General features: G+C 66.0%; 50 protein-coding genes (2 of these 50 running past the window's edge). 17 read left to right on the top strand and 33 right to left on the bottom strand.

The features are described from left to right. From ACOYR4_RS01295 to ACOYR4_RS01230, 14 genes are all read right to left on the bottom strand, one after another. Positions 1 to 4,140: the 5' portion of an RHS repeat-associated core domain-containing protein gene (locus ACOYR4_RS01295; RefSeq protein ID WP_422848389.1), read on the bottom strand. Its footprint begins 702 nt before the window's first position; only the first 4,140 of its 4,842 coding nucleotides appear in the window; the start codon lies at positions 4,138 to 4,140; its stop codon lies off the left edge, out of view. Positions 4,141 to 4,284: 144 nt separating this feature from the next. After that, positions 4,285 to 4,716, bottom strand: coding sequence for a DcrB-related protein (locus ACOYR4_RS01290; RefSeq protein WP_422848388.1), 432 nt, complete (start codon positions 4,714 to 4,716; stop codon positions 4,285 to 4,287). Between the two features lie 65 nt (positions 4,717 to 4,781). After that, complete coding sequence (gene tssI / locus ACOYR4_RS01285; protein ID WP_422848387.1) at positions 4,782 to 7,331, bottom strand: type VI secretion system tip protein TssI/VgrG; 2,550 nt, start codon at positions 7,329 to 7,331, stop codon at positions 4,782 to 4,784. Between the two features lie 308 nt (positions 7,332 to 7,639). After that, positions 7,640 to 8,377 (bottom strand): helix-turn-helix transcriptional regulator, encoded by a 738-nt coding sequence (locus ACOYR4_RS01280; RefSeq protein WP_422848386.1) that lies wholly within the window; start codon positions 8,375 to 8,377, stop codon positions 7,640 to 7,642. A gap of 59 nt (positions 8,378 to 8,436) precedes the next feature. Beyond that, entirely contained in the window at positions 8,437 to 9,081 is a 645-nt protein-coding gene (locus tag ACOYR4_RS01275; RefSeq protein ID WP_422848385.1) for a glutathione S-transferase family protein, read from the bottom strand. Positions 9,082 to 9,106: 25 nt separating this feature from the next. Continuing rightward, a complete protein-coding gene (locus tag ACOYR4_RS01270) occupies positions 9,107 to 9,604 on the bottom strand; it encodes a GyrI-like domain-containing protein (RefSeq protein WP_422848384.1) in 498 nt (165 codons plus the stop codon). A gap of 201 nt (positions 9,605 to 9,805) precedes the next feature. Beyond that, the gene (locus ACOYR4_RS01265) at positions 9,806 to 10,759 is read right to left on the bottom strand and encodes a ProQ/FINO family protein (protein ID WP_422848383.1); all 954 of its coding nucleotides are present in this window, start codon (positions 10,757 to 10,759) and stop codon (positions 9,806 to 9,808) included. A gap of 91 nt (positions 10,760 to 10,850) precedes the next feature. Further along, positions 10,851 to 11,465, bottom strand: coding sequence for a cold shock domain-containing protein (locus ACOYR4_RS01260; RefSeq protein ID WP_309827432.1), 615 nt, complete (start codon positions 11,463 to 11,465; stop codon positions 10,851 to 10,853). Between the two features lie 73 nt (positions 11,466 to 11,538). Beyond that, on the bottom strand, positions 11,539 to 12,792 hold the full coding sequence (gene glcF, locus ACOYR4_RS01255; protein ID WP_422848382.1) for a glycolate oxidase subunit GlcF: 1,254 nt from the start codon (positions 12,790 to 12,792) through the stop codon (positions 11,539 to 11,541). 40 nt (positions 12,793 to 12,832) lie between these two features. Beyond that, the gene (locus ACOYR4_RS01250) at positions 12,833 to 13,642 is read right to left on the bottom strand and encodes a YoaK family protein (protein WP_060987027.1); all 810 of its coding nucleotides are present in this window, start codon (positions 13,640 to 13,642) and stop codon (positions 12,833 to 12,835) included. Positions 13,643 to 13,685: 43 nt separating this feature from the next. Then, positions 13,686 to 14,813 carry a glycolate oxidase subunit GlcE gene (gene glcE, locus ACOYR4_RS01245; RefSeq protein ID WP_422848381.1) on the bottom strand — a complete coding sequence of 376 codons (1,128 nt, stop codon included), beginning with the start codon at positions 14,811 to 14,813 and terminating at the stop codon, positions 13,686 to 13,688. Between the two features lie 262 nt (positions 14,814 to 15,075). Beyond that, a complete protein-coding gene (locus ACOYR4_RS01240) occupies positions 15,076 to 16,518 on the bottom strand; it encodes an ammonium transporter (RefSeq protein WP_015012095.1) in 1,443 nt (480 codons plus the stop codon). Between the two features lie 36 nt (positions 16,519 to 16,554). After that, positions 16,555 to 16,893 (bottom strand): P-II family nitrogen regulator, encoded by a 339-nt coding sequence (gene glnK, locus ACOYR4_RS01235; RefSeq protein WP_015012094.1) that lies wholly within the window; start codon positions 16,891 to 16,893, stop codon positions 16,555 to 16,557. 43 nt (positions 16,894 to 16,936) lie between these two features. Next, positions 16,937 to 17,647, bottom strand: a complete 711-nt coding sequence (locus tag ACOYR4_RS01230) for a TorF family putative porin (RefSeq protein WP_015012093.1) — start codon at positions 17,645 to 17,647, stop codon at positions 16,937 to 16,939. Between the two features lie 214 nt (positions 17,648 to 17,861). On the opposite strand from ACOYR4_RS01230, the gene ACOYR4_RS01225 reads away from it, so the two are divergent. Together ACOYR4_RS01225 and ACOYR4_RS01220 are read left to right on the top strand one after the other, a co-directional pair. Continuing rightward, complete coding sequence (locus tag ACOYR4_RS01225) at positions 17,862 to 19,406, top strand: YifB family Mg chelatase-like AAA ATPase (RefSeq protein WP_422848380.1); 1,545 nt, start codon at positions 17,862 to 17,864, stop codon at positions 19,404 to 19,406. 183 nt (positions 19,407 to 19,589) lie between these two features. After that, on the top strand, positions 19,590 to 20,087 hold the full coding sequence (locus ACOYR4_RS01220; RefSeq protein WP_422848379.1) for a MarR family winged helix-turn-helix transcriptional regulator: 498 nt from the start codon (positions 19,590 to 19,592) through the stop codon (positions 20,085 to 20,087). A 28-nt stretch (positions 20,088 to 20,115) separates the two neighbouring features. On the opposite strand, the gene ACOYR4_RS01215 is transcribed toward ACOYR4_RS01220, so the two are convergent. Further along, positions 20,116 to 21,009, bottom strand: a complete 894-nt coding sequence (locus tag ACOYR4_RS01215; RefSeq protein ID WP_060984554.1) for an amidohydrolase family protein — start codon at positions 21,007 to 21,009, stop codon at positions 20,116 to 20,118. A gap of 159 nt (positions 21,010 to 21,168) precedes the next feature. Between ACOYR4_RS01215 and ACOYR4_RS01210 the strand changes: the two genes are divergently transcribed. The 6 genes from ACOYR4_RS01210 (at position 21,169) to ACOYR4_RS01185 (ending at position 29,483) form a co-directional block, all read left to right on the top strand. Next, positions 21,169 to 21,951 (top strand): crotonase/enoyl-CoA hydratase family protein, encoded by a 783-nt coding sequence (locus ACOYR4_RS01210; RefSeq protein ID WP_422848378.1) that lies wholly within the window; start codon positions 21,169 to 21,171, stop codon positions 21,949 to 21,951. 39 nt (positions 21,952 to 21,990) lie between these two features. Then, on the top strand, positions 21,991 to 23,868 hold the full coding sequence (locus ACOYR4_RS01205) for a feruloyl-CoA synthase (RefSeq protein ID WP_060986191.1): 1,878 nt from the start codon (positions 21,991 to 21,993) through the stop codon (positions 23,866 to 23,868). 27 nt (positions 23,869 to 23,895) lie between these two features. Then, entirely contained in the window at positions 23,896 to 24,681 is a 786-nt protein-coding gene (locus ACOYR4_RS01200; protein WP_422848377.1) for an SDR family NAD(P)-dependent oxidoreductase, read from the top strand. 98 nt (positions 24,682 to 24,779) lie between these two features. Beyond that, positions 24,780 to 25,769, top strand: coding sequence for a Bug family tripartite tricarboxylate transporter substrate binding protein (locus ACOYR4_RS01195; RefSeq protein WP_309827448.1), 990 nt, complete (start codon positions 24,780 to 24,782; stop codon positions 25,767 to 25,769). Between the two features lie 123 nt (positions 25,770 to 25,892). Continuing rightward, positions 25,893 to 27,620, top strand: coding sequence for an acyl-CoA dehydrogenase family protein (locus ACOYR4_RS01190; protein ID WP_422848376.1), 1,728 nt, complete (start codon positions 25,893 to 25,895; stop codon positions 27,618 to 27,620). 150 nt (positions 27,621 to 27,770) lie between these two features. Then, complete coding sequence (locus ACOYR4_RS01185; protein WP_422848375.1) at positions 27,771 to 29,483, top strand: tannase/feruloyl esterase family alpha/beta hydrolase; 1,713 nt, start codon at positions 27,771 to 27,773, stop codon at positions 29,481 to 29,483. A 63-nt stretch (positions 29,484 to 29,546) separates the two neighbouring features. On the opposite strand, the gene ACOYR4_RS01180 is transcribed toward ACOYR4_RS01185, so the two are convergent. The 4 genes from ACOYR4_RS01180 to pobA all read right to left on the bottom strand — a co-directional run bounded on the left by ACOYR4_RS01180 (position 29,547) and on the right by pobA (position 34,177). Beyond that, positions 29,547 to 29,996: a carboxymuconolactone decarboxylase family protein gene (locus ACOYR4_RS01180; RefSeq protein ID WP_422848374.1), complete on the bottom strand. Its 450-nt coding sequence runs from the start codon at positions 29,994 to 29,996 to the stop codon at positions 29,547 to 29,549. Positions 29,997 to 30,146: 150 nt separating this feature from the next. After that, positions 30,147 to 32,096, bottom strand: coding sequence for an ATP-binding protein (locus ACOYR4_RS01175; protein ID WP_422848373.1), 1,950 nt, complete (start codon positions 32,094 to 32,096; stop codon positions 30,147 to 30,149). A gap of 332 nt (positions 32,097 to 32,428) precedes the next feature. Then, positions 32,429 to 32,671 (bottom strand): hypothetical protein, encoded by a 243-nt coding sequence (locus ACOYR4_RS01170; protein ID WP_422849707.1) that lies wholly within the window; start codon positions 32,669 to 32,671, stop codon positions 32,429 to 32,431. 333 nt (positions 32,672 to 33,004) lie between these two features. Beyond that, on the bottom strand, positions 33,005 to 34,177 hold the full coding sequence (gene pobA, locus ACOYR4_RS01165) for a 4-hydroxybenzoate 3-monooxygenase (protein ID WP_422848372.1): 1,173 nt from the start codon (positions 34,175 to 34,177) through the stop codon (positions 33,005 to 33,007). Positions 34,178 to 34,280: 103 nt separating this feature from the next. Between pobA and ACOYR4_RS01160 the strand changes: the two genes are divergently transcribed. The 3 genes from ACOYR4_RS01160 (at position 34,281) to ACOYR4_RS01150 (ending at position 36,105) form a co-directional block, all read left to right on the top strand. Continuing rightward, positions 34,281 to 35,162, top strand: coding sequence for a helix-turn-helix domain-containing protein (locus tag ACOYR4_RS01160; protein ID WP_422848371.1), 882 nt, complete (start codon positions 34,281 to 34,283; stop codon positions 35,160 to 35,162). A 99-nt stretch (positions 35,163 to 35,261) separates the two neighbouring features. Beyond that, entirely contained in the window at positions 35,262 to 35,639 is a 378-nt protein-coding gene (locus tag ACOYR4_RS01155; RefSeq protein ID WP_121941670.1) for a VOC family protein, read from the top strand. 37 nt (positions 35,640 to 35,676) lie between these two features. Beyond that, entirely contained in the window at positions 35,677 to 36,105 is a 429-nt protein-coding gene (locus ACOYR4_RS01150) for a VOC family protein (protein WP_309827466.1), read from the top strand. A gap of 8 nt (positions 36,106 to 36,113) precedes the next feature. On the opposite strand, the gene ACOYR4_RS01145 is transcribed toward ACOYR4_RS01150, so the two are convergent. Continuing rightward, complete coding sequence (locus ACOYR4_RS01145; protein ID WP_015012065.1) at positions 36,114 to 36,563, bottom strand: Lrp/AsnC family transcriptional regulator; 450 nt, start codon at positions 36,561 to 36,563, stop codon at positions 36,114 to 36,116. Positions 36,564 to 36,664: 101 nt separating this feature from the next. Between ACOYR4_RS01145 and ACOYR4_RS01140 the strand changes: the two genes are divergently transcribed. Further along, a complete protein-coding gene (locus ACOYR4_RS01140; protein WP_422848370.1) occupies positions 36,665 to 37,285 on the top strand; it encodes a LysE family translocator in 621 nt (206 codons plus the stop codon). A 100-nt stretch (positions 37,286 to 37,385) separates the two neighbouring features. Next, positions 37,386 to 37,925 (top strand): EVE domain-containing protein, encoded by a 540-nt coding sequence (locus ACOYR4_RS01135; protein ID WP_422848369.1) that lies wholly within the window; start codon positions 37,386 to 37,388, stop codon positions 37,923 to 37,925. 428 nt (positions 37,926 to 38,353) lie between these two features. Here the strand turns inward: ACOYR4_RS01135 and ACOYR4_RS01130 are convergent, their stop codons facing one another. The 13 genes from ACOYR4_RS01130 to ACOYR4_RS01070 form a co-directional block, all read right to left on the bottom strand. After that, positions 38,354 to 39,052: a hypothetical protein gene (locus ACOYR4_RS01130; protein ID WP_422848368.1), complete on the bottom strand. Its 699-nt coding sequence runs from the start codon at positions 39,050 to 39,052 to the stop codon at positions 38,354 to 38,356. 174 nt (positions 39,053 to 39,226) lie between these two features. Further along, positions 39,227 to 42,970, bottom strand: coding sequence for a molybdopterin cofactor-binding domain-containing protein (locus ACOYR4_RS01125; RefSeq protein WP_422848367.1), 3,744 nt, complete (start codon positions 42,968 to 42,970; stop codon positions 39,227 to 39,229). Next, the gene (locus tag ACOYR4_RS01120; RefSeq protein WP_422848366.1) at positions 42,967 to 43,473 is read right to left on the bottom strand and encodes a (2Fe-2S)-binding protein; all 507 of its coding nucleotides are present in this window, start codon (positions 43,471 to 43,473) and stop codon (positions 42,967 to 42,969) included. Before ACOYR4_RS01120 ends, ACOYR4_RS01125 begins: the two co-directional genes overlap by 4 nt. 21 nt (positions 43,474 to 43,494) lie before the next feature. Next, positions 43,495 to 44,667 (bottom strand): ABC transporter substrate-binding protein, encoded by a 1,173-nt coding sequence (locus tag ACOYR4_RS01115; protein ID WP_422848365.1) that lies wholly within the window; start codon positions 44,665 to 44,667, stop codon positions 43,495 to 43,497. Between the two features lie 120 nt (positions 44,668 to 44,787). Beyond that, on the bottom strand, positions 44,788 to 45,513 hold the full coding sequence (pncA, locus tag ACOYR4_RS01110) for a bifunctional nicotinamidase/pyrazinamidase (protein ID WP_422848364.1): 726 nt from the start codon (positions 45,511 to 45,513) through the stop codon (positions 44,788 to 44,790). A gap of 75 nt (positions 45,514 to 45,588) precedes the next feature. After that, a complete protein-coding gene (locus ACOYR4_RS01105) occupies positions 45,589 to 46,332 on the bottom strand; it encodes an ABC transporter ATP-binding protein (RefSeq protein ID WP_422849612.1) in 744 nt (247 codons plus the stop codon). 2 nt (positions 46,333 to 46,334) lie between these two features. Continuing rightward, positions 46,335 to 47,117, bottom strand: coding sequence for an ABC transporter ATP-binding protein (locus tag ACOYR4_RS01100; RefSeq protein WP_422848363.1), 783 nt, complete (start codon positions 47,115 to 47,117; stop codon positions 46,335 to 46,337). Then, positions 47,114 to 49,021, bottom strand: coding sequence for an ABC transporter permease (locus tag ACOYR4_RS01095; RefSeq protein WP_422848362.1), 1,908 nt, complete (start codon positions 49,019 to 49,021; stop codon positions 47,114 to 47,116). The genes ACOYR4_RS01100 and ACOYR4_RS01095 overlap by 4 nt, the downstream gene beginning before the upstream one ends. Before the next feature lie 167 nt (positions 49,022 to 49,188). After that, on the bottom strand, positions 49,189 to 50,400 hold the full coding sequence (locus tag ACOYR4_RS01090; RefSeq protein WP_015012054.1) for an ABC transporter substrate-binding protein: 1,212 nt from the start codon (positions 50,398 to 50,400) through the stop codon (positions 49,189 to 49,191). Positions 50,401 to 50,480: 80 nt separating this feature from the next. Then, positions 50,481 to 51,065: an amino acid synthesis family protein gene (locus tag ACOYR4_RS01085; RefSeq protein WP_422848361.1), complete on the bottom strand. Its 585-nt coding sequence runs from the start codon at positions 51,063 to 51,065 to the stop codon at positions 50,481 to 50,483. Between the two features lie 55 nt (positions 51,066 to 51,120). Further along, positions 51,121 to 51,762: an amino acid synthesis family protein gene (locus ACOYR4_RS01080; protein ID WP_110960508.1), complete on the bottom strand. Its 642-nt coding sequence runs from the start codon at positions 51,760 to 51,762 to the stop codon at positions 51,121 to 51,123. 21 nt (positions 51,763 to 51,783) lie between these two features. Further along, positions 51,784 to 52,704 (bottom strand): UPF0280 family protein, encoded by a 921-nt coding sequence (locus ACOYR4_RS01075; RefSeq protein WP_422848360.1) that lies wholly within the window; start codon positions 52,702 to 52,704, stop codon positions 51,784 to 51,786. A 12-nt stretch (positions 52,705 to 52,716) separates the two neighbouring features. Then, entirely contained in the window at positions 52,717 to 54,336 is a 1,620-nt protein-coding gene (locus ACOYR4_RS01070) for a 6-hydroxynicotinate reductase (RefSeq protein WP_422848359.1), read from the bottom strand. A 175-nt stretch (positions 54,337 to 54,511) separates the two neighbouring features. On the opposite strand from ACOYR4_RS01070, the gene fdxA reads away from it, so the two are divergent. From fdxA to ACOYR4_RS01050, 4 genes are all read left to right on the top strand, one after another. Next, entirely contained in the window at positions 54,512 to 54,841 is a 330-nt protein-coding gene (fdxA, locus tag ACOYR4_RS01065) for a ferredoxin FdxA (protein WP_056057161.1), read from the top strand. Between the two features lie 66 nt (positions 54,842 to 54,907). After that, positions 54,908 to 55,684 (top strand): ferredoxin--NADP reductase, encoded by a 777-nt coding sequence (locus tag ACOYR4_RS01060; RefSeq protein WP_015012048.1) that lies wholly within the window; start codon positions 54,908 to 54,910, stop codon positions 55,682 to 55,684. A 50-nt stretch (positions 55,685 to 55,734) separates the two neighbouring features. Next, on the top strand, positions 55,735 to 56,457 hold the full coding sequence (locus ACOYR4_RS01055; RefSeq protein WP_110960511.1) for a TetR/AcrR family transcriptional regulator: 723 nt from the start codon (positions 55,735 to 55,737) through the stop codon (positions 56,455 to 56,457). Positions 56,458 to 56,525: 68 nt separating this feature from the next. Further along, positions 56,526 to 56,614: the 5' portion of an amidohydrolase family protein gene (locus ACOYR4_RS01050; protein ID WP_422848358.1), read on the top strand. Its footprint extends 1,099 nt past the window's final position; the window shows 89 of its 1,188 coding nt (coding positions 1-89); the start codon lies at positions 56,526 to 56,528; its stop codon lies beyond the right edge, outside the window.

The following is a 56,614-nucleotide window of genomic DNA, read 5'->3' as shown; positions in this document are numbered from 1 at the left end:
GCCCCACGTGCTGTACTGCGCTGTCCACACCAAGTGGCCGCTGTTGTCGCTCAGTTCTTCCGGCAGGCCGTTGGGCTGGGTGTGGAAGTAATACACCTGCGCTGCCTGCACCGTTGGAGTTGCGGCTGCGGCTGTGGTCTTTGCATCCGCTCTGGCAAAGCCATTGGTGGGCCCGTCGTTCGCCGCCGCCCCCACGTTGAACCGGTCGCTCCAGCCCGGGTTGGTCGTGGGCACGCTGGCTTGCTTGCCTTGTGCATTGTCTGATCCTCCGCCCAGCGCATGCGCCGCCGCAGCGTGTGGCTCTATGCCGCCACTTCCGTCGATGCGCGCCAGGGGTACGTAACTGCCCGGCTCGTAGACGTAGGTGCTCGTCTGCCCGCCCCGGCTTTCCTGCAGCAGCCGCATTCCGTCCCAGGTGAAGTGCGTGGTGCCAAAGCTGTCAGTCTTGGCGATGCGCCTGCCCAGTGCGTCGTACTGGTAGCTGAAGACTTGGCTTTGTGGCTGGCCGTCTTTGCCCGCCCGTACCACCGCCACCTGGGTCAGCCTGTGCTGGTGGTCGTAGCGGTAGTGCTGCTCTGTGTGGCTGCCGATGCGTTTTCTGATCAGCCGGCCGAAGCCGTCGTAGTCGTAGCGCTTGTCCTGCAGCACCTTGACGCGGTTGTTTTGTACCCAGCCTCGGCCCTGGCTGCTGAGGCTGCCTTCCTCCAGCGCGCTGATGCGGTTGCCCGCCAGGTCGTAGTGGAAGTGTTCGCTGCGCTCGGGATGGTTCGACAGCGTCTGCGTGATGCGCCCGCCCTGGTCGTAGCGGTGCAGGGTATGCCCCTGCTGGCTGTGCTCCACGCTGGTGAGTTCTCCGTTCCCGTCGTAGCAGTAGCGTTTGAGCAGCACGTCTTCGGCGTTGTGCCGCTGCTGCAGGCGCTGGCTCCAGTCTGCGCTGTGGGGGCTCCACGGGCCATCAGCACCTGGGTCGGTGCCGATGCCGCGCCCTACCCGCAGCATGGCTGGCCGCACCCAGGCCGCCGCTTTGCGCCCAACGGGGTCGTAGGCAAAACGGCTGGCCAGGCGGCCTTGCGTGCGCAGCACCTCGCGGTGCAGGTCGTCGCGCTCGATGTCGGCCAGCACGGCACCGTCCAGATTGATCTGGTGCAGGTGGCCACTGCCGTAGTACAGGTGGTTCAGCGCGCGCCCGTCCGGCAGCCTGGTGCCGATGCGGTTGCCCAATGCGTCGTATTGGTGGTGCAGCGCGCTGCTGCGCTGCTGACCTTGTACGGCGTGCCCGGCGGTTTCCTGCAGTACCTGGCCCAAAGCGTCGTATTGCCAGGTGTGCTGTGCAACGACTTCGCCCAGAGGCGTGCTGTGTTGCGCCGTCAACAAGTCGCCGGTGGGGCTGTATGCATAGTCGATCCGGGCTTGCAGCTCGGGCGGCGCCTGCGTTGCGGCTGCGCCCGCCTGCGCGGCCGCACTGGGTGTGTAGACGTTCTTCTGAACCAGCTGGCCCGCAGCATCGCGCACCAACTGGGTGTGGATGGGCTGCACCTCGGCGTGGCCCGGCACGGCGTCGCCCTGGCCCTGGGGCATGGGGTGTTCGGTCACGCCGACGACCTGGTGGGCTGCATCGTAGTGCAGCACTTGCCGGGTGCCGTCGATGCGGGTCTCGGCCACCAGGCGGTCCACCGCGTCGTAAGCGAACCGGTACGCCTGGCGGTTTTCATTGACCAGCGCCGACAAACGCCGTGCCGCGTCATACCCCAGCTGGATGTTGCTGGTGAGTGCGCCAACCGCTTTGGAGCGCCCAGTCAGCTGGCCACGCTGGTTGTAGCTGTAGCTGGTGGTATGGCCCAGCGCATCGGTGGCGATCACGCACTGGCCCGCCGCGTCATAGCGGTACTGGTGCTGCGCGCCGTCCGGCAGGGTCAGCTGCAACAGCCGGCCCAGCGGGTCGCGCTCGAAGACGGTGGACTGGCCCAGGGCGTCGATTTCCTGGTGAAGGTGGCCCTGCGCGTCGTACGTGTAGCGGGTGGTCTTGCCGCTGCAATCGGTGTAGGCGGTCAGCAGGCCCCTGGCATCCCAGCGCAGCTGCTTGCGCCCGCCGTGGGCATCGGTCACCAGAACGGGCAGGCCTCGGTCGTCGTTCGCGTAGCGGGTCACGTGGCCCAGAGGGTCGGTCTCCGCCACCAGATTGCCGTGGTCGTCGTACTGGTAGCGCCAGGTTCCGCCGCCGGGGTCTTCCGTCGCGACCAGCAGGCTGGCCGGGCCGGGGCTCCAGCGCTGGCGGTGCGTGCGTCCCAGGGCGTCCGTTTCTGAGGTGAGGTTGCCAGCGTCGTCGTAGGTGTACGTGGTGGATCGCCCCAGCGCATCCGTATGGCCCAGCAGCTCTTTGGTGGTGCCCCACACCTGCGTGGTGGTGTGGCCCAGAGCGTCCGTGTGGCGGGTGATCTCATGGTCGGCATTCCAGTGCCACTGCTGACGGCGGCCCAGGCCGTCGGTGACCTGGGTGCTGCCGCTGCCGTCGCCATGCAGGCCGTATTCAAAGGCATACGCTTCGCCGTCGTCCGTCCAGTGCCGCACCACGCGCGCATGGGGGCCAGGGCGATTGCCGATGCCTTGGGCAAACTCCTGCCATTCGTAGCTGCATAGCAAGCCACCGGGCAGCTGGTGGCTCGCCATGCGGCCATTTGCATAGGTAAACCTGCGCGTCGTCTGCCCTGCGCGGTCTCTCACTTCGGCCAGTTGGCCTGCGGCGTCGTAGCAGTAGTTCACCAGCGCCTGCGCAGCCTCGCCATCAGCGCCCACGCGCAGATGAATCTGCTGAAGCCGGGCAGTGCCCGGAACATACAGAAACTCCAGGAGCCGGCCTGCGCTGTCCGCCACGTGGGTGAGCACACCGTCGTCACCGTAGCGCAGCGCGTGGTAATTGCCGTTGCGGTCCTCAATGCGCTGCAGGTGCAATACGCCCACCGCCGCAGCATCACCCACGCTCCCGGCGGGCGCCTGGCCGAACCATTGGTACATGCCTTCGGCTGTGACGACGACGTAGTCGCCGCCTTCACTGCACAGCACGCCGATCCCCTCAGCGACGCTGAACAGGCCTTGCCCCGGCGCCGGGCGGGTGAACTGTATGTCGCGCCCATCTGCGTCGTAGTAGGTGACGGCGGACCGGCCCTGCGGATCGTGGTCCAGGTGCAGCTGCACCGTGTAGGGTGTGCTCCAGCCGCGGCCCAGCGGGCCGTCGCTGCGCTCGTCCAGGCTGTTGTAGATGCGCTGCCACGCCACGGGCAGCACGCCTGGCAGCACGAAGTCCAGGTCGCTCCCATCGGCCAGGAGCTTGGCGCCCGTGGCGATGTGCACAGGGTTGCCCAGGATGGCCGGCACGGTCATGGCCGCGGAGCCTGCGGCTTGCGCAGCCTTCAACATGCATTCCGCGTTTTTGACGAGCGCCTTCGGATCCTTGACCAGCTTCCAGAGACATTTGATGTTCTTCAGGAGATTTCGCGCCTCCGCAATGAACAGTGCCGCCCGCAGCAGTGGATTGACCTCGTCGTCGTAGTCACGCACCGTCTCAGGAGCCCCACCAATAAAGACGTTGGGCGAGCCAGCATGAATGGTGGCCCCGCACACGACCTTGTCGCCCTTGCGGGCAGCCAGGGCTTCATTGATGACGGTCTGCTTGGGCCCGACCGCCGCGCCCTGCGCGATCAGGTTGACGGGCGTGATGGTGTGCTTGCCGCAAACCACTTCGTCCAGCGGTACCGCATTGGTGGCCCGCGCAGCGGGAATGCTGTTGACGAACACATCGGGTGAGCCGGTCGCAATGGCCCCGGTCACATCCCAGGTTTCAGGGACCAGCCAATCGGCAATTTTTTCTCCAATGGCGCCCCCCGCCATGCTGACAGCGAGGGTGGCCAGCGCTCCGGTCAGCACGACGGCTCCCGCGAGGATCGGCGCCGCCAGCCCACCCGTGACCACGGTGCCCACGGCCGCAACACCCGCTGTCACCCCCGCCGCGATGGTGCCAGCGCACAGCGCACCGAGCGCGGCAGCGCCTGCGGCTATGCCCACCACCTTGGCCAGCAGGCGTGCGTTGGCGTTGCTGTGGGCAATGGGGTCGCCCAGTCGGGCCGCTGGTGGAAACTGACTCATGGGCGAAGGAGGTCGTGGAACGAGGGGTGGTGGCGGCTGGAGGATTGCGCCATGGGGTGCTGCGGCGTCAACGAGTGCCGATGTCCGTCGATGTGCGTCAGAGCGGCTCCCGGGACGCGGGCTCACAACCCGGCGCTGCCAGGTTCAGTGGCGCGGCTGGAAGCTTGCGCAGATGGCCAGCCAGGCATTCTTCTGCGCGTCGGTGATGGGCGCGGCAGACGCCGCCGTGAGCACCAGCACGCTGGCGGCGTCCGGCAACAACCACGTGCGTTGCCGCTGGTAGATGACCTGGCCGTTCTGCGTGAACTGCTGGGCTAGTTCCACGGCAATGGTTTGGTCCCTGTCGGGAGCCTTCTGCGCGTGTTTTTCCTGGATGGAAAACTTGCTGACCTGCAGCGTCACCGCCTTGATCTGGCGGTCTACGAAGGCCTCGAAGGATTCGCCAGGCTCCAACCTGTCCCGGGTGATGATCAGGCTCAGGTCCAGGCCACTGTGGCCCGTCAGCAGCATGTTCATGCTGTTGTCCCGAAGGCCGTCAGGCAGCGTGAAGCTGCCTTCGTTGAGGTGGAATTGCATGCGAAGGTTCTTTGGTGGTGATGCAGTCGTACTGGCGAAAAAAATCTGCTGCGCAGGGGGTTGATTCAGCAGTTGAGCTGGATAGGCGCCCCGTGAACGTCCAGCAACTCGCTCAGCTTGATCAGGCCGTTCTTGCCCTTGATGACGACTTCGCCTTTGTCGGTGAGCTTGAGCGAAGCGACGCCTTCTCCCTCGCCGATGGTCAGCGTAATGCTCTCGCCCGCCTGCAGCCGGATATGCTTGGCCGCCTTCACCAGCACAGAATCCTTCGTGGCCTGGATGTTCACGTTCTGGTCACCGACGACGGTGGCGGTGTCCTGCTTGGAAGCCAGGGTGATGTTCTGCTGGGCGGTGAGGTTCATGTTGCCCGTCTGGGCTTCCGAAGCAATGTCGCCCTTGGACACGGTGTTGCGCTGACCACCTTCGGACACGTGGGTCAGCATGCCGCTCTTGGCCAGTTGGGTGAGCTGCGCGCCGCTGGACAGCGTGATGTGCTGTTTGGCGTGCATGGAGGCGCTCTGCCCGGAGCTGATCACGATGGGCTTGGGGCTGATCATCGAATGCCCTTCGGGGCTCACGATCGAAACCACCGGCTTGCTGATGTCCTTCGAAAGCTCTCGCAGCGCCTGCGACTGCGGCATCGCCGGGTCGGTATTCGTGGGCATGAGCGTTTCCGCCCCTGCACCACCCCCTCCTCCGTCGCTGGAGAGCGCAGCAATGGCAGCTGCCGCTTTCGACAACGTGGCCATGGCAGCCTTGCCACCGGTCATCGCGGCGATTCCCGAACTTAGCTCCACCATGTGCGATGTCTTCAGGCCATTGAGGGCTTCGATGGCGCTGTTCATGGCCGCGACGGCCTCGCCTGCTTCCTCCATCAGCGAAGCCGTATTGGCCAGGCCTTCACCCAGGCCATCGAAGCCATCTGGATTGTCATGCGCCACCTTCTGCTTGAAGTCCTGCGTATACGTGGTGATCAACAAGCCTTTGTCCGCGCGTATCGCCCCCCATTCATTCGTGCGCAGTTCGAAGCCATAGCTGCGCTTGGCCTCGGTGCTCTGGTTCATGAGGTAGCCCATGTGCAAATGCGTATTGCCATGGTCGGTAGAGAGCTCGATATGCTCAATACCTCTTTGGTCCTCAAACCGCAGCATGTGTTTGCCGCCGCCGCCTTTGCTCCAGTTGGTCTGGAAGCCTGACTGCGTCTTGTGCTTGGGCAGCTCCCACGGTGGCATCTGGTCTGCGTTGTAGATGCGGCCAGTGACGATGGGGTAGTCAGGGTCGCCGTTGAGGAAGTCCACGATGACTTCCTGGCCGATGCGCGGCGTGAAGATGCCGCCGTACTTCATGCCTGCCCAGGGGTGCGACACACGGATCCAGCAGCTGGAGTTCTCGTCCATGGAGCCAATGCGGTCCCAGTGGAACTGCACCTTCACACGTCCGTATTTGTCGGTCCAGATTTCTTCACCGGGTGGGCCCACTACCACGGCCGTCTGGGGGCCCTGGCTACGGGGCTTGGGCGTAACCCGGGGTGGGGTGAACGGCAAACTGGTGGGTTGCGCCTTCAGCACAAAGCGTTGAATGGACCCGACCTCATCCTTGGTGGTTTTAGGCGTGGGCTTGGCTACGCTGCTGACCTCAGGGTTCTCCTGAAAATGGTATTGCACCGAGGTGATGAGGTACTGCTGGTTCTGGTCTTCGCGCGGGTAGTTTTCCAGGTTGAAGGTGTAGCCGGGGGTGAGCGCGCGGCAACTGGATTTACCTTGCACGATGCTTTGGCGAGTCAGGTTCTCCTGCAGGCGCACCTTCACATACGCCTCGCCGTCTCCATATTCGGTATAACCACCGGGCCACTCGTAGATCTCGTGGCTGTCATGCGCGTGACCCGGGGGATCTTTGCGCATGTTCGACAAATCCGCCTTGGGCTTCTTGAAGTCGTAGTCGTCGTTGTAATGACGGCCCGGTTTGATTTCCTCAGCAAGCTCCCACGCATAAACGCTTTCGCGGTCAGCGATGGCCGCCTTTTCAGGCGGATAGAAGGGAATGGAGGCCGCGCCAGGAAGGGGACTGTGCGACGCCACGATATCGTCAGCCAGCGTGAGTGTGTGCTGCCCCGCTGAATGCTGGTGGTAATAATAAATACCCTCATGCTCCATGAGGCGAGAAACAAACTGGCAATCCGTTTCGTTATATTGGACGCAATAATCCCAAGTGCGATAACTGCGGGTCAGCTTTTTATCGATGGGGTAGCCGTATTTACCCAGAACTTCTTCAATGATTTCTGGAACGGTTTTATTTTGGAATATCTTGAAATCACTTTTACGGGTTGCCAGCCAAAGCCAGGGGCTGAGCCGCGCCCGGTAGGAATACATGCGATGGTCTTGCCCCTGCATGCCAAAGCGGGTGACGATGCCGTCGATATGGCGGGTGCCGCCGCCCTCTGTTTCTACGATGATGGTGGCGTTTTTGCCCAACAACGCCTTGGGATCCACACTTTTGCTCTCACTCAGCAAGTCCACATCCAGGGTGAAGAGTTGGCTGATCTCTTCCAGGCCTTGGAGTTGTCTGAATTTGAGCTGGTCGCCCAGAGGCGTTTGAATGGTGACGCGACGTTTCATGTGCTGCAGACTGTCCGGCCGATGAGTGCAAAGTGCGGCGGATGATAGCTGCAGGCAAGGTATTTTCTTTTGACACTAAACACCGTTAATACAGCGAAATTAACGCAAAAAGTAACTTCGGTTACCAAACAGGAATCTTCAAGACATCTTGCAACAGAGAAAAAATGCGCCAACGCACCTGTGGTAATGCGCGCACTCCGTCTAATGCATTGATAAAAAGGGGCTCAAATCATTGGAGAAGGAGCCCGTCCTGCCCAGCCCGGTTAGTCGCCACGGCGTAGCGCGGCAAATGATTTGGGGCTCCGCAATCAGGCCGTTGCAGGCGGCACCCCTGGAGCATCACCTGCCCGCATCGGTGGGACTTCCATCTCGGCCTCGACCTTGCGCAACAAATCCGCCAGCGTTTTCCCAGGCTCCTGGCGGAACTGCTCCTCCAGCACCACCAGGTCCACGATGCGGTCGATGCGAAAGCCACGGAAGTCATTGCGCAGCTCGCACCAGGCCGACAGCGTCCAGACCTTGCCCCAGTAAAAGCAGCCCAGCGGCCGCAGGCGGCGCAGGCTGGGGCGGCCGTGCACGTCGGCGTAGTCGATCTGCACCATGTGGCGGCTGTGCACCGCCTCGCGCAGTGCCTGCAGGTGGGACTGCACGCGGGGGTCGAGCCCCACCGAGGGCGCGTACAGCGCCTGCGCCTCGGCCGCGACCCGTGCCGCCGGGGGCAGCACGGACAGGATCTTGCCCAGCGCCATCTCCACCTCGCGGGCCAGGCCGGCGTCCAGCCAGGCCTGGGCCAGGCGGGCCGCCGCCACCAGGGCATTGGCCTCGCCCTGGCTGAACATCAACGGCGGCAGGTCAAAGCCCGCGCCGAGGCGGTAGCCCACACCGGCCTCGCCCTCAATGGGCACGCCCTGGTGCTGGAGGTCCGCCACGTCGCGGTAGATGGTGCGGGCCGAGACTTCGAGCCGCTCGGCCAGGAAGGCGGCGGTGGACAGGCGCCGCCCCCGGATGAGCTGGACGATCTGGAACAGGCGGTCAGCGCGGCGCATGAACGTGGCCCAGGGGATGGGCTGCCGCCGACCGCTTGGGCCGTATCAGGTCGCAAAACTCAGCCATGGCCTTTGCTCTGCTGCACCAGCGCATCGTCGATCTGGGCAGCGCGCACGAACGCGGGGCGCTGCATGAACGGCTGCGCATACCGCTCGAACGCCGGGCGGCGTTCGATGGTGCCAAACTGCATGCCCCAGATCAGGTGCGCGCCCACGTACAGGTCCACTGCGGTGAAATGGTCGCCGCAGAGGTACGGCCCTTGGCTCACGGCCTGCTCCAGGGTATTCATCACATCGGCGTAACTGCCGTAGCCCACCATGGCCGCACGTTCGGCGGGTGCCAGCAGGTTCAGCGCCTTGGCGGTGGCGGCGCTTTCCAGCGGACCGGCGCAAAAAAACAACCAGCGGTAGTACGCAGCGCGTGCTGGCGTGCCCACAGCCGGGGCCAGCGATTTGTCGGGAAACAGGTCGGCCAGATAGGCACAGATGGCCGCCACCTCGGTGACCACCGCCTGCCCGTGCCGCAGTGCAGGCACCTTGCCCATGGGGTTGATGGCCAGGTAGTCGGGGGCCTTCATGGTGGTACCGTATTCGAGCAGCACGGTGTCGTAGGGCACACCACACTCCTCCAGCATCCAGCGCGCGGTACGGCCTCGGGACATGGGGTGGGTGTAGAACGTCAGGGCGGCGGCAGATGTGTTCATGGATGAGGCTTTTGGTTGGATGGGGTCACGCACGCGGCGCACCGGCGGCGATGCCGATATGAATGGCCACGCGGTCCGGGCCTTCGTACAGCTCGAAATCGGTGCCAAATCGCCGGGGCAACTGCGGGTGGGCCGCAAAATAGCGCCAGACCTCGCCCCAGGCATCGATCACCATCTGCGGCATTGTGCCGTGGCCGTGGAACACCAGATAGTCGCCCGCCTGCACCGCGATCTGCACGGCCCCAGGCACCGGGGCAACGGGTGGCGGCACGGCCACGCCGGCGGTGACATCAAAGGCGCCGTGTTCGTCGGATTCGTAGCCGCTGTAGACGCCGAAGATGCGCCCCTCTTCGCCACGGCCGGGCAGTGTGCGCTCCCAGCTTTGGCTGAAAAAGCGGTCCCACAGGGCGCCGATGCGGGCGGTGGCGGGGTCCCTCTCGTCGCGGTTGCAGGTGCGCACCGTCAGTCCTACAACGTGGAACGCAGCCACCGCAGTGCGGGTGGGGATGGGGATGGTTGTCATGGTCGAGCTCCTCTCTCTCTGTGTCGGGCCCGGCATGTTGCAGCCCGGCTGCTGACAACATGGTGTCAGTAGCCTGTCGGCAGCGTTGTCACGGAACGTGACACACGCTGGCGCAGACAAGGGGACGGAACCAGCGCCAGCGGGTAGTGGCGAGAGAAGGCCTGGGGAGCGTTGCGCAGCCCCCCACAGGGCACAGGCCGGTCAGGCTGCGGTGGAGGCGCTGTCCGCGTGCACAGCAGCCGAAGCCGAAGCCGAAGCCGAAGCCGAAGCCGAAGCCGCTGCGGCGGCGGCTGCAGCAGCCGCCCTCCGGCGGGCGCGCTCCAGCTGCTGCCCCACGGTGCGGGGCACCATGCCGTACATGTCGGCAAAGGCCTCCAGCGTCTGGCCGCTGGCCTCAAAGGCACGCAGCAGGGCTTCGTCCTTGGCGTTGCGGGCCGACCATTCGGCAAAAGCCTCTTCCAGGATGGCGTTGGCGGCATCGTCGCGGCTCAACACCAGCCCGGTGTAGGCCTCGCGCGTGAGGCCCGAGGCCTCGAACGCGGCCATCATGCGGTTGCGCAGCTTGGGCAGCAGGTCTTCGGTGGCGCGTGCCTTCTTGCGGCGGTACACCTCCAGCAGCGCATGGTGCACATGCTCGGGGGCCATGTCTTCCACGGGCTGACCTTGCAGGTCGTGCCGCTTGTCGCCCGCCGCCACGCTTTGCAGATAGCGCGTGGAGCGGGTGTGCAGGCCCAGCGCCACCTTGAGCGCCTCGCGCTCGAACAGGTCGGGGTGTGCAGCCAGGATGTCCTGGAAGATGCCGCGCTTGAGCGGGCGGAACACGGCACCGAACAGGTGGGGGTACAGCGCTGCGAGCTGCTCCAGCGCAGGGTGCACGCGCTGGGGTGCGCGCGGGGCCGCACCAGGTGCTGCGGCTTGGGGGCTGCCTTCGGCCACTCCTTCAGGCGCCTGGCGCCCCTCGGGCTTGCGGCGGTTGCGGCCACCACGGCGGGACCCGCCCTTGCGCTGCGGCTGGGGCGCACCGGCTTCGGCAACAGGCGCTGCCGGGGACTCGGGGGTTGCCACGGCAACGGCAGCCTCGGACACCACCGGTGCGGCCGGGGCGCTGGCAGGGGCTGCGTGGGGTTGTTCTTGTGTGGACGCGGAGTCGGTCATGGCAATGCGGTTCGGGGGCAAATGGAGGGCGACAAAACCTTCGATCATGCCAGTGTTGGCGTTGCGGGCGCCAAACAGCCCTGGGGACGCGCTACTTTGCCAGTGGATGGGTACACCACTGCTGCTCGCACGGAACCCCGTCGCCATTCCCGTCCATCTTGGTCCCAGGGCAGTTCTGCAGGAAGAACTTGGCTTCGGAGCACGATGTCATCTGTGAGCAGTGTTGGCGACCGTCACAGCGATACGAGGTGGCCAACGGTTGCGCCGGGGCAGCGGGGGCGTGCTGCTGCGGTGTCTCCAGCGCCTGCGCCGCCGCTTCAGCACGGACCGCTGCAGCCCGCTGCGTACGCCGGTCAAAATGCCAGTAGGCCGCCGCCAACAGCGCGCAGGCCACCACAAAGACAACGATGCGCATGGGCAGCCCCCGGGGCTCAGAGGGTTCGCGGCCGATGTCGCGGCGCGCCCGGGACGGGGCCGCAGTGGGCGAAGCGGCAGCGGGCCGGTCTCGGCGCACTCGAACCGCCTGCTTCTTGCCGTCTTGGTTCAGGGAGATTTCAAAACTCAGCGTTTCATTCAGCTGCGGCCGCAGGCCGTCGCGCGCAAATGCCGAGATGTGCACGAACACATCCTGGCCTGCCGGGATGGGCGTGATGAAGCCAAAACCCCGGTCGTCGTTCCACCGAGTGAGCGTCCCCTCGAAGCGCATGGCCTCCCCTTTCTAAGCTGTTTGGGGCGCCATGGTAGCGGCTGGTCACACAGCCAACCGCGAGGCTGCGAGGTCACGGCCCCAATAGCGCCTCGTCCAGCACCTCCACCCAGTGCCGCACAGGCGTGCCCGTGCCACTTTGCAGGTGGGTGATGCAGCCGATGTTGGCAGACAGGATCATGTCGGGCGGCTGGTTGCCGAAGGCTTCGCCAAGCACGCCGAGCTTGCGGTCGCGCAGCTGGTACGACAGGTCGGGGTTGAGCACCGAATAGGTGCCTGCCGAGCCACAGCACAGGTGGGCATCGTTGCGTGCGGTGCGCAGCTTGAAGCCCAGCTGATTCAGGTGCGCCTCCACCCCGCCGCGCAGCTTCTGGCCGTGCTGCAGCGTGCAAGGGGGGTGGTAGGCATACAGGGTGTCCGGCTGGTTGACCCTGCCCTGCAGCTTGGTGGCCAGCTCGGGCAGCATGGCGGGCAGCAGCTCCGACAGGTCGCGCGTGAGGCTGCTGATGCGTTCGGCCTTGGTCGCGTACTGTGGGTCGTCCTTCAGGATGTGACCGTATTCCTTGACGGTAACGCCGCAGCCCGAGGCGTTCATGACGATGGCCTCGACCCCACCTGCGTCCACCAGCGGCCACCAGGCGTCGATGTTGGCGCGCATCTCTGCCATGCCGCCAGCCTGGTCGTTGAGGTGGAATTTGACGGCGCCGCAGCAGCCCGCCTTGGATGCGATCACGGTCTGGATGCCCACCGCGTCGAGCACGCGGGCGGTGGCCGTGTTGATGTTCGGCATCATGGCCGGTTGCACGCAGCCCGCCAGCATGAGAACCTTGCGCGCATGCTCACGCGTGGGCCAGGCGCCAGCGGCCTGCAGTGCGGGCACCTTGGCCTTCAGCGCCTCGGGCAGCAGGCCGCGCACCATTTGTCCTGCCTTCATGGCAGGAGCGAACAGCGGCGAAGGCAGGCCCTCCTTCAGCGCCCAACGCAGGGCTTTTTCGCCCACGGGGCGGGGCACTTTTTCATCGACGATCTTGCGACCGATGTCCACCAGGTGGCCGTATTGCACGCCGCTCGGGCAGGTGCTTTCGCAGTTGCGGCAGGTGAGGCACCGGTCCAGGTGCATCTGGGTCTTGCGCGTGGGCTCGGCGCCTTCGAGCACCTGCTTGATGAGGTAGATGCGGCCGCGCGGGCCGTCCAGCTCGTCACCCAGCAGCTGGTAGGTGGGGCAGGTGGCGGTGCAAAAGCCGCAGTGCACACATTTGCGCAGGATGGATTCGGCCTCCAGGCCATCGGCGCGGGCGCGGTATTCAGGGGAGAGCTGGGTTTGCATCGGGCATGCCTGGGCGAAGGAACAAAAAAGAGGGGCCGGTTCAGCGCGCTGTCGGCGGGTCCAGCGGCGGATCGTGCGGCGTCTGCAGCGCCAGCGCCTTGCGCCAGGGCTGGCGCAGCCGGGCACGGTCCGCCCACAGCGGGGGCAGCGACAGGGCCAGCAGCACCAGCGCCAGCGGCACCACAAACACAAAGCCCACGTGCTTGAAGCCCGCAGCTCCCGCAATGCCGCCCACCAGAAACATGCCCACCAGCCCGGCAAACAGCCGCAGCCGGGCCTGGTTGGCACGCACCTGCGATTCGGGCGCGGTGCCTGTGCGGTTCCAGTAGAGCATCTTGCCCATCTCGATGCCCAGGTCGGTCACCACGCCCGTCATGTGGGTGGTGCGGATCTGGGACGAGGACATCTTGGTCACTGTGGCGTTCTGCAGGCCCATGATGAAGGACAGCAGCAGCACCGTGAGTGGCACCGCAAAAGGCGTGGGCCAGCTGAGGGTGATGGCGCCCACCAGGCCAAACAGCAGCATCAGCACGGACTCCAGCAGCAGCGGCAGCGCGTAGGTGCTGCGCAGCCTGCGCTGGCGCGCCCAGTTGACCATGATGGCCGTGGTGCCCGCCCCCGACATGAAGGCCCAGAGCGCGCCCACGGCACCCAGCACCAGCTTCATCTGCCCCAGCACCAGGTTGTCGGCCAGCGACGACAGGAAACCCGTCATGTGCGAGGTGTAGAGGTGCACCACCAGAAACCCCCCGGCATTCACCGCCCCGGCGTTGAACGCCAGCAGCAGGCCCAGCACCTGGTTGCTCGCAACCGTGCGGTGGTGTCCGGTGAGGTGAAAAAGGCGTCGCATGGCCAGGGTGGCGGTGGTGGCTGTGAGCGGGGGGTTGGCTTGCCTACCAGGCCCGCGCCATGCGGCCGGGGTTGAAGATGCCGGCAGGGTCAAAGCTGTGCTTGAGGCGGGCGTGGATTTGCTCCAGCGCCTTGGGTTGCAAGTCAAAAGCACCGCTGGCGCCGGATTTATTTACCTCGGCAGCTACAAAAAGAGAAGCACTCCCACCCGCCGCCCGGGCGGCTTCGCGCAGGGCGTCGCCTGCCGACTCGGGGGCCTGCACCCAGCGCAGCGCCCCGTGCCATTCCACCAGCGGCTGCGCACCGGCGGGCAAAGCCAGCACCGGCGCGGTGGCGGGGACGGACAGGCGCCACAGGGCATGGTCGGGGCGCGTGGCCCGGTCGGTGAACCACGGCAGGGTCTGCTCGCGGCAGGCGGTCCAGTCGGCGGCCACGGTGGCGTTGTCCATGCGTGTGCCGCCCATGGTCTTGCACGCGGCCTCCACCGCCGCCACGGCGCCGCGCAGGCGCACATAGAGCGTGCCCACACCACCGTCTTGCACCCAGCAGCTGGCATTGAGGGGCAGCGGCTGGCTGCCCCAGGCGTGCAGCTTGCGCAGAGCGTCGGCCTGGTTGATGCCCTCAAACAGGAGCGTGGCCTCGCCGGGCGCCACGGGCAGCACCTTGAGGCTCACCTCCGTCAGCAGGCCCAGCGTGCCCCAGGCGCCGGCCATGAGGCGCGCAACGTCATAGCCCGCCACGTTCTTCATCACCTGGCCGCCAAAGGTCAGCAGCTCGGCCTTGCCGTTGAGCAACGTCACGCCCAGCAGGTAATCCCGTACGGCGCCCACGCTGGCGCGGGCCGGGCCCGACAGGCCGGCCGCCACCATGCCGCCCACGGTGGCGGCGGCTGCAGGGGTCTTGGCGAAATGCGGAGGTTCAAAGGGCAGGCACTGGCCTTGTTCGGCCAGCACAGCCTCCAGCTCGGCCAGCGGGGTGCCAGCGCGCACGGTGACGACCAGCTCGCTGGGCTCGTAGCTCACGATGCCGCGCAGCACCCGGGTGTCGAGCACCTCGCCGTGCAGCGCCAGGCCATGGAAGTCCTTGGTGCCCCCGCCACGGATGCGCAACGGGGTCTGGTCGGCGGCGGCAGCGCGCACGCGCTCAGTGATCGGGGCGAGGGAGAAGTCCATCCGTGCATCGTAGCGGCAGCGGTCGGCCACACGGCAGGGGAGGAGCGTGAATTTTTTGAACAGCGGGTGTGCAAAGGACTGGCGGATGCCACGGGGCGCGTTTGTCCCCGCCAGTCCCACACCCCCACGCACTCGCTACCCACCGGTACGAAAAAAGCCCGCCGGTGGTCGGCGGGCTGAAATAACCAGAGGAGTAACTCGCTTGTTCTTATTGCGACGCCACGGTGCCACCAGACACCGCAGCGCGTGGGGCGCAGAGCGATCAGCGGTTGTACGCCGTTTCGCCGTGCGAGGTGATGTCCAGACCTTCGCGTTCGGCTTCTTCCGAAACACGCAGGCCCACGAGCAGGTCGGCGATCTTGTAGGCGATGAACGCCACCACACCAGACCAGACGATGGTGAACAGCACGCTCTTGACCTGCACCCAGACTTGAGCGCCCATGGCGAAGGTGTCAGGCGTCAGGCCGCCCGTGCCACCCAGGCTTTGCGAAGCGAACACACCGGTCAGGATGGCACCCAGGATACCGCCCACGCCGTGCACGCCGAACACGTCAAACGCGTCGTCCACGTTCAGCATGCGCTTGAGGCCACCCACACCCCACAGGCAGACCACACCAGCGATCAGGCCCATCACGATGGAACCCATGGGGCCCACGAAGCCTGCAGCAGGCGTCACGGCCACCAGACCAGCCACCGCACCGGAGGCAGCGCCCAGCATCGAGGCCTTGCCCTTGTGCAGCGCTTCACCAGCGATCCAGGACAGCGTGGCGGCGGCAGTGGCCAGCACGGTGTTCACAAAAGCCAGGCCAGCGTTGGCGTTGGCAGCACCGGCAGAGCCAGCGTTGAAGCCGAACCAACCCACCCACAGCAGCGAGGCGCCCACCATGGTCAGTGTCAGGCTGTGGGGTGTCATGGCTTCCTTGCCGAAGCCGATGCGCTTGCCCACCATGTATGCACCCACCAGGCCAGCGATACCGGCGTTGATGTGCACCACGGTGCCACCCGCAAAGTCCAGAGCACCGTCAGCACCCAGCAGGCCGCCGCCCCACACGATGTGGGCCATGGGCACGTAGCTGAAGGTGAACCACAGCACCGAGAAGATCAGCACGGCAGCGAACTTGATGCGCTCGGCGAACGAGCCCACGATCAGTGCCACAGTGATGGCGGCAAACGTGCCCTGGAACGCGAAGAACACGTACTCAGGAATCGTGGTCAGCGCGCCAAAGGTCTCCTGGGTCACGCCCTTGAGGAAGATCTTGTCGAAGCCGCCGAAGAACTTGCCCTCGCCCGAGAACGCCAAGCTGTAGCCATAGATGGCCCACAGCAGCGAGATCAGCGAGAACACCACGAAGACCTGCATCAGCACCGACAGCATGTTCTTGCTGCGGCCCAGGCCGCCGTAGAACAGAGCCAGGCCAGGGATGGTCATCAGGATCACGAGCAGCGTGGAGGTCAGCATCCAGGCGGTGTCGCCGGAATCGACCTTGGGCGCTGGGGCCGCAGGGGCTGCCGGTGCGGCGGCGGCTTCTGCGGCAGGCGCGGCAGCGGCTGCGGGAGCTGCAGGTGCAGCAGCATCAGCGGCCGGTGCTGCAGCCGCGGGGGCTGCGGCGGCGGGCTCGGTGGCGGCAGGCGCCTGGGCCATGGACAGGTTGCCCATGGTCAGCAGACCGAGCCCCAGAATGAAGGAAGCAAGCAGTTTTTTCATGGCGTTTCTCTTCTTGGATGGGATGCGGCCTCGCCCTTACAGGGCTTCCTTGCCGGTTTCGCCAGTGCGGATGCGCACCACCTGCTCCAGGTGGGTCACGAAAATCTTGCCGTCACCGATCTTGCCGGTGCGCGCTGCGGTCTCGATGGACTCGATCACGCGGTCCACCAGGTCGTCGGCCACGGCGGCCTCGATCTTGACCTTGGGGAGAAAGTCCACCACGTACTCTGCACCGCGGTACAGCTCGGTGTGGCCCTTTTGGCGGCCAAAGCCTTTGACTTCGGTCACCGTGATGCCTTGCACGCCGATGTCGGAGAGCGCTTCGCGCACTTCGTCGAGCTTGAAGGGCTTGATGATGGCTGTCACCATTTTCATTTTCAGATCCTCCGGAATGGGCGCCACCGGCGCCCATTGAGACTTACAGGGTTTTGGTGAGCGTGACGATCACGCGCGACTTGTTGACCGGGCCGTAGAAGGCCTTCTTGGTGGCGCCGACCACGGCAGCGCCGAGAGACACGCCGCCGCCGAAGTCGTACGAGCCGCCCAGGCTGTAATCCATGAAGTTGGGGGCCGTGATGTCACCACCAAAGCGGGTGAAACCGACCGATGCCTTCAGCGTGGTGCTGGGGGCCACTTCCTGGGCAAACGCCAGGTTCAGGTAGCCGGTGTTGCGGCCTTTCATGCCAGGACCTGCGTAAGCGAAGTAGTCCTTGGACAGGGTGTGCGAGTACTTGGCCGTCACGGGGCCGAAGGTGGCAGCGCCATAGACTTCGGTGGTGTTGCCCGCGCTGTTGCCGGGGTAGATGTAGGTCAGCAGGCCCACGTCCAGGTCTACGCCGCCGGCCTTGAACTTGTAGCCGCCGTACAGGTCGGATTCGAGCGAGTTGCCGGACAGCCAGTCCACGCTGGAGTTCCAGTTGCCCACGTAGAAGCCGGTTTCGCCGAAGGTGTAGTCAAAGCCGCCTTGCAGTGCGGGCTTGACGGTCTTGACCTTGGAAGTGTCCTGGTCCTGGCCGCGGAACTTGTAGTTCGTGGTCAGGCTGACGTTGGCGGTGAGCTGGGCGCTGGCCAGCATGGGAAGGGTTGCAACAAGGGCAACGCCCAGGGTCTTGATGATGGCGCGGGTCATGTTTCCTCCGGTTGGACAAAGTAGGGACAAGTGCTTTAAGCACGGACCGTGCCACGCCAAGGTGCACAGGGCGCCGCACGGTTGCGTTGCGTTACAACAATCCCCAGTACAGTGGCGGTGACCGCGCTCGGAGCGCTGCACTCAACTGGTGCAGACGCCCCGTAGGCCGCGCTAAAAACCTACAAAACGCACCCATCTGGGGAGAAATCGCTTCATGAGTCTTGCTTTGGTGCAAAGCCGCGCCCTTCTGGGGCTGCAGGCGCCTGCAGTCACCGTCGAAGTGCATCTGGCCAACGGTTTGCCCAGCTTCACCCTGGTCGGGCTGGCCGAGGTGGAGGTGAAAGAAGCCCGCGAGCGTGTGCGCTCGGCGCTGCAGAACGCGGGGCTGGAGTTTCCGACCAATAAGCGCATTACCGTCAACCTGGCCCCCGCCGATCTGCCCAAGGACTCGGGCCGCTTTGACCTGCCCATCGCCCTGGGCATCCTCGCCGCCAGCGGGCAGGTGGACGCCAGCCGCCTGGCGGGTTACGAGTTTGCGGGCGAGCTGTCACTGTCGGGCGAACTGCGCCCCGTGCGCGGCGCGCTGGCCACCAGCCTGGCGCTGCAGACGCAGCAGATCGACGCCCAGCTGGTGCTGCCCCCCGGCAGCGCCGAAGAAGCCGCCCTGGTGCCCGCCGCACGCGTGGTGCGCGCCCGCCACCTGCTGGATGTGGTGCGCGCGTTCCTGCCACCCGGCAGCACGGCCGGCGGCAATGCCGACGTGGCCAACGACGGCTGGACGCGCCTGCAGGCCACCGCGCTCGCCGCCAGCACCACCGGGCCCGACATGGCCGATGTAAAGGGCCAGGCCGGTGCCAAGCGGGCGCTGGAGATTGCAGCGGCCGGGGGCCACAGCGTGCTGATGGCCGGGCCACCGGGCTCGGGCAAGTCGATGCTGGCGCAGCGTTTTGCCGGGCTGCTGCCGGCGATGACGGTGGACGAGGCGCTGGAGAGCGCCGCCATTGCCAGCCTGGCGGGCCGCTTCAGGCCCGAGACCTTTGGCGTGCGCCCCACGGGCCAGCCCCACCACACGGCCAGCGCGGTGGCGCTGGTGGGCGGTGGCTCGCCACCCCGACCGGGCGAGATTTCGCTGGCCCACCAGGGCGTGCTCTTCCTCGATGAACTGCCCGAATTCCCGCGCGCTGCGCTGGAGGCGCTGCGCGAGCCGCTGGAGACCGGCCACATCACCATCGCCCGGGCGGCGCAACGCGCGGAGTTTCCGGCCCGGTTCCAGATGATCGCGGCGATGAATCCGTGCCCCTGCGGCTTTCTGGGCTCTACTCAGCGCGCCTGCCGCTGCACGCCCGACCAGGTCCACCGCTACCAGGCCAAGCTCAGCGGGCCGCTGCTGGACCGCATCGACCTGCATGTGGAGGTGCCCGCCCTGCCCGCCGAGCAGCTGGTGCAGGCGGCTGCGGGCGAATCCACCGCCAGCATCCGCGCCCGGGTGGAGCAGGCCCGCGCACTGGCCCTGGCGCGCCAGGGCTGCACCAACCAGGCGCTGCAGGGCCAGGCCATCGATGCCCACCTGCACCTGGACGATGCGGCCGCCAAGTTCCTCAACACCGCTGCTGCGCGCCTTGGCTGGTCGGCCCGCAGCACGCACCGGGCGCTGAAGGTGGCGCGCACCATCGCGGACCTGGCGGGCGCGCCGACCACCGAGGTCAGCCACGTCGCAGAGGCCGTGCAATACCGCCGCGTGCTGCGCAGCCCGGCGTGAGTGGCGCTGGCGGCGTGGCACGCCCAAGCGGAGCGGTGGCGCAGGCCGATATCATATTGATAGCATCTGGCGCATGTTTCAGTAGCGCCTGCGGCTGATTTCGATCAAAAAGAGGGCCCGCTGCGGCCGCTGGGCGCTGCTCGCCGGTGGCAGGGCGCCGGGCGCCCGGCACAATCTCCCCCCATGTCCAGCGTCCGTTCCTCCAAGAAATCCCCCTCGGTTCCCACCCCTGCAGACACCGCAGCGCCCGCCGGCGAGCCCGTGGACACCGGCTTTTTGCGCACGCTGGTGGGCTACAACACGCGGCGCGCGGCGCTGTCCATCATTGCCGTGTTCATGGAACGCATGGCCGTGTACGACCTGAAGGTGGTGGATTTCTCGGTGCTGTCGCTGGTGGCGCACAACCCGGGCATCACCTCGCGCCAGCTGTGCGCCACGCTCAGCGTGCTGCCGCCGAACATGGTGGGCTTGATTGCGGCGCTGGAGCGGCGCGGCCTGATCGAGCGCCGCCCACACCCGAGCGACGGGCGTGCCATGGGCGTGCACCTGACGCCCGCCGGGGTGGAATTGACCACGCAGGCCGAGCAGACGGCCGCGCAACTGGAAGAAGACGCTACCAACCGCCTGACGGCGGCCGAGCGCAAGACGCTGATCCGGCTGCTGCAAAAAGTCTACGACTGAGCGGGCAGCCACCGCCCGTTGCGGTGCGTCAGGCGGCCGGTGCCGCAGTCGCCTGGGCCTTGTCCAGCCCCAGCAAGCGCACGGCGTTGCCCTTCAGGATGCCGGGCATCACCTCGGGCTTGAAGCCCGCTTCCTGGAAGTCCTTCATCCAGCGCTCGGGCGTGATCAGCGGGTAGTCGCTGCCGAACAGCACGCGGTCCTTCAGCAGCGTGTTGGCGTACTGCACCAGCTGCTTCGGAAAATACTTGGGGCTCCAGCCCGACAGGTCGATCCAGACATTGGGCTTGTGCGTGGCAACCGACAGCGCCTCGTCCTGCCACGGAAAGCTGGGGTGGGCCATCACGATCTGCATGTCGGGGAAGTCAATCGCCACATCGTCCAGGTGCATGGGGTTGCTGTACTCCAACCGCAGGCCGCCACCGCAGCGCATGCCGCTGCCGATGCCGCTGTGGCCGGTGTGGAAGATAGCGGGCATGCCGTATTCGGCAATCACCTCGTAGATGGGCCAGGCCATCTTGTCGTAGGGGTGGTAGGCCTGCACCGTGGGGTGGAACTTGAAGCCCTTGATGCCGAACTCTTCAATCAGGCGGCGGGCTTCGCGCGCGCCCATCTTGCCCTTGTGCGGGTCGATGCTGGCGAAGGCCGTCATCATGTCGCTGTTGGCCTTGGCGGCCTCGGCGATCTCTTCGTTGGGGATGCGACGGCGGCCCATCTTGGACTCGGCGTCCACGGTGAACATCACCAGGCCAATCTTCTGCTCGCGGTAGTAGGCCACCGTCTCGGCGATGGTGGGGCGGCGGCCGTTCTTGAAGTACTTGTCGGCGGCGCGGTCGTATTCCTCGCCGTAGTTGTCAAACGGGTTCCAGCAGCTCACCTCGGCGTGGGTGTGGATGTCGATGGCGATCAGATTGGCGTGGTCCATGCGTGTCTCCTGGGTTGGCGCCCGCCGGTGCGGCGTCAGACCCCAGCATGCGCCACGGCGCGTGACGCAGATCAAGGGTAAACACCAATAAAAAACGGGCTTGGCTTGCTTGAATTGGTTATGAACTATAACCACAATTCAACCAACACGAAAGCCTCTATGACCCATCCAGACATCCATTTCGAGCTGCGCGGCGACCACCAGGAAGTGGCCGTGATCCGCCTGACCCGCGCGGCCAAGCGCAACGCGCTGAACGACGGCCTGATCCTCGCGTTGCGCGACCTGTTCGAGAAAATTCCCAGCACCGTGCGCGCCGCTGTCATCGATGGCGACGGCCCCCATTTCTGCGCCGGTCTGGACCTGTCGGAGCTGAAAGAGCGTGACGCCGGCCAAGGCCTGCACCACTCGCGCATGTGGCACGCCGCGCTGGAGCGTGTGCAGTACGGCCCCGTGCCGGTCATTGCTGCGCTGCACGGCGCCGTGGTGGGCGGCGGGCTGGAGCTGGCCAGCGCCTGCCACATCCGTGTGGCCGACGAGTCCACCTTCTACGCGCTGCCCGAGGGCTCGCGCGGCATCTTCGTGGGCGGCGGCGGCGCGGTGCGCATTCCCAAGCTCATCGGCGCTGCGCGCATGACGGACATGATGCTCACCGGCCGCGTCTACAACGCGCAGGACGGCGAAAAGGTCGGCTTTGCCCAGTACCTCGTGCCCGAAGGCCAGGCCTTTGCCAAGGCCTTCGAGCTGGCCGTGCGCGTGGCGCAGAACGCCCCGCTGACCAACTACGCGCTGATGCACGCCCTGCCCCGCATTGCCGAGCAGCCCGCCGACCAGGGCTTCTTCACCGAAGCCATGATGGCGGCCATCGCCCAGAGCGCGCCCGAAGCCAAGTCCCGCCTCGCCGACTTCCTGGAAGGCCGCGCCGCCAAGGTCCGCAAGGACTGAGCCCGCCCCCAGTCACCCCTTGCCCCTGCTGGAACCCCTATGAGCGACCTCTCCACCCCCACCGCCCCGGCCCGCTACCGCCCCGTGACCTTCGGCGTGACCCGCGTCAGCCTGCGTGAAGGTGCGCCGGGCGTGCGTTACCTGCAGGCGGACCTGCCCCTGGGCGCCTTTGCCCGCCGCGTGACGGACTACCTGGTGCACTGGGCCGAGACCACGCCCGACCACAGCTTTCTGGCACGCCGCGAGCAACTGCCCGGCGGCAAGACGGGTGACTGGCAGCATGTGAGCTACGCCCAGGCGCTGGACGCCGCGCGCAGCATCGGCCAGGCCCTGCTGGACCGTGGCCTGAACGCCGAGCGCCCGGTGGTGGTGCTGAGCGAGAACACCATCGAGCACGCGCTGCTGGCGCTGGGCTGCATTTACGCCGGCGTGCCCTACTGCCCCGTGTCGCCCGCCTACGCCACCGTGAGCCAGGACTACGACAAGCTGCGCCACGTCATCGACACCCTCACCCCCGGACTGGTGTTTGCCGCCGACGGCGCGCGCTACGGCAAGGCCATCGCGGCCACCGTGGCTGCCGATGTCGAAGTGATCCTGGCCCAGGGCGCGCTGGAGGGCCGCAAGGCCGGCACGTTCCAGAGCCTGCGCCACACCACCGCCACCCCGGCGGTGGACGCTGCCATGCACGCCACCGGCCCCGGCACCATCGTGAAGTTCCTGTTCACCAGCGGCTCCACCAAGATGCCCAAGCCGGTCATCAACACCCAGCGCATGTGGTGCGCCAACCTGCAGCAGATCTCGCTGTCGCTGCCCGTGCTGGCCGAGGCCTCGCCCGTGCTGGTGGACTGGCTGCCATGGAACCACACCTTCGGCAGCAACCACAACTTCGGCCTCACGATGATGCACGGCGGCACGCTGTACATCGACGACGGCAAGCCCACCGCTGCGCTGATTGGCGAGACCCTGCGCAACCTGCGCGAGATCGCCCCCACGGTGTACTTCAACGTGCCCACCGGCTTTGAAATGATTGCCGAGGCCATGAAGACCGACGCCCAGCTGCGCGCCAACCTGCTGTCGCGCGTGCGCCTGTTCTTTTACTCGGGCGCTGGCCTGGCCCAGCCCGTGTGGGACAGCCTGCACGCCACGCAAGAGGCCGCCATTGGCGAGCGCATCGTGATGTGCACCGGCCTGGGCATGACCGAATCCGCCCCCTCGGCCATGTTCTGCAACAGCCCCGACGTGCGCTCGGGCCACATCGGCGCGCCTGTGCCCGGCATGGTGCTCAAGCTGGTGGAGGTGGACGGCAAGACCGAGGTACGCTACCGCGGCCCCAACGTCACGCCCGGCTACTGGCGCTCCGATGCCGCCACACGCGATGCGTTTGACGACGAAGGCTACCTGTGCACCGGCGACGCCGTGAAGTGGATCGACGAGAACAACATCCACCGCGGCCTGGCGTTTGATGGCCGCATTGCCGAAGACTTCAAGCTCTCCACCGGCACCTTCGTGAGCGTGGGCCCCATGCGCGCCAAGATCATCGTGGCGGGCGCACCCTACATCCAGGACGTGGTGCTCACCGGCCTGAACATGAAGGAAGTCGGCGCCCTGCTGTTCCCCTCCCCCGCCTGCCGCGAGGTCGCCGGCCTGGGCCCGGACGCCCCCTGGGCCGACGTGGTGGCCCACCCCGCCGTGCGCCAGCGCATCGAGGCGGTGCTGGACGGGCTGGCCCGCGAAGCCACCGGCAGCGCCAGCCGCGTGGCCCGCGCGCTGCTGATGGCAGAGCCGCCCTCCATCGACAAGGGCGAGATCACCGACAAGGGCTCCGTCAACCAGCGTGCCGTGCTCAAGCACCGCGATGCGCTCGTCACGGCCTTGCACGACGACACGGCACCGGGCATCCTCAAGCCCGGCGCCTGAACCCCACCCCGAACAGGACAGACCACCATGCAGATTCAAGGACAACCCGCCCTCGTGACCGGCGGCGCATCGGGCCTCGGCGAGGCCACCGCACGCGAACTGGCCCGCCTGGGCGCCAAAGTGGCAGTGCTCGACCGCAATGCCGAGCTGGCCGAAAAGGTGGCCGCAGACATTGGCAAAGAATTTGGAGACGGCTGCGCCGTGGCCTGCCCTTGCGACATCACCGACGCCGCCAGCGTGACCGCCGCGCTGGAGAAGGCCGCTGCCGCCCACGGCCCTGCCCGCATCCTCATGAACGTGGCCGGCATTGGCAGCGCCAAGCGCGTGGTGCAACGCGACGGCAGCGCCGCCCCGCTCGAAGACTTTGTGCGCGTCATCAACATCAACCTCATCGGCAGCTACAACGTGAGCCGCCTGTTTGCCGCCGCCTGCAGCAAGCTGCCCGTGCTGGACAACGGCGAGCGCGGTGTGATGATGTTCACCGCATCCGTCGCCGCCTTTGATGGCCAGGTGGGCCAGCAGGCCTACAGCGCCTCCAAGGCGGGTCTGGCCGGCATGACGCTGCCCATGGCGCGCGACCTGGCGCAGCACGCCATCCGCGTGTGCACCGTGGCGCCCGGCCTGTTTGCCACGCCGCTGATGAAAGAGCTGCCCGAGGCCGTGCAGCAGTCGCTGGCGGCCAGCATCCCCTTCCCGCCACGCCTGGGCAAACCCGAAGAGTTTGCCGAGCTGGCTTGCCATATCGTGACCAACGGCCACCTGAACGGCGAAGTAATTCGCCTGGATGGCGCCCTGCGCATGGCGCCCCGGTAAACGATCAGCGCCACACATCAGTAAATAACAAGAGGGCGCGAAAGCGCTCCAGCTTGACCCCCGAGATTTCCGTCAGACACACACCAGGAGACATCAGCATGACCACCACCCGCCGTCAATTTGTTCAGGCCCTTGGCGCCAGCGCCGCGCTGGGCGCCTTCCACCCCTTTGCCGCCAACGCCCAGGTGGACCAGGTGAAGGTGTACTTCGGCTTCCCCGCCGGCAGCTCGGGCGACACCGTGGCCCGCCGCGTGGCCGAGAAGTGGGCCGGCAGCGCGTTCAGCAAGAACCCTGGCGTGGTGGAAAACAAGCCCGGCGCAGGCGGCCGCATTGCGCTGGAGACGCTCAAGGCAGCGCCCGCCGACGGCTCGGTGCTGGCCGTGGCGCAGGTGTCGGCCCTGGCCAACTACCCGCACATCTACAGCAAGATGAACTACACCGACAAGGACTTCGCGCCCGTGTCGATCGCAGCCATCATGCACCACGGCCTGGCCGTGGGCCCCATGGTGCCCGCCAGCGTGAAGAACGTGAAGGACTTCCTGGCATGGGCCAAGGCCAACCCCAAGGACGCCAGCTACGGCTCGCCCGGTGCGGGCTCCACGCCCCACTTCCTGGGCGCGCTGCTGGGCATCAACAGCGGTGTGGACCTGCGCCATGTGCCCTACCGTGGCTCCATCCCCGGCGTGACGGACGTGGTGGGCGGCCAGGTCGCGGCCATGGTCACGCCGCACGGTGACTTCATCGCCAACTACAAGGCGGGCAAGCTGCGCATCCTGGCCACCTCGGGCCCCAAGCGCTCCATCTACGTGCCGGATGTGCCCACGTTTGCCGAACAGGGCTTCCCTGAGCTGACCACCGAAGAATGGTTTGGCTTCTACGCACCGGCCGCCACGCCCAAGCCGGTGATTGCTGCGGCCAACGCCGCCATCAACGCCGCGCTGAAGGAAAAGTCGGTCATCGACAGCCTGGCCATCGTGGGCCTGATGCCCCACGGCTCCACCCCTGAAGAACAGGCCCGCTGGCAAAAGGCCGAGTACGACAGCTGGGGTCCGCTGATCAAGAAGATCGGCTTCACCGCAGAGTCCTGATCCCTCCTGCGCCGCAGTTCCGGACTGCCCCCAGTCCGGGCTGCCGCATGGCAAAAAATACAAGAAATCAGCCGCTAGCGCCCATTCAATAAGCGCAGACAGCTACCAATAAGAGAGCAAACCATGCAAGCCCGCCAGACCCTTGCCGACATCCAGCACCTGCTGACCACCGTGCTGAAGGCGCCCACGCGCTGGCAGGGCCTGGCGCCGTTTGCGGATACCGATGGCGACCTGGCGGCCCAGGTGCTGGACGAAGCGGCCAAGTTTGTGGACAGCGCCATCGCCCCGCTGCAGCGCAGCGGCGATGAAGAAGGCTGCCGCTTTGACGGCGGGCAGGTGCACACCCCCGCAGGTTTTCGCGATGCGTACCAGGCCTTCTGGCAAGCCGGCTGGCCGTCGCTGTCTTGCGCGCCCGACGAAGGCGGCCAGGGCCTGCCTGCGGTGCTGGAGTGCGTGCTCTTTGAATGGCTGGCCGGTGCCAACCACGGCTGGACCATGGCGCCCGGCCTGCTTCACGGCGCGTACGAATGCATCAAGCACCACGCCAGCGACGAACTCAAGGCGCAGTACCTGGAGAAGGTCGCCACCGGCGAATGGCTGGCCACCATGTGCCTGACCGAAGCCCACGCCGGCAGCGACCTGGGAATGGTGCGCACACGCGGCGTGCCCCAGCCCGACGGCAGCGCGCGGGTGAACGGCAGCAAGATCTTTATCTCTGGCGGCGAGCACGACCTGACGGACAACATCGTGCACCTGGTGCTGGCGCGCCTGCCCGATGCACCGGCGGGGCCCAAGGGCCTGTCGCTGTTCCTGGTGCCCAAGGTGCTTCAGGATGGAACACGCAATGCCGTGGTCTGCGAACGCATCGAAGAAAAGATGGGCCTGCACGGCAGCCCCACCTGCGTGATGCGCTTTGACGACGCCACCGGCTGGCTGGTGGGCGAGCCCAACAAGGGCCTGAACGCCATGTTCGTGATGATGAACGCCGCACGCCTGCACGTGGGCCTGCAAGGCATCGGCCTGCTGGAGGCCGCGTGGCAAAAGGCCAGCGCCTACGCCGCCGAGCGCCGCCAGATGCGCGCCCCCGGCGCCAAGGACACCAGCCTCATTCAAGACCACCCCGCCATCCGCCGCATCCTACACACGCAGCGCGCGTGGATCGACGGCGGCCGCGTGCTGGCGTACCACACGGCCCTGCAGCTCGATGCGGCCAAACACAGCACCGACGCGGGCGAACGCGCTGCCGCACAGCGCTGGTGCGCGCTGGTCACGCCCGTGCTCAAAGCCGCGCTCACCGACCAGGCCTTCCACGGCGCCAGCGCCTGCCTGCAGGTGTTTGGCGGCCACGGCTATGTGCGTGAATGGGGCATCGAGCAGATCGTGCGCGACGCGCGCGTGGCCATGATCTACGAGGGCACCAACGAAATCCAGGCCATCGACCTGCTGGTGCGCAAGGTGCTGGCCGATGGCGGCCAGGGCCTGGGCGCCCTGCTGGGCAGCCTGCCCGGTGCAGCGCCCAGCCCCGCCGCCAGCACGCGCCGCCATGCCCTGGTGGAAATCACGCAGACCCTGGCAATTGCCGCCCAGTCCGACCCCGAACTACCCTACTGGGTGGCCGACGACTACCTGCGCGCCGTGGCGCTGGTGCTGCTGGAATGGGCCTGGGCCCAGATCAGCGCCGCCCGTCCCCACCGCACCGAGCAGTCCACTGCCGCCACAGACCGCTGGACCCCACCCGCCCAGGCCTTCGCCCAGTGGGTGCTGCCCGAATTCGACCTGCGCACCACCATCCTGCGCCAGCGCATTGCCCAGGCGTTTGAATTCAGGCCCCAGGAGGCCGCAAGCGCATGAAACATATGCGCTAACAGCTCCTGATTCAGTAGCAAAACACCTTCCATCGATCTCCCTCCCACAGCGTGTTGAGGCCGCGCTGAGGGCTGTCCTGCGCCTCGAAAAATCATAGGAGACAACACCATGCGCTTGAAGATGAGAAGAAACCGGATGCGTGCCCACCAACCCCTGGCGCTCTCGGCCGCAGCCGCCGCCTTGCTCATGGGCTGTGGCGGCTCGTCCGATGCCGCCCTGCCCCAGCTCTCCGCCGCCACACCGGCCACCCTGCAGTCGTGCGCCACGCTGGCCAGCAGCCTGGCGTTGCCCGACACGCGCATCACCTCGGCCGAACAAGTGCCCGCAGGCCCCATCACCGTGCAGGGCGTGACCACCCAGGCGCCTGCGCACTGCCTCGTCAAAGGCAAGATGAAAGAGCGCACCGGCCCCGTGGACGGCGCCAGCTACGCCATTGGTTTTGAGATGCGCCTGCCCGTAGAGTGGAACGGCCGCTTTCTGCACCAGGCCAACGGCGGCCTGGACGGCAGCGTGGTCACCGCGCTGGGCTCGGTCAGCGGTGGCGCCCCCGTGGCGCCCGCCCTGGTGCAAGGCTTTGCGGTGCTCAGCTCTGACGCAGGCCACGGCGCGCCCACGCCCTTCTTTGGCGTGGACCCGCAGGCCCGGCTGGACTACGGCTACCAGGCCGTGGGCACCCTCACCCCCATGGCCAAGAACCTCATCAAGAGCGCTTATGGCAAGGCGCCCGACCGCTCGTACCTGGCCGGCTGCTCCAACGGCGGCCGCCACGCCATGGTGGGCGCATCGCGCTATGCCGACCAGTACGACGGCATCCTGGCGGGCAACCCCGGCTTTCACCTGCCCAAGGCCGCCACCACGCAGCTGTGGAAGGCCCAGCAATACGCCAAGGTATCCACCAAGGACGCCAGCGGCCTGCCCGACCTGACCACCGCCGTGAGCCCGGCCGAGTTCAAGCTCATCAGCAGCAAGATCGTCGCCAAGTGCGACGCACTGGACGGCGTGGCCGACGGCCAGGTCAACGATGTGGCCGCCTGCCAGGCCGCCTTCAACCTGCAGACCGACGTGCCCACCTGCACCGGCGCGCGCGACGGCAGCTGCATCACCAGCGAGCAAAAGGGCGTGCTGGCCAGCATCTTTACCGGCCCCAAGAACAGCAAGGGCGAAGCGCTGTACACCGGCACCTGGTGGGACCCCGGCGTTGCGGGCGCCAACTTTGCGTCGTGGCACTTTGGCTCGCCCGCCACGCGTGACGCCGGTGCCGTGGCCTTCATCTTCACCTCGCCCCCCTCCACCGTGGCCGCGTTCACCGCCATCCCCGGCATGCAGTACGCGCTGAACTTCAGCATGGAGACCGACTACCCCAAGATGTTCGCCACCACGGCGCAATACACCGAGTCGCCCTGGTCGTACATGACCCCGCCCAATGAGACCGACCTGAGCACCCTGAAGAACCGGGGCGCCAAGATGATCGTCTTCCACGGCGTGGCCGACGGCGTGTTCTCGCCCATGGACACCGCGAACTGGATGGACCGCCTGCAGGCCAACCACAGCGGCAAGGCCGACGCCTTTGCCCGCCTGTTCCTGGTGCCCGGCATGAACCACTGCTCCGGCGGCCCCGCCACCGACCAGTTCGACATGCTGGCCCCGCTGGTCGCCTGGGTGGAACAAGGCAAGGCCCCCGACAGCGTGACCGCCAAGGCACGCGGCGCAGGCGCCAACGTGGTCAACACCGAGCTGCCCGCCAGCTGGTCTGCCAACCGCACCCGGCCGCTGTGCGTGTATCCCAAGGTCGCCCGCTACAACGGCACGGGGGATGTGGAGAGCGCGAGCAGTTTCAGCTGCAAGTAATCAGTTCAGCGCTTGAAAAGCGGGAAGCCCGGCACAAGCCGGGCTTCCCTTTTTCATTTCCTTTTACGCCTTGGCGCGAGGCTTCATGCGAAAGCTGACGCCCATGCGGTTGATGGCATTCATGGCGGCAATCGTGAGCGTCAGGTCCACCAGGCCCTTCTCGCCAAACACAGCCAGCGCGGCTGCATAGGCTTCATCGGAGGCGTGCGTCTCGCTCACGCGGGTCACCTCCTCGGCCCAGGCCAGCGCAGCGCGCTCCTGCTCAGAGAACAAATACGCCGCCTCATGCCACACAGGAACCAGCACCACCTTCTCTACCGACATGCCCTCGGCCAGCAGGTCACGCGTGTGGATGTCAATGCAGTGCGCGCACCCATTGATCTGCGACACGCGCAGAAAGACCAGGTGCGTCAGCAAGCTGGGCAGGCCCGTGCCCTGGGTGACGAAGTGGTGCAGCGTCCCGATGGCCTTGGCACCCTCGGGCGATACGTTGAACCAGACAGCGCGATTCATACAGCAGTTCCTTCACATTGAATGTTGGGCGGAGGGCGATAGCGACCTCCTGCTCACAAGACGTGTGATGTAAGGTTGCTGTGACAGGTGCAAAAAAAATGGCTGCCGACGACGCTACGGCCGCTTGGGAAGAACATGGCGGCATGGCTACTAAAGATTAGCCTGCGACGGGGTCTGCATGACCTTCGCAGACAGATCTGCGCCAGACACGTCTTCATACCGGGCGGGAATACGTTCCTTCAAACGGAACAGCCGTTGATGAGCAGACCGTGTTAGCTGGCCATAGGTCACTGCCTGCACTCGCCCGCGCAGGACACCCTCTTCCTTGAGTTCAATTTCACGGGTGGTCTTCGCCGTGATCTCGTGGCCTACAACGAAAGCGCGGAACATCGGCGTACCATCGAGTGCGCCGCTGCCGAGAAAGTCCTGCACATAGCCATTGCCCTGGTTCATCTCCTCTCGGCCGATCGCGGAGTGTCCTTTCTTCAACTCAATAATCAGGACGTTTTGAATCCGTGTGAGCGTTGGGTCGGCAGCATCGAAACCCTCCGTGCCGACGATCGAACAAGTCGCATCGGCAAGGGTCATGATGTCGGGACGCTGCTTGGCGTTTATGAACGCTTCGCTGGACAATCGCTTCTTAAAGATTCTCTCGGCGGCCGTTCGCAAGCTCACGTTGGATGAGTATTCACTACTGTCGAACTCGGGGCCAAACAGCCATCGGGCCTGCGTCACCAGCGGATGCAAAGTGTGTAGCTCGTCGGAAGTTTCATCGCCAGCAAGTTTCTCGATAGCCACGATCACCGCTAGGCGATGATCAATTTCGTCAAGCACCGAAAGCGCATCGCGGACGGTCCACTGGCTCAACAGCCGATCAAGCCCTTCAATATCTGACTCATCAAGCCTTGTGAGCTTTTCGAGTAAAGCTGCGCCGCCACGGGCCTTTTCGATATTAATCAATGCCTGCACCGCCGCGGAAAGAACGTCCTGTGAAACGGTGGGCGTGGACTTCACCAAATCGCGAGCGAAGCTGGCGACCTCGGCACGGCCCAACGGTGAGAGTTCCTTAAAGTCTTCACGGTTTTTGACGAGGGCCTCTTCGGAGCTTTCCTCAACCAACGTCGCAGAGAGCTGCGCGAAGACCCTCTTGGCGTACTCGCGAGCAGCCTCGAAAAGAGCATCGACTTTCTTGTTACTTTTGAATCGAACCCAGTCTTGCTCGACCTCGGTCAGCCAACCATCATCGGCCTTAATAACGATCGAATAACGCTTCGCAAAGCGGGCGCGGCCATCAATCACGGCCTCAGATCCGACTACCCAACTCGGCATACCGACAAGACGGCCATTCACCCAGAAAGCGATGCCTTGATAGAGCGTTGACCTGTTCGACCGCGTCGAGTCCACAACATAGGCCTCCGCTCCTGGGCATCCGTCGATCTGCAATGGCGTCTGTTCGATGAGGCCCGTCTGATCCGCCAGGGCAACGGACTCCCCATTGACCCGAACAACGAACTGCGGATCATGGACGAAGCGCGCAGCCAGAATCGCGCGGATGGCGTCCGGGTCCGGCAGATGCCGCATGACGACGACAGAGACCTTCGTACCGTGGCCTTTTTTGATAAAAGCCCCCTCCTTTTCGATCTTGAAAGGGTTCTCCTCACTATTGGTGCCGATGTCGAAACTTGCCCCTTTGTCCTCGCGCCAAGTATCAACCGAATAATGGTCGGCAAAACACAGCAGCCCATGGCGCCCCACACCATTACGGCCGTAAGCTTTCCGACGCCAGCCCTTGCGTTCCGGCGGGAACTCGACCATCGTGCTCTGATGCTTGATGCGGTCGTAGCCCAGCTTCATCCAACGCCCCTTGAACTGAGACGCGGTCATGCCATGCCCATCGTCCTCTACCGTCAATACAAGCGCATTGGTCGGAGGGATCGTCAAATCCACAAGAGAGGCGCCTGCATCCCACGCATTGGCGACAAGTTCCGTGAGCGCGACCTCGGAGTCCTGAGCTATGCGTCCGAGTGTGCGGACAAGATAGTTCTCCTCGAATAGCGATCCTGTCATCGCAACCGAACTCATCTTAGTTTTCGTCGCCATATCTTCCCCTTGTCATTCGCTCCGGAGTGTCCGAGCGAGAGGGTGCCGCATATCCCACAGAGCAGTCCAAACATGCTTAATCTAATTTCGGACATTCAGCTCGACGCACCTTTTCGCCTAGTCTTAGATGCTAAGCCAAGAGCCAAGAGAGTCGTAGCCGAGCTGCCCGACTGAACGACCGCTAGCAGGGGTACATAGGGGGACCGGTACGGTCACATGAAAAGGCTTCCTGCAGCTTCTGGTCGTTGGCATAGCAACTCTAGGAAAGTGTGCAGCGTAGTCGTCACCTTCCAGGGGAAGCGCCGGGCCTATGAACGCGGAGCATTGCCTACCTATTCCGAAGCGCCCGGCGTGCGGTCAGTTGGCGTCTGCAATCTGCTCGCTTCTTCTTTCGCCTTCTTCCCTTGGTCGTGATGCCACTTGATGGCGTAGAACATGCAGGTGCCAAACACGAACACCTTGAAGGTGATGAAGACTATCGGGACCCAATCCATTTGTGATGGCTTTCCTGGTTGCTGATGGGCACCCACTACCGTCAAGTGCAGTGCCTCAAAGCGCTGCGTCAGCAGCTTCATCGTGTTCAAGCCATCGTCGAATTGCACATCGACAGCACGGGGCCAATGATCTGAAAACTTGGTGCGATGCTATCGTGCCCGCTGTGCGGGCGTAAGCATCAGTTCTGCCTAAATTTTGCGTAGCAGATGGCAATTGCCGTGCAGGGCGGCTGCATGGAAATCGGCGTTGTCATGGTGCCCGCAGGGGGCCGCAATGGGCAGGCCGTGGGGCGCGCCGCGTGAGCAGACGGAGCGTCACTTGCACACAACGCCGACCGGTCACAAACAAAAAAGGCCTGCATAAGAGAACCCCATGCAGGCCTTGGATGGGGTGGCGGTGCTACTGCCACGTGCTCAGAACGGCAATCCCACGTAGTTCTCCGCCAACGACCCGAGCGCTTTTTCAGACGAGAACAGATACGCCAGGTCCGTGTCCTGCAGCTTCTGGTCGTAGGCCAGCGAGTCGGGGAAGGTGTGCAGCATGGTCGTCATCCACCACGAGAAGCGCTGGGCCTTCCACACGCGGGCCAGGGCCTTTTCGGAGTATTTGTCGAGGCCGGTGCTATCGCCATCCTTGTAGTGCGCGACCATGGCGTGGTACAGGTAGTAGATGTCGGATGCGGCGCTGTTCAGGCCGCGTGCGCCGGTGGGCGGCACGATGTGGGCGGCGTCGCCGGCCAGGAACAGGTTGCCGTAGCGCATGGGCTCGGCCACGAAGGAGCGCAGGGGGGCGATGGACTTCTCGATGGAGGGGCCGGTGATGAGCTTCGCGGCCACTTCGGCGGGCAGGCGGCGTTTCAGCTCGGCCCAGAAGGCTTCGTCGGACCAGTCTTCCACGTTGTCGGTCAGCGGCACCTGGATGTAGTAGCGGCTCAGCACCTGCGAGCGCAGCGAGCACAGGGCAAAACCGCGTTCGTGCTTGGCGTAGATCAGCTCGGGCGAGACGGGCTTGGTGCGAGAGAGCACGCCCAGCCAGCCGAAGGGGTAGACCTTTTCATACTCCATGAGCACGTCGCGCGGGATGGACTTGCGGCTCACGCCGTGGAAGCCGTCGGCGCCGATGACGAAGTCGCAGTCGATGCGCACCACCTCGTCGCCGTTGCGGTAGGTCACGTACGGGTTGGCGCTTTTCAGGTCGTGGGGCTGCACGTCTTCGGCGTTGTGGATGACGATGCCCTTCATGCGGTCGCGCGCTTCGTACAGGTCGCGCGTCAGCTCGGTCTGGCCGTAGACGACCACCGAGCTGCCACCGCTGTACTTGTGCAAATCGACCCGGTCCATTTTGCCGTCGTGGGCAATGATGAAGCCGTCGTGGATCTCGCCTTCCTTGTCCATGCGCTCGCCGCACTGGGCCTCGCGCATCAACGCAGCAAAGCCGTGCTCCAGCACGCCTGCGCGTATGCGGCCCAGCACGTATTCGCGGCTTTGGCGCTCCAGCACGATGGTGTCGATGCCCTTGAGGTGCAAGAGCTGCGAGAGCATGAGGCCCGAGGGGCCTCCGCCGATGATGCAAACCTGGGTTTTCATGGATGTCTCCTTGCGTGTGGGGTGGTTCATGACCTTGATCAAACGGGCCTGGTAAAGATACGTGGCACAGTCGCCGGCTTGAATGGGCAAATTGATCCAGAACATGCACTTTTCGAACATCGATGGCATCCGCTCGTACAGCCTGTTTGGCGAGTCGCAGCACCTGCCCGATGTGCTGCACTGCGAGACGATTGCCGAGCGGTCGGCACTGCACGACTGGGAGCTGGCGCCGCACCGGCACCAGCGGCTGCACCAGGTGCTGCTGATCACCTCGGGCGGGGGCGTGGCGCACCTGGATGGCGAGCGGGTGCCGCTGTTTGCCGGCGCGCTCATCAACGTGCCGCAGGGGCATGTGCACGCGTTTCGCTTTACGCAGCACACGCAGGGCTGGGTGGCCACGCTGGCCGATGAACTGATGGACGAGATTTTTGTGCGCGTGGGCGATGTGCGGCGCGACCTGGCGCGGCCCGCCGTGGCGCCTGCGCCGCCACAGCTGCACCAGGCCATGGGCCAGGTCTGGCAAGAGTTCTCGGGCCGCGCCAAGGCGCGTGCGCTGGTGCTGCGGGGCCTGAGCGCCACGCTGCTGGGCTGGGTAGCGCGCGCGATGGAAGACCACAGCCCGGACGACACCCACGCGCCAGAGTCCAGCCTGGTGCAGCGGCTGGAGGCGCTGATCGAGGCGCATTTTCTGGAGCACTGGCAGGTGGCCGACTACGCGCGGGCGCTGGCCGTGTCGCCCACGCACCTGAGCCGCGTGGCGCGTGCTGCCACGGGCGTGTCGGCCCAGCGGCTGATTGAGGCGCGCCTGATGCGCGAGGCGCGGCGCAACCTGGCCTACACCCACCTGGGCGTGGCCACCATTGCCTACACGCTGGGCTATGCCGACCCGGCGTACTTCACCCGCGCCTTCACGCGCGATGCGGGGCTATCGCCGCGTGCGTTTCGGGCGCAGGTGGCGGCGTCGGCGCCCGCACAGGCGGTGTGATGCAGCGTGACAGGCTGCTGACACGCCGCTGTCAGCAGCCCCCGCTCACCATCGGGGCTTCTTTCTTTCCATCACCCATTGAACGACAAGGAGCCTTTCATGAAAAACGCCATCGCCTGGTTTGAAATCCCCACCACCCAGCTGGACCGCGCCCAGGCCTTTTACGAGGCCGTGCTGGGCCAGCCCATGCGCCGCGAGAACATGGGCCCGAGCGAAGGCGCCGTGTTTGCCTACGACCCCGAGGCCGATGGCGCGGGCGGTGCGCTGATGATGGGCCCCACGGCGCCCCAGGTGTCGGGCAGCGGCACGCTGGTGTACCTGGACGCATCGCCCTCGCTCGATGCTGCGCTGGACCGCGCGGTGGCCCAAGGCGGCCGCGTGGCCCTGCCGCGCCAGGCGCTGCCACCGGGCATGGGGTTCTTTGCGCACATCCATGACCTGGATGGCAACCGTGTCGGGCTGCATGCGCCCGATTGAGACCTGGCACCGAACCCTCTCACCGAAAGGAGACCCCATGGAAACACAGGAACTGCACCGAGGCCGGCTGATCGACCACATTCAGCTCGTGGTGCGCGACCTCGCCGCCAGTCGCAGCTTCTACACGGCCGTGTTCGACGCACTGAACGTGCCCATGGGCGGCACGGCCGAGGACTACTTCTGGGCGGATGAGCTGTTTGTCTCCACCGCCGACAGCGTGGCCGCACAGGGGCACCTGACAGGCCGCACGCACCTGGCGTTTCAGACGCAGGACCGGGCGATGGTGGATGCCTTCTACAAGGCGGCCCTGGCCCATGGCGGCAAGGACAACGGCGCACCGGGTGAGCGCGCCTACCACCCCGGCTACTACGCCGCGTTTGTGCTGGACCCGGACGGCAACAACATCGAGGCCGTGTTCCATGGCGACGCGCAGCGCAGTGCGGCGTCGGTGAAGATCACGTTCTGAAGTGTGGGTCAGCCCGCCTCCGGCCGGGCCAGTCCACGCAGCGGGATGGGCGTGGAGAACACGATGGACGTGCGCGTTTCGCCATAGCCGTTGATGTCGCCCAAGAAGCGCTCCAGATCGGGCAGGTCGCGCGCCACGACCTGCATCACATACGAGTCGTTGCCGCTCACGTGGTGGCATTCGAGCACCTGGGGCGACTGGCGCAGCTTGTCGATCAGCGCCTTCTTGCCGGGCTGCGGCACGTTGATGCCCACCACGGCGCGCACGCCGTAGCCGACCTTGGCGGGGTCGATGTCGGCATGCACGCCGCGCACCACGCCCGCCTCTTGCAGGCGGCGCAGGCGCTCCAGCGTGGCGGGCACCGACAGGCCCACGGCCTCGGCCAGTTCCTTGAGCGAGGCGCGGCCATCGGCCTGCAGCGCGCTGATCAGGCGCCAGGCTTTGTCATCGACTTCCATAAAAGCCTTTATCGGTTGGCACAGAAAAAACCGAAACCAATTTCTGGATTCGCCGAATTTCCTGCATTCTCCACCGCCAGCCACCGCCCTAGCATTGGTGCATGGACTTCACCTCACTCACCGTGTTTCTGCAAGCCGCCGTCATCGGCGTGCTCATCGCGGCCCCTGTGGGCCCCATTGGCCTGCTGACGATGCAACGCACCCTGGAGCGGGGCCTGGCGGCCGGGCTGGCCACGGGCCTGGGCGCCGCTGCGGCCGATGCGGTGTATGGCGCCGTGGGCGCCTTCAGCGTGCGCTGGCTGATCGACGGGCTGACCCAGGCCAAGACGCCACTGGCGCTGGGCGGCGGCGCACTGCTGCTGGTGCTGGCGTGGCGCACCTGGCACGCGCCAGTGGACCACAACGCCGCACCAGCACGCGACGCGCGCGGCCTGCTGGGCCTGGCGGCCGGCACGTTTGCGCTGACGCTGGCCAACCCGGCCACCATCGTGTCGTTCATTGCGGTGTTTGGCTCGCTGGGCGGCGGCCGGCCCAGCCTGCCGTCGCCGCTGTGGATGGTGGCAGGTGTGCTGGTGGGCTCTGCCGCCTGGTGGCTGCTGCTGACCAGTGCGATTGCCTACCAGCGGCAGCGCTTTACGCCCGCCTGGCGCCTGCGCATCAACCGGGCGTCGGCCCTGCTGCTGGGCGGGTTTGCGCTGTGGCAGTGGGGGCAGCTGGTCTGAGGCGTTGCGCTGCGCACAGGGATGCTGCAAAGGTACTGACACTGCGGTGTCAGCAGCAGGCCCGCACCATCGGTGGCTTCTTTGACCAGGAGCTTTTCTCATGACCGACGCCCTGCTGCAACACCCCCTTTGGCCGGATGCCGAGCCTGCGCGCAACGACATACCTGTATCGGCAGCGACCTCTGCAGCCGCCACGCGCCGCAACTGGATCGCCGTGGCCTGCGCCCAGCACGCCCGCCGGGGCTGCGCCACGCCGGGCGCGGGCTACATGCAGGTGTGCCATGGCAAGGTGGCGCCGCTGCAGCGCATACGGCCCGGCGACCGTGTTGCGTACTACGCGCCCACGGTGACCATGGGCGGCAAGGACCGGCTGCAGGCGTTTGTTTCCATCGGCATCGTGTTGCCGGGCGCGCCGTATGCGTTTGATATGGGCGGCGGGTTTGTGCCCTCGCGGCGGGATGTGGCCTATGTGCCTGCGCGTGAGGCGGCAATTGCGCCGCTGCTGGACGATTTCGAGTTTGTGGACGACCGCCAGCGCTGGGGCAGCAAGTTCCGCTTTGGACTGTTTGCCATCAGCGACCACGACATGCGCCTGATTGCGCAGGCGATGCAGGCCGAGCCGCAATCACTACATTTTTGATAGCAACCCAGGCAATGGGCACTGGCGCATCCGGCCCCAAAGGCCCCAAACGGATTGCGAACGGCCCCGTGGAGCCCTAGAACAGCCCGCAGGCGGGCGTCAGCACACCGCCATCAGCGTGTCCACCACCCGGCGTTGGGCGGCAGTCAGGGCGGTATAGCCTTCACGCAGCAGTCGCAGCACGATCGCGTGGATTTCAATTTCGCTAGCGGGCATGGTCTTCTCCTTGAACGGCAACAGTGGGCGGCCGCCGCGTGGCTGGCCGATGACATGGGCGCCTGACACAACAAAAAAGAGCCGGGCGCCCGGGCCTGCCCCACCATGGACCAAGCCCCGATGCCACTGTGCCGAGATGGCAACGCAGGCGGTAGCGCGATAAACGGTGAAGTTCGCGGGCTTTTTGGCGCGCCGCCCTGCAGGCAAAACGCCTAAGGAGAGGTGGCCCCGGGCACGTAGGCGTCGATGACCGGCGGCTCGCTGTCCCCGGCTGCGGTGCGGGCCAGCTTGAACCAGGTCCAGGTCTCCACATCCGGTGCGTCGTAGCTGCCGTAAGACTGCCCGCCCCACGAAAAGTACGAGCCCTTGTTGCCCGTGGTGAGCGTGCGCTTGCCCACGGCCAAGCCGCCATCCTTGAGCAGGGCCAGCCTGAACCCCTGCAGCTTGCCAGAGGTTCCGGGCTCGTTGCCGGACGGCGCGGTCTGCGGAGCCAGGTCGAGCATGCCGGAGCTACAGCGGGCCTGTGCGCCGCTGTAGGTGACCAGGCTCCACTGCCGGGTGAGCGAGGTGCGCACGTTGCGCGCGCGGTTGACGGTGCGTGTGCGCAGCGTGGTTTCGCCGCGCTGCTGCTGCACCCAGACCTGCATCTCGGCCGAGCCGGTAAAAAACGGCAGGCTGCCCCGCACGCCACCGGGCTCCACCGGCGGCCAGGCGTACACCCCTTGCAGGGACGGGCAGCCAAACCAGCTGCTCTGCACGGGGCCAAACGCCGGGGGCGGCTTGGGCGACCCCTGCACCTCCGGCCCGCAGGCCGTGAGGGCCAGGCAACACAGGGCCAGCGTTGCGGCACCGCCGATGCGCTGCGCGCGCCGGTGCGGGGTGCGCAAGGCGCTGTGCGATGGCAAAGACATGGCAGGTGTCATGGTGTCTGGACGGTGGTGCAGCCCGATTGTCGGGCCGAACACTGCACCTGCGGTCGCTCTATTTTTGATAGCAGCTTGCGCATATTCCACTAGCGCCTCAGCACCAAAAGGCTCCAAAACCGTGTTGACGATCGCCCAGAGGGGGTCTGCGAGATCGCCAGGCTACGGATGCGCAGGCCCCGCCCGCACACGGGCCAGCGCCTCGGGCACATCGCGCCACGCCGGGCGGCCGGGGGCGTAGCGCTGGCGCATGTAGCCCGCCAGCTCGGTGATCTGCGCGTCGCTGAGCGCGTGGCCGAAGCCGGGCATGAAGCCGATGTCGCGCGCGGCGGGCTCGCGGATGCCGTGCACGATGACCTGCAGCAGGTTGTCGGGCCGGTCGCTGTGCAGATTGCTGTTGAGCGCCAGGGGCACGTTCACGCCCAGCAGCTTCGGGCCGTCGCCATCGTGGTGGCAGGCGGCGCAGGCACCGTCGAACAGGCGCTGGGCCTGGCCGGGCTGCGGGGCCAGCGCGGCGGCCTGGGTCACGGCGGTTTGCGCGCGGCGCTGCGGGTCAGACACGGGCTGTGTGGCTGGCTGGGTAGCAGCGTCTGTCGCGGTGAACGAGGCCAGGTAGCTTGCCATGGCGCGGATGTCGTCGTCAGGCAAATGCGCCAGCTCGCGCACCACGGGCGCCATGGGGCCAGAGGCGCTGCCGTGCTGCGGGCTGTGCCCGTGGCGCAGGTAGGCGTAGAACGCATCGGCCGTCCACGGCACGGGCGCTTTCGACAGGCCGGTGAGCGCAGGCGCCTCCCAGCCATCAATCATGGCGCCGGAGAGGAACGCCGCCCCGCCCTGTTCAGCCCCCAGCGCGTTGCGCGGCGTGTGGCAGGCGCCGCAGTGGCCCACGCCCTGCACCAGGTAAGCGCCCCGGTTCCATTCAGTTGGGCGGGTTGGGTCCGGCTTGAACGGCGTGGCGTCGTGGAACAGCGCGTTCCAGCCCGCCATGAGGGGGCGCACGCTGAAGGGGAAGGTCAGCTGGGTCTTCGGCACCTCGGCCCGCACTGCGGGCTGCGCCATCAGGTAGGCGTACAGCGCGGTCAGGTCATCGTCGCTCATCTTGGCGAACGACGTGTACGGGAACGCGGGGTACAGGTGTTTGCCATCGCGCGAGATGCCTTCGCGCATGGCGCGCTGGAAGGCGCTGAAGGACCACTGGCCGATGCCGGTCTCGGCGTCGGGCGTGAGGTTGGTGGTGTAGACCTTGCCGAATGGCGTTTCCATGGCGCGGCCGCCCGTGTTGGGCGTGCCGCCGGGGGCGGTGTGGCACACCGCGCAGTCACCCGCAGCGGCCAGCAGGCGGCCGCGTTCGATGGTGGCGGCGTTGTAGACCGACGCACCCGCCGTCTGCACCACGGGCGCGATGGAGGGGCGCCAGCCCAGCAGCGCGGCACCCATGGCGATGCCACCGGCGACGAGAGCCAGGGCGCGGGCCCAGGGGCTGCGTTTTGCAGGCCAGGTGGCGCTGGCGGGCACGGTGGGCGCGGGCAGCTCCAGCGTGGGCAAGACCTCGGCCTGCTCGGTCGGTGGGGTGCTGCCTGCAGTCGCCTCGCCTGCGCCGCTGGGCAAGGGGTTGAGCCCGGCACGCACCACCTCGGGCGTGAACGGCGGCGCGCGAAAGCGCACACCCGTCGCATCAAAAATCGCGTTGGCAATCGCTGCTGTGCCCGGCACGGACGAAGACTCACCCGAGCCCAGCGGCGCCTCGTCTTGCCGGGGCATGTGCATGACCTCGATGACCGGCACTTCGCGGAAGCTCAGGATGGGGTAGCTGCCCCATTCGCGGTTGTCCACGGCCTGCTTGACGGGCTCGAACGTCACCTGCTCCTTGAGCGCGCGGCTGGTGGTCTGCAGCACGTTGCCGTGCACCTGCTGCTCCACACCGGCGGGGTTGACCATCAGGCCCGCGTCGTGCCCCACGACCACGCGGCGCACATGCACCTCGCCGGTCTTTTTGTTGACCTCCACATCGGCCACCCATGCCGCCCAGGCGGCGCCAAAGCCGGGCCATTTGCTGTGGATGTAGCGGGCGTAGGCAAAGCCCTGCCCCTGCACCCAGTCACCCTCCAGCGGACGCTGCTGCGGGCCGGTGCGGCGAATCCAGCCCGCCTTTTCGGCCGTGGCCTGCACCAGTTCGGCGGCGCGCGGGTCGTTCAGCAGCTGCAGGCGAAACTGCACCGGGTCCACACCCGCCGCCGTGGCCAGTTCGTCCACATACGATTCGTGCGCAAACGAATTGGGCAGTGCCGACACGCCCCGCAGCCACGACGCGCGCACGATGGGCGGCATGTCGTTGACGGCCACGCGCAGGTTGTCGTACTGGTAGGGCGGGCGCGCGGTGCGGTCGCCCATCTCATAGGCCTGGGCCACGGGCTCGATGGTGCGGGTGAGCAGCAGGGCCAGCGTTGGCGCGCCGTTGGAGGGGTAGGACGTTTCGAAGTCGTACGCCGCCACGGTGCCATCGGCCTTGAGGCCGCCGCGCACCTGCATGAGCTGGGCTGTGCCCTTGGGCTCCCACAAATGCTCTTGCTCGCGCGTGAGCTGCACGCGCACCGGGGCGCCCAAGGCGCGCGAGAGCAGTGCCGCATCGGCCGCTACATCGTCGGCACCGTTGCGGCCATAGCAGCCTGCGGCCTCCATGCGGATGAGGTCGATGTCCACATCGGCCAGGCCCATCAGGCGGGCCAGGTCGGCGCGCAGCACATGGGGGTTCTGCGTGCCCGCCCACACCGCCATGCGCGGGCGGCCTGTGCTGTCATCACTGCGCCATTCGGCCACCGCGCACGACGGGCCGATGGAGCCATGCATCTGGTACGGCCACACATAGGTGCGTGGCATGGGCTGGCCGTTGGCAGACAGCGCGGCCAGGGCGCCATCCACATCGCCCTCGTCCACCAGGCGGCGCTGCGTGGCGGGGTTGGCGCGGATGGCCTGTTCCAGCGCCTCGGCGCTGTCCTGGCGCGGAAAGCCGGGCCAGTCCTTCCAGCGCACCTTCAGGTCGCGCAGCGCTTGCTCGGCCTGTTCCTCGCGCTCGGCGACGATTCCCACAAAGTCGCGGATCACCACCACGGCGCGGATGCCGGGGATATGGGCGATGGACTGCTGGTCCACCGATTCGAGCGTGTTACCGATGAAGTCGCCATGGTCGGCCCCCGCATACGGCGGGCGCACCACGCGGCCGTGCAGCATGCCGGGCACGCGCATGTCGTGCACAAACACCAGCTCGCCACTGACCTTGGCGGGGATGTCCACGCGTGGCACGGACTGGCCGACCACGGTGTAATCGGCGGCGGCCTTGGTGGGTGTGGCGTCCACCAGCTCCAGCGTGGTGTGCGCGCCCGCCAGCAGCGCGCCGTAGGCCACTTGGCGCGACGGGTCTGCAGTGACCTGCACCACCCCGGCGCGCACCTGCAGTGCCTCCACCGGCACGCCCAGCCGCTCTGCGGCCTGCGCCACCAGCCAGTGGCGCGCCTGCGCGGCAGCGGTGCGCAGGGGCTTGGCGTGGATCTGGATGGACGCACTCGCAATAGTGGCGCCCTGGTTGGGCGCGCGCGTGGTGTCGCCCAGCACCATGTTCACCTGCGCCAAGGGCACATCCAGCTCTTCGGCCACGATCTGCGCGAGTGCGGTGCGGATGCCGGTGCCCAGGTCCACATGGCCGTTGAGTGCGGTCACGCTGCCGTCGTCCCACACGGCGATCAGTATCTCCACGCCCTCGGCCGGGTTGCCCGCCACGAGCGCGGGCTGGCCCTTGACGGGCGGTGGCGCGGGCGGCGGGTTGCGCACCACCAGCAGCACGCCCTGGGCGGCATGGAAGTCGGCGCGGGTGAGCGGGCTGTGGGCGCGCAGGGATGGAGGCGTGTTCATGCCTGGGCCTCGCGCATCAGCTGGGCCGCGCGCAGCACGGCGCGGATGATTTCGACATGCGTGCCGCAGCGGCACAGGTTGCCCGACAGCTCGCGGCGCACGGCTGCTTCGTCGGGGTCAGGATTGCGCTCCAGCAAGGCCACGGCCATCATCACCATGCCGTTGAGGCAATAGCCGCATTGCGCGGCCTGCTCATCCACAAAGGCCTGCTGTACCGGGTGAAGTCCTGCGGTGCTGCGGCAGCGCGCCGGCAACCCTTCCAGCGTGGTCACTTCGCGGCCCGCCACGCCGTGCGCCGGAATCACGCAGGCCCGCGCGGCAACGCCATCCAACAGCACCGTGCAGGCACCACACTGCCCCAGGCCGCAGCCGTACTTGGGGCCGTTGAGCGACAGGTCGTTGCGCAGCACGTGCAGCAGCGTGGCGCTGGCCAAGGTGCTCTGCGGCAGGGCCAACGGCTGGCCATTGACGACGACCGGGGAGGGTGAAGCGGGCGGGTGCATGTCTCGGTGGGTTGTTCTCAGTCAGCGTCGCAGCGACCCGCTGCGCGTGTACATCTCCAGGTCCACAAAGTTGGAGCCATTGTGGTTGTTCGGGCCGTAGACCAGCGGAAAGTCGCCGATCTTGGTGGTGCCCATGTCTTCCATGGCCTTGATGAAACCTTCGCGCGTGAGCGCTTTGCCTGCGCGTTTGACACCTTCCACAAACACACGCGCGGCGATGTAGCCCTCCAGCATGGTGTAGCTGTCGATCTTCTCGCCCGCGTCCGCGCGGTCCTTGCGGTAGTCGGCCACGATGGCCAGACGGCTGGCCTGCGGCGAGGGCACGATGCTGGCCGTGACCAGGCCTTCGATGCCGCCGTTCAGGCGCTGCGCAGAGCCCGGTGCATCGGTGATGCCCACCGAGATGGTGTACAGCGGCGAGGCTGCGCCTGCGGCCCGGTAATCGCGCAAGAACACCTCCACCATCTTGCCCGCCATGATCATCACCACCGCGCCCGGCTGGGCCTTGGTGAGCTGCGCGACCTGGGGCTTGGCGTCGGTCGCGGCGATCTCCATCGGCACGGAATCGACCACCTTGACCTTCAGGCCCTGGGCGATCTGCAGGCAGGTGTCGAGGTTGGATTTACCGAACGCGCTGTTCTGGTAGATGACGGCGATGTTGTTGATGCCCAGCGTGGCGAGGTGGCCCACGATCTTGCGCAGCTCGGTCTCGTAGCTGGCGCGCACATGGAACAGGTAGCGGTTGTGCGTGGTGCGGAACGACGTGGTGCCCACCAGCGGCGCGAACATGGGTACGCCCGCCTTTTCGGCCAGGGGCATGGCGGCGATGAGATTGCCGGTGGCCACGTAGCCGATCAGGGCGAAGACCTTGTCTTCGTCAATGAGCTTGGCCGTGTTTTCGGCCGTCTTCTTGGGCTCGTAGGCATCGTCGTGCGACACCAGCTCCAGCGTGCGCCCGTTCACGCCGCCGGTCTTGTTGACCTTGTCGAACGCCAGCGCAATGCCAGCCTTGTAGTCCACCCCAAAATCCTTGGCCGGGCCGGTGAACACGGCCGACTGCCCTACCTTGATGCGGGCGTCTGTCACCCCGGTCTCGGCGGCTGCCGGGCCTGCGGCCCCCAGAGCAGCGGCAGCCAGGGTTGTCAGCATCACACGGCGGTCGATGCCCCCCTCCTCCATCCCACGAAATTTCATGAAACGCTCCTTACATCAAGTGCGCAAGTTTCCCTGCAAGCGGAGCGGCTGCGCAACCATTTCTGCGGGGTGTTGTGAATCCGTCAAACCCCGGCGCCGAAGCACCGGGGCGGTGCGCCGTCAGGCGACATCGATGTCGCTGGACTGGATGCGTTTGACACCCTTGGCCTTCATGTTTTTCCAGGCCGCGTCGAGCGATCCGTTGAGGTCGATGGCGCGGGTCGCATCTTCGACCACATAGGTTTCGAAGCCCAGGCGTTTGGCGTCCAGCGCCGTCCACGCCACGCAGAAGTCGGTGGCCAGGCCGGTGACAAATACGGTCTTGATGCCACGCTGCTTGAGGTAGCCCGCCAGGCCGGTGGAGGTCTTGCGGTCGGCCTCTTCAAAGGCCGAGTAGCTGTCCACATGCTGGTGAAAGCCCTTGCGCAGGATCACCTGGGCCTTGGGCACCTGGAGGTCCTTGTGCAGGGCGGCATCGTCGGTGCCCTGCACGCAATGGTCGGGCCACAGCACCTGCTGGCCGTAACTCAGCTGGGTGGTTTCAAACGGCTTCTTGCCCGCGTGAGCACTGGCAAAAGAGGCGTGGCCCTGGGTGTGCCAGTCCTGCGTGACCACCACGTTTTCAAACGCTGTGGCAATGCGGTTGATGACGGGCACCACCTCATCCCCCTTGGCCACGGGCAGCGTGCCGCCGGGGATAAAACAGTTCTGCACATCGACCACGATGAGCGCCGCTCGCTCACCGGGTTTGATCTTGCCTGCCGCCCAGCTGGCGGGGAAGCTGGCTCCGGCCACGGTAAGCGCGGCCGATTGAAGAAGAAAGCGACGACGTTGCGCAGTTTGCATGGTGAACACTCCGGTTGGGAACGCACTGACACATCGGCCATGGCCCGGTAGGGCCAGGGCCGGGGAACTTCTGCTTCACACGCTGAGGTAGGCGCGCCGCACCTCTTCGTTGGCGGCCAGCTCTTCCATGCTGGCCTGGTAACGGATCTGACCCTTTTCGAGCACGTAGGCGCGGTCGGAGACCAGCTCGGCAAAGTGCATGTTCTGCTCGGACAACAGGATGCTCACGCCCTGCTCTTTCAGCTCCAGGATCATGTGCGCCATCTGCTCCACGATGACGGGCGCCACACCTTCGGAGGGTTCGTCGAGCAGCACCAGATACGGGTTGCCCATGAGCGTGCGAGCCACGGTGAGCATCTGCTGCTCGCCGCCGCTCATGCGGCCGCCGGGGCGCTGGGGCATCTCGCCCAGGTTGGGGAAAAGCTTGAACAGGCGCTCGGGCGTCCACACCGGGGCAGCCGTGCCGTCGGGCCAGGTGCGGGCGGGCTGGCGGCCCACTTCCAGGTTCTCCATCACCGTGAGGTCGGTGAACACGCGGCGGTCTTCGGGCACAAAGCCCAGGCCCAGGCGCGCGGCGCCGTGCGGGTCGCTTTTGGAGATGTCGCGGCCCATGAACTGGATGCTGCCCTTGCGCTTGGCCAGCATGCCCATCAGCGTCTTGAGCGTGGTGGACTTGCCTGCGCCGTTGCGGCCCATCAGGGCCACGACTTCGCCCCGGCGCACGTCCAGATCCACGTCGTACAGGATCTGCGCGGCACCGTACCAGGCCTGCAGGCCCTTGGCCTGGAGCAGCAGTTCTTTGGGGTTGTGGGTCGTCATGGTCATGCCGCCTCCGCATTGGCTGCGGCTTTCTTCTCAAACGTCTTGCCGGTGCCGAAGTAGACCTCCTGCACCTTGGGGTGGTCGCGCAGCTCCAGCGGCTTGCCCTCGGCAATCAGTCGCCCGCGCGCCAGCACGATCATGCGGTCGGCATAGGCAAACACCACGTCCATGCTGTGCTCGGTGAAGAGCACGGCCATGTGGCGGTCGATCACCAGCTGCTTGGTCAGCGCCATGAGTTCGTTGCGCTCCTTGGGCGCCATGCCGGCGGTGGGCTCGTCCATGAGCAGGAGCTTGGGCGAATTGGCCATGGCAATCGCCAGCTCCACACGCTTCACATCGCCATAGGCCAGCACGCTACAGGGCCGGTCGGCCTGCGACTTCATGCCCACTTGGTCGAGCAACGCCAGAGCGTCTTCGCGTTTGTGGTCGGCAGCCCTGCGCCATAGGGAGAACAGCAGACCGTCGTTGGAGATCAGTGCCATCTGCACGTTCTCCACCACCGTCAGCGACGCAAAGGTTTCGGCGATCTGAAAGGTGCGGCCCACCCCCATGCGCCAGATGTCGCGGGGCTTGCGGCCCACCAGCTCCTGGCCGTTGAGCTGGATGGAGCCTGCATCGGCAGGCAGCTGGCCGTTGACCATGTTGAAGGTGGTGGACTTGCCCGCGCCGTTGGGGCCAATCAGCGCCAGCAGCTCGCCAGCCGCCAGTTCGAAGTGGATGCCATCCACCGCCTTGACGCCGCCAAACGATTTGCCCAGACCGGTGACTTTGAGGAGGCTCATGCCGTGCCCTCCTTGGTGTTCTTGGCGTTGCGCATGTTGTCAAAAATCTGCTTGATGGTGCCCGCGATGCCCTGCGGAAACAGCAGCACCAGGATGAGGATGATGGCGCCCAGCATGGCACGCCAGTAGTCGGTGTTGCGTGCCACGGTGTCGTGCAGCCAGGTGAAGGTGACCGCGCCCACCACCGGGCCTGCCAGCGTCTGGATGCCGCCCAGCAGCACCATCACCAACCCATCCACCGATTTGCCCACGGACAGCGACTCTGGCGAAATGCTGCCCTTTGAGAACGCATACAGCGCCCCTGCCAGCCCTGCCGCCGTCCCCGCCACCACAAACGCTGCCCACTGCATGCGCTTGACGTCGATGCCAATGGCATCGGCCCGCAGCACAGAGTCGCGCCCCGCGCGCAGCGCATAGCCAAACGGCGAGAACAACACGCGGCGCAGCCACCACACCCCTGCCCCCACCAGTACCAGCGTGAGCCAGTAGTACATGCGCTTGTCTGCCAGCCAGGCCGCAGGCCACACGCCTGTGAGGCCGTTGCTGCCCCCCGTGAAGCTGTCCCACTGGTAGGTGATGGCCCAGGTGATCTGGGCGAAGGCCAGCGTCAGCATGGCCAGGTACACCCCCGACAGCCGCACTGCAAACCAGCCGTAGACAAACGCCCCGGCGGCGGCCACCAGCGGCGCCACCACCAGTGCGAGCTCCATGGGCAGCCCGAGCGAGCGCACCAACAGGGCCGCGCCATAGGCGCCCAGCCCGAAGTAGGCGGCATGGCCGAAGGAGTGCATGCCCGCAGGGCCCATGATGAAGTGAAGGCTGGCCGCAAACAGCGCTGCGATCAGCAGGTCGATCAGCAGCACCGTGGTGTACGGCGACTGCGCCGTGAGCACCGGTGCTGCTGCCAGCAGCAGGCCCAGCACGGCAGCCGCCACCAAGTAGGCCTTGCCTGGCCGACGCAGCGGCTCCTCCTGCATGCCCACGTAGCGGCTGGGTGCCTGCGGCCGGCCGAACAAGCCCCACGGGCGCCAGACCAGCACCACCGCCATCACCAGAAAATCCACCACCAGCGTCAGCTTGGAAAACGAAACACTGAGGCCGAACACATCGACCACACCCAGCCAGATGCAGATGGCCTTGATCTCGGAGATCAGCAGGGCTGCGGCGTACGCGCCCGGGATGGAACCCATGCCGCCCACCACCACCACCACGAAGGCGGCACCGATGGTGTGCAGGTCCATCTCCAGCGTGGCGGGCTCGCGCGGCAGCTGCAGTGCGCCACCCAGCCCTGCCAGCATCGCGCCCAGCGCGAACACGGCCGTGAACAACCAGGCCTGGTTGACGCCCAATGCGCTCACCATCTCGCGGTCTTGCGTGGCGGCGCGCACCAGCGTTCCAAACCGGGTGCGCGTGAGCAGCAGCCAGACGGCGCCCAGCACCAGCGGACCGACCACGATGAGGAACAGGTCGTAGCTGGGGAACTGCCGCCCCAGCAGGCTCACGGACCCCGACAGGCCCGGCGCGCGCGGGCCCAGCAGTTCGTCGGGGCCCCAAAGCCACAGCACCGCGTCCTTGATGACCAGCACCAGGGCAAACGTGGCCAGCAGCTGGAACAGCTCGGGCGCCTTGTAGATGCGGCGCAGCAGCACCACTTCGATCAGCGCCCCGAGCACGCCAACGATCAGCGCGGCCAGCGGCAAGGCCACCCAGAAGCCCAGGGCACCGCTCAAGCGCTCGACCAGCGAATACGCGACGTAGATGCCCACCATGAAGAACGAGCCATGGGCAAAGTTCACGATGCGCGTCACGCCAAAGATCAGCGACAGACCCGCCGCCACGAGGAACAGCGACGACGCGCTCGCCAACCCATTGATGAGCTGGACGATGAAACCCGAAAAACTCATGTTCGATACACCCTGTAGGGCCTGTTCACACCATTTTTTGCCAGCGCGAAGGCCGTGAAAGAAGCCGGCCGTACTCCAGCCAGCACCCGCAGAACCGGGCGGTGCCGGACTGCAGGTAGCGTCTGCGGGTACCGAGGCGCGGCAGACGCCTCAGAACTCAGAGGAAATCAATCAGCGCTTCGTGACTTCTTCACGTCGGCAGCGGACGGCTGGTACTTGGCATCGGCACCATCCAGGTAGACGTAGTCCACCATCACGCCCTTGCCACCCTCGTTCTTGGTGCGACCGACAAACGCGCCCATGGTGGCCTGGTGGTCTTCAGGACGGTAGGTGATCTTGCCGAACGGGGTGTCTACCTGCAGACCCTTGAAGGCTGCGACCAGCTTGTCGGTGTCGGTGCTCTTGGCCTTGGCAATACCGGCTGCGGCCGACTTGATCATGCTGTAGCCCACCACCGAACCCAGGCGCGGGTAGTCCTTGAACTTGGCCTGGTACGCCTGCTCGAACGCCTTGTGTGCGGGGGTGTTGATGCCGTACCAGGGATAGCCGGTCACCAGCCAGCCGTTGGGGGCCTCGTCTTTCAGGGGGTCCATGTATTCGGGCTCGCCCGTCAACACGCTGACCACCTCGATGCCCTTGAACAGGCCGCGCGTGTTGCCTTCGCGCACGAACTTCGACAAGTCCGCGCCAAACAGCACGTTGAAAACGGCGTCGGGCTTGGCATCGGACAGCGCTTGCACGACGCTGCCGGCGTCCACCCGGCCCAGTGGCGTGGCCTGTTCGGCCACAAACTCCACGTCGGGCTGGGCGGCCTTGAGCAGTTGCTTGAAGGCCGCCACCGCAGACTGCCCGTATTCGTAGTTGGGGTAGACCACCGCCCAGCGCTTTTTCTTCATCTTGGCGGCCTCAGGCACCAGCATGGCGGCCTGCATGTAGGTGCCGGGGCGCAGGCGGAAGGTGTATTGGTTGCCGCCTTGCCAAGTCATCTTGTCGGTCAGCGGTTCGCCTGCGAGAAAGAAGAACTTCTTCTGCTTGGCGAAGTCGGCCACCGCCAGGCCGGTGTTCGACAGGAAGGTGCCCGCCAGCACATCGACCTTCTCGCGCGACACCAGCTCTTCGGCCACGCGAACGGCGTCGCCGGGGTTGGCGTTGTCGTCGCGCGTGATCAGTTCGATCTTCTTGCCATTGACGCCGCCCGCAGCGTTGATCTCATCGACCGCCAGCTCCATGCCCTTCTTGTAGGGCTCCAGGAAAGCAGGTTGTGCCTTGTAGCTGTTGACCTCGCCAATCTTGATCACGCCCTGGGCAAACACAGGGGCCAGGGTGAGGGCCAATGCAGCCGCAGCCGTGGCACGCATGAGGTTTCGTCGCATCGTCATGGGGAGACTCCTGAAGGATGGTTGGAGAGAGATCGAACGGGGGTGAGACAGGACAGGTGTGTGTTGTACGCGCGCCGGGTTCAGCGCAGGCCGTCGACGCCTTTTATTTCAGAGGCCGTGAGGCCGCCGACACGTGGCAACGGCCGCCCGCTGTCGGTCACGACAACGGCCACCACGATTTCATTGGCCCGCGGGGCATCGGCTACACGGGCTTCCATGGCGTCGAAATGGCTGCGCACATAGGCGGCGTCCTTGTGGCCCAGGGGCACGTCGATGGCCGTGCCGAGGCCGCCCATCTTCTTGCTGGATGGGACCAACGCGGCACCCTTCTCGACAGCCACACGCAGGGGGGCACCCAGCTTGGGGTGGAGGATGGCGGCGGCGTGCTCCAGCTCGCCCGCCTCGCCCACGATGGCGGCCTTGCCGTAGCTCTGGGCCTGGCCGGGTTCAATGCCCAGGGCCTGCACGCAGCGAGCGCCCAGAAGGCCGCCCAGCTCCTCACCGATGGCGATGAGTTCATCGAGGTTCTCCACATAGCGGCCTGCGCAGGGGTTCTCGATCACGGCAATGGCCAGCGCTTTGCGCACCGGGGGCTGAACATCACGCCCCATTTCCACGCGGACTTCGTCGGTCTGGACGATGATCTTTCGAATCTTGGCTGGCATTTTTTGGCTCCTTGGGGTCTTGTCTTGTTCGAGGGTGTGCGGGCTGGCGTGCGGCTCAGCGCAGGCCGTTCCACTGGCTGATGTCTGCCGCCTTGAGCCCACCGACGCGAGCGTGGATGCGCGGGCCCGTGGTCATGGCGAGTATGAACACGATCTCATCGGCAGAGGGCGCGCCCGGAACACGCACTTCGATGGCGTCGAAATGGCTGCGCACATAACTGGCGTTGATATGGGTCAGGGGCACATCCAGCGCCGCACCGGGGCCGCCCACTTTCTTGGTGGAGGGCACGATGGACAGCGCGTTGGCGGGCTGCCCCGTCTTCTCCTCGGCCTGGCCCTTGGCGTAGGCGTTGCGGTCGCCCTTCCATCCCAGCAGCTCGCGCATCGCGTAGCCACCGGGCACATGCCACAGCGCGCCGTGTTCCAGCTCACCCGCCGCGCCCACAATGGCACCCTTGCCATAGGTCTCGATGCGCTCGGCCGGCACGCCCATGGCCTTCAGGAGGCGCTGGGCCATATCCAGCCCCACATCCTGCAGCGCGTCCATCATGGGGAGGATGTCGGGCTCGTACCGACCCGCAAACGGGTTGGTCAGCACCGCGCCGATGGCACCACGCAGCAGCGGCACATCGGCCACCGGCCCGAATTCGTGCCGGATTTCCTCAAGATGGGTAAAAACGCGTCGTATCTGGATCATTCTGGAGACCTGTGCAATTCGTTAAGCAAATACTGAACCAACTTCCGATTCCACCGCTGCATTCCGGGGCCACACCGCATCCGCCAGCGCCTGAGGCGCCGAGGTCGCCACAAACTGCCCCTGACAGGCCAGCAGTGCAAACCACAGCAGGCCGCTGGACTGCAATTCTTGCGCTTTTTGCAGCCCCTGGTGCAAGGCCCGGCCCACCAGCTCTTTGGGCAAGGCAGGGACATCCACGGTGACAGGAATGGCACCCAGGTCACTGTCGTCCCGCACCTGCCACGCTGGCCTCCGGACGATTCGCGCATCGGCCACATCCACCGCGTTGGCCACGATGGTTGCCGCTGCATCGGCCTGCGCCGCCGTGCGCGCCAGCACCGTCACGCTGTCGGCAATGCCGAGCGACTGGCTGCGCCCGCGCCAGCCGCTGGTGGCCACACCGCGCACCGGCATGGCGCTGTCGATGCGGATCTGCCCATCCAGCACCAGGCCGTTGCGCAACTGTGCAGCATTCAGTGCGGCGATGTCAGCGTACACCCCCACCGTGACCGACTGGCCCGGCGCCAGGTGCAGCGCAATGTCGCCGCCGTTGTTGACCCAGGCGCGGTCTATGCCCGGCTGTTCGTAGCAGGTCAGAATCTCCTGCGCCACCGCGCCCGCCACCGCCGCCATCGATGTGATGAAACCTGCGCGATAAGGGCTGCAGGCGGCCCACATGCGGCGCGCCACCACGCCCTGCAAGGCGCAACGCTCGCTCACCGGCGCCCGCAGGCCCGGGAGTTCATTCACCAGCTCCTGCAGTAGGCCTTCAAAACGCTGCCACGCGCGCTCATGCGCCAGGGCCACGACGTCGCGCGCCCCTTCGGCATGGAGGATGAGGTCCATCGGGCCATGCTGGAAATGCCAGCGGCCGTCGGACAGGAGCTTGCGGCAAGCGTTCACGGCACGGCTCACTTAGCCCAGCAGGGGAGGACGACCCAGCGGCCAAGGGTTGGCCGCGGGCAAGGTTTGCCACACGCGCGCCTGCGGAGCACCGTCGTTGTGCCACGCGCCCCGCTCCAGTACGTCGCGCAGGCTGCGGATCTGCTCGGTGTGTCCACCCAGCGCTTCGTAGTCCGCACGGCGCATGCTGAACTCGATGGGCGCCACGATGGCGGGCGTGGGCACGGTACCAAAGCTGTTGTCGGGCATGCGCAGCACGTCGGCCATCACGGTAATACCGCCACCCGGCCACACATAGGCCGGGGCACCACCACAGGTCACATTGACCAGCGCGTTCTTGATGGAGCGGGTGAGCAGCACCGGGTTTTCGGTCACCCCTGCGCGCAGGCTGCCGCCTGCACCGCCGAGGAACAGCACGGAGGCCAGCGAGGGCTCGCAGTTTTCGCCGATGCGGTCCACGATGCGGCGCACTTCGGTGGGCATCTCGGCCTCCACCGGGTGGAGTTGCGCGTCCAGCACGTACCAGGAGGCGTGCTCTCCGGTGGTGGAGGTCATCAACAGGCGCAGCCCCGGCCAGGCGACGGATTCGTCCCAGCCCTCAATGATGGACAGCGGGTCTGCAATGTCGGTGCCGCCCCAGCCAGTGCCCGGGTTGGCCACCTGAAAGTAGCGTCCCGGCGTGGACTTGCGCCCGCGCATCTGGATTCCCGAGGGCTTCATGTCCAGGCAACGGCCCGCCTGGTGCTCGGTGAGCACGCCGGTGATGTGGTCGTCCACCACCACCACCTCATCCGCATGGCCAAAGAACTGGCGCGCAAAGATGCCGATGGCCGCCGAGCCGCAGCCCACGCGCATGCGCTGCTCGGCCACACCGTTGACGATGGGCGCGCGGCCGGCCTGGATGATGAGCTGCGAGCCACCGTCGATGGTGAACTCCACCGCCTGCTTGTTGCCCAGGGCCTGCATCATCTCGGCGGTGATGCGGCCTTCCTTCTTGGTGCCACCCGTGAGATGGTGCACGCCACCCAGCGACAGCATCTGCGAGCCGTATTCGGCCGTGGTCACATGGCCCACCACCTCGCCCTTGCAGCGCACGTTGGCCTGCTCCGAGCCGAGGAAGCGGTCGGTGTCGATCTTCACCTTGAAGCTGCAGTAGCTGAAGATGCCCTCGGTCACCACGGTGACCATGTCCACGCCATCGGTTTGGGAGCCCACGATGAAGGGCGCGGGCTTGTAGTCCGGGTAGGTGGTAGACGAGCCCACACCCGTCACAAACACCTCTTCCGACAGCAGCAGGGCGCCGTTCCATGCGGGTTCAGGAGCCACTTCGGTCCCAGCACCTTCTGCAGCCTCAGCGCGGCCCGCAAATGGCACCAGCGTGGCCTCGCCTGCCTCCAGCGTCTTGCGCAGCAACACCACCGGGTCCAGCCGCACCAGCACGCCCGCCTGGTTGGCGTAGCGGTCGCAAGCGCCTGCGCGGCCTTCGGAAATCTGGCACAGCACCGGACACGCATTGCACTCGACCTTGGCGGCGTTCATGCGCTCGTTGCGCGGCCGGGCGCGCTCCAGCACCTGCGGCAACTCTGGCGCATCCATACCCGGCAGCCCATCGGTCTTGGTGTGTTCAGTCATCGTGGCGACCCATTCATTGCATTGTTGCAAGTGCTTGTACGCGCATTGCATTTTGTGTAGCATTCACTTAACTTAAATGTTGTGAACACTACATTCGATGTCAATGTAGCGGAATCAACCAGACTCTGCAATGGTGTTTTCGCACCCCCAAAAACGGTGCACGAGGAGCCCCAAAATGACGCACGTTGTGACGGACGCATGCATTCGGTGCAAGTACACCGACTGCGTCGATGTGTGCCCGGTCGATTGCTTCAAGGAGGGGCCGGAATATCTGGTCATTGACCCAGACGAATGCATCGACTGCGCGGTGTGCATTCCGGAGTGCCCGGCCAACGCCATCTATGCCGAAGACGACCTGCCCGAAGGCATGGAAATCTTTCTGCAGTTCAACAAAAAGCTGGCGCCCACGCTCCCCACAATCACCAAAAGAAAAGCGGCTTTGCCAGATGCGGAACAATGGAGGGTTGTGAGCCACAAGCTTTCAGGCCTGAACATTGCGCTGTAGAGCGCATGGGGCCCTGCTCTTCAGCCAAATTCCTTATTTGCTTCCAACTTTTCCATCTAACGCACCATGAGCGCCTTTCTTGACGAACGCGTCCTGACGGTCCACCACTGGACGGACCGCCTTTTCTCCTTCACCACCACGCGCGACACCGCGCTGCGCTTCTCCAACGGCCATTTCACGATGATTGGCCTGCGCGGCGAAAACGGCAAACCCCTGCTGCGCGCCTACAGCATCGTGAGCCCCAACTACGAAGAGCATCTGGAGTTCCTGTCCATCAAGGTGCCCGACGGCCCGCTGACCTCGCGCCTGCAGCACATCAAGGTGGGTGACACCATCGTGGTCGGCAAAAAGCCCACGGGCACCCTGCTGATCGACTACCTGCTGCCCGCCAAACGCCTGTACATGCTCTCCACCGGCACGGGCGTGGCACCGTTCCTGAGCCTGATCCGCGACCCCGAGACGTACGAGAAGTTCGAAGAGGTCATCCTGGTGCACGGCGTGCGCGAGGTGAAGGAGCTGGCCTACCACGACTACATCACCGAAGAACTGCCCAAGCACGAGTTCCTGGGCGAGATGGTCAGCAAGCAGCTCAAGTACTACCCCACCGTGACGCGCGAGGCCTTCAAGCACCAGGGCCGCGTCACCACGATCATCGAGAACGGCCAGCTGGCGCGCGACCTGGGCCTGCCTGCGCTCAACCCCGCCGAAGACCGCGTGATGATCTGCGGCAGCCCCGAGATGCTGCGCGACCTCAAGCACATGATGGAAGAGCGCGGCTTCAATGAAGGCAACACCACGAAGCCTGGCGACTTCGTGATCGAACGCGCGTTCGCAGAGCAGTGATCCCCGGCGGGCTCCACTCCCGGGGCCCGCGCCATCCACCAGGACCCGCCATGTCTGCCACTCCCACCAAGACCCGGACCGCGTCCCCCCGCGCAGCCTCTGCCCGCAAGACGGGCGTGCGCGAGCAGGCCGCACAGACCACGCGCGACAACATCCTGAAAGCGGCGACCAAGGTGTTCGCCCGCTACGGCTACGAAGGCGGCAGCGTGGAGAAGATCTCCAAGGCCGCCAAGTCCTTCGACCGGATGATCTACTACTACTTCGGCAGCAAGGAAGGCCTGTTCATCGAGGTGCTGGAGGAAACCTACCGGCGCATGAACGATGCCGAATCCAAACTGGACCTGGACACCGCCAAACCGGTAGAGGCACTGCAGGCCGTGATCCGCTTTGTGGTGGGCTACTACCGCAAGAACCCCGAGTTCATCACGTTGCTCAACACCGAGAACCTGCACAAGGGCAAGCACATCTCCAAGTCGATGCGGGCCCGCGAATACTCATCGCCCGCCATCGAGGTAATCCGCCGCGTGCTCGAAAGCGGCCAGGCGCAGGGCCTGTTCCGCAAGGACGTGTCGGCGCGCGATGTGTACCTGCTGATCGCAGCCACGGGCTACTTCTACATGTCCAACCGGCACACGCTGTCGGCCTTTCTGGGTGAAGACCTGGAGACGCCCGACGCGCTGGCGCACTGGGAGTCGTTCGTCATCGACACCGTGCTGCGCACCGTGGCGCCCGGCCCCCACCTGCCCAAGGGCAAGGCGGCAGCAACGGCCTGAATCGACAAGAGATTGTTCCCTGCGGAGTGCCGCGTGGCGCCCCGCCCACCACCCCACGAGGAGAATCCATGGCAGAAGCAGCAGCAGGCGGCAAATCGGGCAAGGTCGTCATCCAGAACATCGGTCTTTTGTTGTCGGGCGACCTGGACCGCCCCAT

Origin of the sequence: Acidovorax sp. M14, assembly GCF_049331375.1 — a bacterium.
Taxonomy (GTDB): Bacteria; Pseudomonadota; Gammaproteobacteria; order Burkholderiales; family Burkholderiaceae_C; genus Acidovorax.
Note: the sequence above shows the minus strand (reverse complement) of the source record. Positions and strands in the feature narration are given on the sequence as shown.

What these genes read in the sequence shown, in the direction of transcription:
- pncA (WP_422848364.1), bottom strand. Translation starts at nt 45,513, where the DNA reads ATGCAAACTGCGCAACGTCGTCGCTTTCTTCTTCAATCGGCCGCGCTT.
- ACOYR4_RS01095 (WP_422848362.1), bottom strand. Translation starts at nt 49,021, where the DNA reads ATGAGTTTTTCGGGTTTCATCGTCCAGCTCATCAATGGGTTGGCGAGC.
- ACOYR4_RS01240 (WP_015012095.1), bottom strand. Translation starts at nt 16,518, where the DNA reads ATGAAAAAACTGCTTGCTTCCTTCATTCTGGGGCTCGGTCTGCTGACC.
- ACOYR4_RS01060 (WP_015012048.1), top strand. Translation starts at nt 54,908, where the DNA reads ATGAGCGCCTTTCTTGACGAACGCGTCCTGACGGTCCACCACTGGACG.
- ACOYR4_RS01140 (WP_422848370.1), top strand. Translation starts at nt 36,665, where the DNA reads ATGGACTTCACCTCACTCACCGTGTTTCTGCAAGCCGCCGTCATCGGC.
- glcE (WP_422848381.1), bottom strand. Translation starts at nt 14,813, where the DNA reads ATGGACTTCTCCCTCGCCCCGATCACTGAGCGCGTGCGCGCTGCCGCC.
- ACOYR4_RS01170 (WP_422849707.1), bottom strand. Translation starts at nt 32,671, where the DNA reads ATGAAGCTGCTGACGCAGCGCTTTGAGGCACTGCACTTGACGGTAGTG.
- ACOYR4_RS01275 (WP_422848385.1), bottom strand. Translation starts at nt 9,081, where the DNA reads ATGAACACATCTGCCGCCGCCCTGACGTTCTACACCCACCCCATGTCC.
- ACOYR4_RS01100 (WP_422848363.1), bottom strand. Translation starts at nt 47,117, where the DNA reads ATGAGCCTCCTCAAAGTCACCGGTCTGGGCAAATCGTTTGGCGGCGTC.
- ACOYR4_RS01070 (WP_422848359.1), bottom strand. Translation starts at nt 54,336, where the DNA reads ATGACTGAACACACCAAGACCGATGGGCTGCCGGGTATGGATGCGCCA.
- ACOYR4_RS01290 (WP_422848388.1), bottom strand. Translation starts at nt 4,716, where the DNA reads ATGCAATTCCACCTCAACGAAGGCAGCTTCACGCTGCCTGACGGCCTT.
- ACOYR4_RS01125 (WP_422848367.1), bottom strand. Translation starts at nt 42,970, where the DNA reads ATGAACACGCCTCCATCCCTGCGCGCCCACAGCCCGCTCACCCGCGCC.
- ACOYR4_RS01155 (WP_121941670.1), top strand. Translation starts at nt 35,262, where the DNA reads ATGAAAAACGCCATCGCCTGGTTTGAAATCCCCACCACCCAGCTGGAC.
- ACOYR4_RS01200 (WP_422848377.1), top strand. Translation starts at nt 23,896, where the DNA reads ATGCAGATTCAAGGACAACCCGCCCTCGTGACCGGCGGCGCATCGGGC.
- fdxA (WP_056057161.1), top strand. Translation starts at nt 54,512, where the DNA reads ATGACGCACGTTGTGACGGACGCATGCATTCGGTGCAAGTACACCGAC.
- glcF (WP_422848382.1), bottom strand. Translation starts at nt 12,792, where the DNA reads ATGCAAACCCAGCTCTCCCCTGAATACCGCGCCCGCGCCGATGGCCTG.
- ACOYR4_RS01260 (WP_309827432.1), bottom strand. Translation starts at nt 11,465, where the DNA reads ATGCGCTTCGAGGGGACGCTCACTCGGTGGAACGACGACCGGGGTTTT.
- ACOYR4_RS01215 (WP_060984554.1), bottom strand. Translation starts at nt 21,009, where the DNA reads ATGGACCACGCCAATCTGATCGCCATCGACATCCACACCCACGCCGAG.
- ACOYR4_RS01150 (WP_309827466.1), top strand. Translation starts at nt 35,677, where the DNA reads ATGGAAACACAGGAACTGCACCGAGGCCGGCTGATCGACCACATTCAG.
- ACOYR4_RS01225 (WP_422848380.1), top strand. Translation starts at nt 17,862, where the DNA reads ATGAGTCTTGCTTTGGTGCAAAGCCGCGCCCTTCTGGGGCTGCAGGCG.
- ACOYR4_RS01220 (WP_422848379.1), top strand. Translation starts at nt 19,590, where the DNA reads ATGTCCAGCGTCCGTTCCTCCAAGAAATCCCCCTCGGTTCCCACCCCT.
- ACOYR4_RS01280 (WP_422848386.1), bottom strand. Translation starts at nt 8,377, where the DNA reads ATGCGCCGCGCTGACCGCCTGTTCCAGATCGTCCAGCTCATCCGGGGG.
- ACOYR4_RS01195 (WP_309827448.1), top strand. Translation starts at nt 24,780, where the DNA reads ATGACCACCACCCGCCGTCAATTTGTTCAGGCCCTTGGCGCCAGCGCC.
- ACOYR4_RS01180 (WP_422848374.1), bottom strand. Translation starts at nt 29,996, where the DNA reads ATGAATCGCGCTGTCTGGTTCAACGTATCGCCCGAGGGTGCCAAGGCC.
- ACOYR4_RS01230 (WP_015012093.1), bottom strand. Translation starts at nt 17,647, where the DNA reads ATGACCCGCGCCATCATCAAGACCCTGGGCGTTGCCCTTGTTGCAACC.
- ACOYR4_RS01160 (WP_422848371.1), top strand. Translation starts at nt 34,281, where the DNA reads ATGCACTTTTCGAACATCGATGGCATCCGCTCGTACAGCCTGTTTGGC.
- ACOYR4_RS01080 (WP_110960508.1), bottom strand. Translation starts at nt 51,762, where the DNA reads ATGATCCAGATACGACGCGTTTTTACCCATCTTGAGGAAATCCGGCAC.
- ACOYR4_RS01250 (WP_060987027.1), bottom strand. Translation starts at nt 13,642, where the DNA reads ATGCGACGCCTTTTTCACCTCACCGGACACCACCGCACGGTTGCGAGC.
- ACOYR4_RS01105 (WP_422849612.1), bottom strand. Translation starts at nt 46,332, where the DNA reads ATGACGACCCACAACCCCAAAGAACTGCTGCTCCAGGCCAAGGGCCTG.
- ACOYR4_RS01190 (WP_422848376.1), top strand. Translation starts at nt 25,893, where the DNA reads ATGCAAGCCCGCCAGACCCTTGCCGACATCCAGCACCTGCTGACCACC.
- ACOYR4_RS01135 (WP_422848369.1), top strand. Translation starts at nt 37,386, where the DNA reads ATGACCGACGCCCTGCTGCAACACCCCCTTTGGCCGGATGCCGAGCCT.
- ACOYR4_RS01175 (WP_422848373.1), bottom strand. Translation starts at nt 32,096, where the DNA reads ATGGCGACGAAAACTAAGATGAGTTCGGTTGCGATGACAGGATCGCTA.
- ACOYR4_RS01210 (WP_422848378.1), top strand. Translation starts at nt 21,169, where the DNA reads ATGACCCATCCAGACATCCATTTCGAGCTGCGCGGCGACCACCAGGAA.
- ACOYR4_RS01085 (WP_422848361.1), bottom strand. Translation starts at nt 51,065, where the DNA reads ATGCCAGCCAAGATTCGAAAGATCATCGTCCAGACCGACGAAGTCCGC.
- ACOYR4_RS01090 (WP_015012054.1), bottom strand. Translation starts at nt 50,400, where the DNA reads ATGACGATGCGACGAAACCTCATGCGTGCCACGGCTGCGGCTGCATTG.
- ACOYR4_RS01145 (WP_015012065.1), bottom strand. Translation starts at nt 36,563, where the DNA reads ATGGAAGTCGATGACAAAGCCTGGCGCCTGATCAGCGCGCTGCAGGCC.
- ACOYR4_RS01265 (WP_422848383.1), bottom strand. Translation starts at nt 10,759, where the DNA reads ATGACCGACTCCGCGTCCACACAAGAACAACCCCACGCAGCCCCTGCC.
- ACOYR4_RS01270 (WP_422848384.1), bottom strand. Translation starts at nt 9,604, where the DNA reads ATGACAACCATCCCCATCCCCACCCGCACTGCGGTGGCTGCGTTCCAC.
- tssI (WP_422848387.1), bottom strand. Translation starts at nt 7,331, where the DNA reads ATGAAACGTCGCGTCACCATTCAAACGCCTCTGGGCGACCAGCTCAAA.
- glnK (WP_015012094.1), bottom strand. Translation starts at nt 16,893, where the DNA reads ATGAAAATGGTGACAGCCATCATCAAGCCCTTCAAGCTCGACGAAGTG.
- ACOYR4_RS01055 (WP_110960511.1), top strand. Translation starts at nt 55,735, where the DNA reads ATGTCTGCCACTCCCACCAAGACCCGGACCGCGTCCCCCCGCGCAGCC.
- ACOYR4_RS01120 (WP_422848366.1), bottom strand. Translation starts at nt 43,473, where the DNA reads ATGCACCCGCCCGCTTCACCCTCCCCGGTCGTCGTCAATGGCCAGCCG.
- ACOYR4_RS01130 (WP_422848368.1), bottom strand. Translation starts at nt 39,052, where the DNA reads ATGTCTTTGCCATCGCACAGCGCCTTGCGCACCCCGCACCGGCGCGCG.
- pobA (WP_422848372.1), bottom strand. Translation starts at nt 34,177, where the DNA reads ATGAAAACCCAGGTTTGCATCATCGGCGGAGGCCCCTCGGGCCTCATG.
- ACOYR4_RS01205 (WP_060986191.1), top strand. Translation starts at nt 21,991, where the DNA reads ATGAGCGACCTCTCCACCCCCACCGCCCCGGCCCGCTACCGCCCCGTG.
- ACOYR4_RS01185 (WP_422848375.1), top strand. Translation starts at nt 27,771, where the DNA reads ATGCGTGCCCACCAACCCCTGGCGCTCTCGGCCGCAGCCGCCGCCTTG.
- ACOYR4_RS01115 (WP_422848365.1), bottom strand. Translation starts at nt 44,667, where the DNA reads ATGAAATTTCGTGGGATGGAGGAGGGGGGCATCGACCGCCGTGTGATG.